Source organism: Leclercia adecarboxylata (assembly GCF_023639785.1).
In the GTDB taxonomy this organism is placed as follows: Bacteria; Pseudomonadota; Gammaproteobacteria; order Enterobacterales; family Enterobacteriaceae; genus Enterobacter; species Enterobacter adecarboxylatus_D.
In genome coordinates, this window is sequence record NZ_CP098325.1 from 1,831,803 (window position 1) to 1,888,920 (window position 57,118).

General features: G+C 51.9%; 57 protein-coding genes and 6 pseudogenes (2 of these 63 only partly in view). 44 read left to right on the top strand and 19 right to left on the bottom strand.

The window, feature by feature from the left end; translation table 11 throughout:
• From NB069_RS08685 to NB069_RS08715, 7 genes and pseudogenes are all read left to right on the top strand, one after another.
• A pseudogene (locus NB069_RS08685) lies at positions 1-2,149 on the top strand (host specificity protein J) (its annotated part extends 315 nt beyond the left edge of the window); the annotation flags it as partial.
• A gap of 1,676 nt (positions 2,150-3,825) precedes the next feature.
• Positions 3,826-4,611, top strand: a pseudogene (locus tag NB069_RS08690) (phage tail tip fiber protein); the annotation flags it as partial.
• A 71-nt stretch (positions 4,612-4,682) separates the two neighbouring features.
• Positions 4,683-6,344 carry a phage head spike fiber domain-containing protein gene (locus NB069_RS08695; protein ID WP_250588975.1) on the top strand — a complete coding sequence of 554 codons (1,662 nt, stop codon included), beginning with the start codon at positions 4,683-4,685 and terminating at the stop codon, positions 6,342-6,344.
• The gene (locus NB069_RS08700; protein ID WP_250588976.1) at positions 6,344-6,646 is read left to right on the top strand and encodes a hypothetical protein; all 303 of its coding nucleotides are present in this window, start codon (positions 6,344-6,346) and stop codon (positions 6,644-6,646) included. Before NB069_RS08695 ends, NB069_RS08700 begins: the two co-directional genes overlap by 1 nt.
• 11 nt (positions 6,647-6,657) lie before the next feature.
• Positions 6,658-7,389: a tail fiber domain-containing protein gene (locus tag NB069_RS08705; RefSeq protein WP_250588977.1), complete on the top strand. Its 732-nt coding sequence runs from the start codon at positions 6,658-6,660 to the stop codon at positions 7,387-7,389.
• 1,068 nt (positions 7,390-8,457) lie between these two features.
• Positions 8,458-9,387, top strand: coding sequence for a helix-turn-helix domain-containing protein (locus NB069_RS08710; RefSeq protein WP_250588978.1), 930 nt, complete (start codon positions 8,458-8,460; stop codon positions 9,385-9,387).
• Positions 9,388-9,546: 159 nt separating this feature from the next.
• A pseudogene (locus NB069_RS08715) lies at positions 9,547-9,717 on the top strand (isocitrate/isopropylmalate family dehydrogenase); the annotation flags it as partial.
• 111 nt (positions 9,718-9,828) lie between these two features.
• Here the strand turns inward: NB069_RS08715 and NB069_RS08720 are convergent.
• A pseudogene (locus NB069_RS08720) lies at positions 9,829-10,011 on the bottom strand (integrase); the annotation flags it as partial.
• On the opposite strand from NB069_RS08720, the pseudogene NB069_RS08725 reads away from it, so the two are divergent.
• The 10 genes and pseudogenes from NB069_RS08725 to NB069_RS08770 form a co-directional block, all read left to right on the top strand.
• Positions 10,003-10,422 (top strand): annotated as a pseudogene (locus NB069_RS08725) (ATP-binding protein); the annotation flags it as partial. The pseudogenes NB069_RS08720 and NB069_RS08725 sit on opposite strands and share 9 nt — an antisense overlap.
• A 327-nt stretch (positions 10,423-10,749) precedes the next feature.
• Positions 10,750-11,769: a phosphoribosyltransferase-like protein gene (locus NB069_RS08730; RefSeq protein ID WP_250588979.1), complete on the top strand. Its 1,020-nt coding sequence runs from the start codon at positions 10,750-10,752 to the stop codon at positions 11,767-11,769.
• 2 nt (positions 11,770-11,771) lie between these two features.
• The gene (locus NB069_RS08735) at positions 11,772-12,383 is read left to right on the top strand and encodes an NADAR family protein (protein ID WP_250588980.1); all 612 of its coding nucleotides are present in this window, start codon (positions 11,772-11,774) and stop codon (positions 12,381-12,383) included.
• Positions 12,384-12,729: 346 nt separating this feature from the next.
• On the top strand, positions 12,730-12,918 hold the full coding sequence (locus NB069_RS08740) for a hypothetical protein (RefSeq protein WP_250588981.1): 189 nt from the start codon (positions 12,730-12,732) through the stop codon (positions 12,916-12,918).
• Positions 12,919-12,993: 75 nt separating this feature from the next.
• The gene (locus tag NB069_RS08745; protein ID WP_250589478.1) at positions 12,994-13,572 is read left to right on the top strand and encodes a DUF1367 family protein; all 579 of its coding nucleotides are present in this window, start codon (positions 12,994-12,996) and stop codon (positions 13,570-13,572) included.
• On the top strand, positions 13,569-13,862 hold the full coding sequence (locus tag NB069_RS08750) for a DUF1364 domain-containing protein (protein ID WP_250588982.1): 294 nt from the start codon (positions 13,569-13,571) through the stop codon (positions 13,860-13,862). Before NB069_RS08745 ends, NB069_RS08750 begins: the two co-directional genes overlap by 4 nt.
• Entirely contained in the window at positions 13,862-14,542 is a 681-nt protein-coding gene (locus tag NB069_RS08755) for a bacteriophage antitermination protein Q (protein ID WP_250588983.1), read from the top strand. Before NB069_RS08750 ends, NB069_RS08755 begins: the two co-directional genes overlap by 1 nt.
• A gap of 166 nt (positions 14,543-14,708) precedes the next feature.
• Positions 14,709-16,727, top strand: coding sequence for an ATP-binding protein (locus NB069_RS08760; protein ID WP_250588984.1), 2,019 nt, complete (start codon positions 14,709-14,711; stop codon positions 16,725-16,727).
• A gap of 637 nt (positions 16,728-17,364) precedes the next feature.
• A complete protein-coding gene (locus NB069_RS08765; RefSeq protein ID WP_250588985.1) occupies positions 17,365-17,715 on the top strand; it encodes a phage holin family protein in 351 nt (116 codons plus the stop codon).
• Positions 17,702-18,127: a lysozyme gene (locus NB069_RS08770; RefSeq protein ID WP_250588986.1), complete on the top strand. Its 426-nt coding sequence runs from the start codon at positions 17,702-17,704 to the stop codon at positions 18,125-18,127. The genes NB069_RS08765 and NB069_RS08770 overlap by 14 nt, the downstream gene beginning before the upstream one ends.
• 79 nt (positions 18,128-18,206) lie before the next feature.
• Here the strand turns inward: NB069_RS08770 and NB069_RS08775 are convergent, their stop codons facing one another.
• Positions 18,207-18,641, bottom strand: coding sequence for a hypothetical protein (locus NB069_RS08775; protein ID WP_250588987.1), 435 nt, complete (start codon positions 18,639-18,641; stop codon positions 18,207-18,209).
• Positions 18,642-18,819: 178 nt separating this feature from the next.
• Here NB069_RS08775 and NB069_RS08780 point away from each other — a divergent pair, with 178 nt between their 5' ends.
• The 4 genes from NB069_RS08780 to NB069_RS08795 all read left to right on the top strand — a co-directional run bounded on the left by NB069_RS08780 (position 18,820) and on the right by NB069_RS08795 (position 22,085).
• The gene (locus NB069_RS08780; RefSeq protein ID WP_250588988.1) at positions 18,820-19,488 is read left to right on the top strand and encodes a ParB/Srx family N-terminal domain-containing protein; all 669 of its coding nucleotides are present in this window, start codon (positions 18,820-18,822) and stop codon (positions 19,486-19,488) included.
• A complete protein-coding gene (locus tag NB069_RS08785) occupies positions 19,442-20,227 on the top strand; it encodes a hypothetical protein (RefSeq protein WP_350223406.1) in 786 nt (261 codons plus the stop codon). The genes NB069_RS08780 and NB069_RS08785 overlap by 47 nt, the downstream gene beginning before the upstream one ends.
• Positions 20,188-20,700: a P22 phage major capsid protein family protein gene (locus NB069_RS08790; RefSeq protein ID WP_350223407.1), complete on the top strand. Its 513-nt coding sequence runs from the start codon at positions 20,188-20,190 to the stop codon at positions 20,698-20,700. Before NB069_RS08785 ends, NB069_RS08790 begins: the two co-directional genes overlap by 40 nt.
• A 92-nt stretch (positions 20,701-20,792) precedes the next feature.
• A complete protein-coding gene (locus NB069_RS08795; RefSeq protein WP_250588991.1) occupies positions 20,793-22,085 on the top strand; it encodes a hypothetical protein in 1,293 nt (430 codons plus the stop codon).
• A gap of 128 nt (positions 22,086-22,213) precedes the next feature.
• Here the strand turns inward: NB069_RS08795 and NB069_RS08800 are convergent, their stop codons facing one another.
• The gene (locus tag NB069_RS08800) at positions 22,214-23,200 is read right to left on the bottom strand and encodes a hypothetical protein (RefSeq protein ID WP_250588992.1); all 987 of its coding nucleotides are present in this window, start codon (positions 23,198-23,200) and stop codon (positions 22,214-22,216) included.
• A 40-nt stretch (positions 23,201-23,240) separates the two neighbouring features.
• Between NB069_RS08800 and NB069_RS08805 the strand changes: the two genes are divergently transcribed.
• From NB069_RS08805 to NB069_RS08825, 5 genes and pseudogenes are all read left to right on the top strand, one after another.
• On the top strand, positions 23,241-24,662 hold the full coding sequence (locus NB069_RS08805; protein ID WP_250588993.1) for a phage tailspike protein: 1,422 nt from the start codon (positions 23,241-23,243) through the stop codon (positions 24,660-24,662).
• On the top strand, positions 24,662-26,197 hold the full coding sequence (locus tag NB069_RS08810) for a prophage tail fiber N-terminal domain-containing protein (RefSeq protein WP_250588994.1): 1,536 nt from the start codon (positions 24,662-24,664) through the stop codon (positions 26,195-26,197). The genes NB069_RS08805 and NB069_RS08810 overlap by 1 nt, the downstream gene beginning before the upstream one ends.
• Before the next feature lie 9 nt (positions 26,198-26,206).
• A complete protein-coding gene (locus NB069_RS08815) occupies positions 26,207-26,479 on the top strand; it encodes a hypothetical protein (RefSeq protein WP_250588995.1) in 273 nt (90 codons plus the stop codon).
• Positions 26,480-26,484: 5 nt separating this feature from the next.
• On the top strand, positions 26,485-27,036 hold the full coding sequence (locus NB069_RS08820; RefSeq protein WP_250588996.1) for a hypothetical protein: 552 nt from the start codon (positions 26,485-26,487) through the stop codon (positions 27,034-27,036).
• A 232-nt stretch (positions 27,037-27,268) separates the two neighbouring features.
• Positions 27,269-27,436, top strand: a pseudogene (locus tag NB069_RS08825) (NADP-dependent isocitrate dehydrogenase); the annotation flags it as partial.
• A gap of 216 nt (positions 27,437-27,652) precedes the next feature.
• Here the strand turns inward: NB069_RS08825 and yncL are convergent.
• A complete protein-coding gene (gene yncL / locus NB069_RS08830) occupies positions 27,653-27,745 on the bottom strand; it encodes a stress response membrane protein YncL (RefSeq protein ID WP_250588997.1) in 93 nt (30 codons plus the stop codon).
• A 363-nt stretch (positions 27,746-28,108) separates the two neighbouring features.
• Between yncL and NB069_RS08835 the strand changes: the two genes are divergently transcribed.
• Positions 28,109-28,357 carry a GlsB/YeaQ/YmgE family stress response membrane protein gene (locus tag NB069_RS08835; protein WP_032617669.1) on the top strand — a complete coding sequence of 83 codons (249 nt, stop codon included), beginning with the start codon at positions 28,109-28,111 and terminating at the stop codon, positions 28,355-28,357.
• A gap of 48 nt (positions 28,358-28,405) precedes the next feature.
• Here the strand turns inward: NB069_RS08835 and yoaJ are convergent, their stop codons facing one another.
• From yoaJ to NB069_RS08845, 3 genes are read right to left on the bottom strand one after another with little or no spacing between them, the layout of a single operon-like run.
• Positions 28,406-28,480 carry a protein YoaJ gene (yoaJ, locus tag NB069_RS22520; protein ID WP_073885218.1) on the bottom strand — a complete coding sequence of 25 codons (75 nt, stop codon included), beginning with the start codon at positions 28,478-28,480 and terminating at the stop codon, positions 28,406-28,408.
• Entirely contained in the window at positions 28,481-28,579 is a 99-nt protein-coding gene (locus tag NB069_RS08840) for a YoaK family small membrane protein (protein WP_250588998.1), read from the bottom strand.
• 44 nt (positions 28,580-28,623) lie between these two features.
• The gene (locus NB069_RS08845) at positions 28,624-29,652 is read right to left on the bottom strand and encodes a sensor domain-containing diguanylate cyclase (protein ID WP_250588999.1); all 1,029 of its coding nucleotides are present in this window, start codon (positions 29,650-29,652) and stop codon (positions 28,624-28,626) included.
• A gap of 352 nt (positions 29,653-30,004) precedes the next feature.
• On the opposite strand from NB069_RS08845, the gene NB069_RS08850 reads away from it, so the two are divergent.
• On the top strand, positions 30,005-30,310 hold the full coding sequence (locus NB069_RS08850) for a hypothetical protein (protein ID WP_250589000.1): 306 nt from the start codon (positions 30,005-30,007) through the stop codon (positions 30,308-30,310).
• 1 nt (position 30,311) lies between these two features.
• Here the strand turns inward: NB069_RS08850 and NB069_RS08855 are convergent, their stop codons facing one another.
• Entirely contained in the window at positions 30,312-30,656 is a 345-nt protein-coding gene (locus NB069_RS08855; RefSeq protein WP_250589001.1) for a DUF488 domain-containing protein, read from the bottom strand.
• A gap of 100 nt (positions 30,657-30,756) precedes the next feature.
• Between NB069_RS08855 and NB069_RS08860 the strand changes: the two genes are divergently transcribed.
• Positions 30,757-31,467, top strand: a complete 711-nt coding sequence (locus NB069_RS08860; protein ID WP_250589002.1) for a CTP synthase C-terminal region-related (seleno)protein — start codon at positions 30,757-30,759, stop codon at positions 31,465-31,467.
• 7 nt (positions 31,468-31,474) lie between these two features.
• On the opposite strand, the gene NB069_RS08865 is transcribed toward NB069_RS08860, so the two are convergent.
• Positions 31,475-32,662: a CynX/NimT family MFS transporter gene (locus NB069_RS08865; RefSeq protein ID WP_250589003.1), complete on the bottom strand. Its 1,188-nt coding sequence runs from the start codon at positions 32,660-32,662 to the stop codon at positions 31,475-31,477.
• 99 nt (positions 32,663-32,761) lie between these two features.
• On the opposite strand from NB069_RS08865, the gene NB069_RS08870 reads away from it, so the two are divergent.
• Positions 32,762-33,550 carry an AraC family transcriptional regulator gene (locus NB069_RS08870; protein WP_250589004.1) on the top strand — a complete coding sequence of 263 codons (789 nt, stop codon included), beginning with the start codon at positions 32,762-32,764 and terminating at the stop codon, positions 33,548-33,550.
• Here the strand turns inward: NB069_RS08870 and NB069_RS08875 are convergent.
• Positions 33,534-33,980 carry a DUF441 domain-containing protein gene (locus NB069_RS08875; protein ID WP_250589005.1) on the bottom strand — a complete coding sequence of 149 codons (447 nt, stop codon included), beginning with the start codon at positions 33,978-33,980 and terminating at the stop codon, positions 33,534-33,536. The genes NB069_RS08870 and NB069_RS08875 overlap by 17 nt on opposite strands.
• Before the next feature lie 330 nt (positions 33,981-34,310).
• Here NB069_RS08875 and NB069_RS08880 point away from each other — a divergent pair, with 330 nt between their 5' ends.
• A complete protein-coding gene (locus NB069_RS08880; RefSeq protein WP_250589006.1) occupies positions 34,311-36,341 on the top strand; it encodes a TonB-dependent copper receptor in 2,031 nt (676 codons plus the stop codon).
• Between the two features lie 39 nt (positions 36,342-36,380).
• Here NB069_RS08880 and NB069_RS08885 read toward each other — a convergent pair whose 3' ends face one another.
• Complete coding sequence (locus NB069_RS08885) at positions 36,381-37,664, bottom strand: YeaH/YhbH family protein (protein WP_250589007.1); 1,284 nt, start codon at positions 37,662-37,664, stop codon at positions 36,381-36,383.
• A 122-nt stretch (positions 37,665-37,786) separates the two neighbouring features.
• Positions 37,787-39,721 carry a protein kinase YeaG gene (gene yeaG / locus NB069_RS08890; RefSeq protein WP_250589008.1) on the bottom strand — a complete coding sequence of 645 codons (1,935 nt, stop codon included), beginning with the start codon at positions 39,719-39,721 and terminating at the stop codon, positions 37,787-37,789.
• A 434-nt stretch (positions 39,722-40,155) separates the two neighbouring features.
• Here yeaG and NB069_RS08895 point away from each other — a divergent pair, with 434 nt between their 5' ends.
• The 10 genes from NB069_RS08895 to NB069_RS08940 all read left to right on the top strand — a co-directional run bounded on the left by NB069_RS08895 (position 40,156) and on the right by NB069_RS08940 (position 47,814).
• Positions 40,156-40,902, top strand: a complete 747-nt coding sequence (locus tag NB069_RS08895) for a MipA/OmpV family protein (RefSeq protein ID WP_250589009.1) — start codon at positions 40,156-40,158, stop codon at positions 40,900-40,902.
• A gap of 1,565 nt (positions 40,903-42,467) precedes the next feature.
• The gene (locus NB069_RS08900) at positions 42,468-43,289 is read left to right on the top strand and encodes a hypothetical protein (RefSeq protein WP_250589010.1); all 822 of its coding nucleotides are present in this window, start codon (positions 42,468-42,470) and stop codon (positions 43,287-43,289) included.
• Between the two features lie 70 nt (positions 43,290-43,359).
• Positions 43,360-43,707 (top strand): hypothetical protein, encoded by a 348-nt coding sequence (locus NB069_RS08905; RefSeq protein ID WP_250589011.1) that lies wholly within the window; start codon positions 43,360-43,362, stop codon positions 43,705-43,707.
• Between the two features lie 128 nt (positions 43,708-43,835).
• Entirely contained in the window at positions 43,836-44,033 is a 198-nt protein-coding gene (locus NB069_RS08910; protein WP_250589012.1) for a hypothetical protein, read from the top strand.
• 128 nt (positions 44,034-44,161) lie between these two features.
• Entirely contained in the window at positions 44,162-45,280 is a 1,119-nt protein-coding gene (locus NB069_RS08915; protein WP_250589013.1) for a YadA C-terminal domain-containing protein, read from the top strand.
• 139 nt (positions 45,281-45,419) lie between these two features.
• Positions 45,420-45,800 (top strand): hypothetical protein, encoded by a 381-nt coding sequence (locus NB069_RS08920; RefSeq protein WP_250589014.1) that lies wholly within the window; start codon positions 45,420-45,422, stop codon positions 45,798-45,800.
• Positions 45,801-45,812: 12 nt separating this feature from the next.
• The gene (locus tag NB069_RS08925; RefSeq protein ID WP_223074271.1) at positions 45,813-46,052 is read left to right on the top strand and encodes a hypothetical protein; all 240 of its coding nucleotides are present in this window, start codon (positions 45,813-45,815) and stop codon (positions 46,050-46,052) included.
• Between the two features lie 6 nt (positions 46,053-46,058).
• Positions 46,059-46,502, top strand: a complete 444-nt coding sequence (locus NB069_RS08930) for a hypothetical protein (protein WP_250589015.1) — start codon at positions 46,059-46,061, stop codon at positions 46,500-46,502.
• 150 nt (positions 46,503-46,652) lie between these two features.
• On the top strand, positions 46,653-47,081 hold the full coding sequence (locus NB069_RS08935) for a hypothetical protein (RefSeq protein WP_250589016.1): 429 nt from the start codon (positions 46,653-46,655) through the stop codon (positions 47,079-47,081).
• 301 nt (positions 47,082-47,382) lie between these two features.
• The gene (locus tag NB069_RS08940; protein ID WP_250589017.1) at positions 47,383-47,814 is read left to right on the top strand and encodes a hypothetical protein; all 432 of its coding nucleotides are present in this window, start codon (positions 47,383-47,385) and stop codon (positions 47,812-47,814) included.
• Between the two features lie 56 nt (positions 47,815-47,870).
• On the opposite strand, the gene NB069_RS22525 is transcribed toward NB069_RS08940, so the two are convergent.
• Entirely contained in the window at positions 47,871-48,074 is a 204-nt protein-coding gene (locus NB069_RS22525; protein ID WP_350223408.1) for a BCCT family transporter, read from the bottom strand.
• A 124-nt stretch (positions 48,075-48,198) separates the two neighbouring features.
• Between NB069_RS22525 and NB069_RS08945 the strand changes: the two genes are divergently transcribed.
• Positions 48,199-49,053, top strand: a complete 855-nt coding sequence (locus NB069_RS08945) for an aldo/keto reductase (RefSeq protein ID WP_250589018.1) — start codon at positions 48,199-48,201, stop codon at positions 49,051-49,053.
• Between the two features lie 45 nt (positions 49,054-49,098).
• On the opposite strand, the gene NB069_RS08950 is transcribed toward NB069_RS08945, so the two are convergent.
• Positions 49,099-49,983, bottom strand: a complete 885-nt coding sequence (locus NB069_RS08950; RefSeq protein WP_250589019.1) for a D-hexose-6-phosphate mutarotase — start codon at positions 49,981-49,983, stop codon at positions 49,099-49,101.
• 75 nt (positions 49,984-50,058) lie between these two features.
• The gene (gapA, locus tag NB069_RS08955; RefSeq protein WP_250589020.1) at positions 50,059-51,054 is read right to left on the bottom strand and encodes a glyceraldehyde-3-phosphate dehydrogenase; all 996 of its coding nucleotides are present in this window, start codon (positions 51,052-51,054) and stop codon (positions 50,059-50,061) included.
• Between the two features lie 341 nt (positions 51,055-51,395).
• On the opposite strand from gapA, the gene msrB reads away from it, so the two are divergent.
• Both msrB and NB069_RS08965 read left to right on the top strand, forming a co-directional pair.
• Positions 51,396-51,809: a peptide-methionine (R)-S-oxide reductase MsrB gene (gene msrB / locus NB069_RS08960; RefSeq protein ID WP_250589021.1), complete on the top strand. Its 414-nt coding sequence runs from the start codon at positions 51,396-51,398 to the stop codon at positions 51,807-51,809.
• Between the two features lie 42 nt (positions 51,810-51,851).
• Positions 51,852-52,130 carry a YeaC family protein gene (locus NB069_RS08965; RefSeq protein ID WP_250589022.1) on the top strand — a complete coding sequence of 93 codons (279 nt, stop codon included), beginning with the start codon at positions 51,852-51,854 and terminating at the stop codon, positions 52,128-52,130.
• 46 nt (positions 52,131-52,176) lie between these two features.
• Here the strand turns inward: NB069_RS08965 and NB069_RS08970 are convergent, their stop codons facing one another.
• The 4 genes from NB069_RS08970 to sppA form a co-directional block, all read right to left on the bottom strand.
• Positions 52,177-53,433 carry a glycoside hydrolase family 18 protein gene (locus NB069_RS08970; protein ID WP_250589023.1) on the bottom strand — a complete coding sequence of 419 codons (1,257 nt, stop codon included), beginning with the start codon at positions 53,431-53,433 and terminating at the stop codon, positions 52,177-52,179.
• 210 nt (positions 53,434-53,643) lie between these two features.
• Positions 53,644-54,285 carry a bifunctional nicotinamidase/pyrazinamidase gene (gene pncA / locus NB069_RS08975; protein WP_250589024.1) on the bottom strand — a complete coding sequence of 214 codons (642 nt, stop codon included), beginning with the start codon at positions 54,283-54,285 and terminating at the stop codon, positions 53,644-53,646.
• Positions 54,286-54,294: 9 nt separating this feature from the next.
• On the bottom strand, positions 54,295-55,311 hold the full coding sequence (ansA, locus tag NB069_RS08980; RefSeq protein ID WP_250589025.1) for an asparaginase: 1,017 nt from the start codon (positions 55,309-55,311) through the stop codon (positions 54,295-54,297).
• A gap of 59 nt (positions 55,312-55,370) precedes the next feature.
• Positions 55,371-57,118, bottom strand: partial view of a signal peptide peptidase SppA gene (gene sppA, locus NB069_RS08985; protein ID WP_250589026.1) — the 3' portion only. 109 nt of this gene lie beyond the right edge of the window; 1,748 of the gene's 1,857 nt are visible here — the last part of the coding sequence; its start codon lies off the right edge, out of view; the stop codon is at positions 55,371-55,373.

A 57,118-nucleotide genomic window follows, 5' to 3' on the forward strand; every position in this document is an offset into this window, starting at 1 on the left:
ACCACCACCGCGCCCTGGACACGCCAGTTCTCTAACCTGATGCTGGATGCCGTGCGTATTAAGCTGAGCCTGCCCGTACAGTACACCTATAAAGACAACGGCGATATGGTCGGGACGGTCACGGAGTACGCCGTTGACCTCTCGACTGATGGTGCTGCCTGGCAGACGGTGCTTAACGGCAAATTCGACGGAAAGACAACCACGGAATACCAGCGCGATATCCGCATTGATCTGCCAGCGGCCACTACCGGCTGGGCTGTGCGGGTACGTCGCATCACGCCTGATTCCACAGGCAACTCAAAACTGATAAACGCCTTCAAGGTGTTCTCGTTCGCTGAGGTGATCGACAGCAAGTTACGCTATCCCAATACCGCGCTGCTGTATATCGAGGTCGATGCCAGCCAGTTTACCAGTGGTGCGCCGAAGGTGACCTGCAGGCCGAAGGGCAAACTGGTACGTGTCCCGGACTCCTACGATCCAGTTACGCGTACCTACAGTGGCACCTGGTCGGGTGGCTTCAAAATGGCCTACACCAACAACCCGGCCTGGGTATTTTATGATCTGGTGCTGGATGAGATTTACGGCATGGGCACCCGCGTCGATGCAGGCATGATCGACAAATGGGAGCTGTACGCCATTGCGCAGTACTGCGATCAGAAGGTGTCAAACGGGGCGGGTGGTACCGAGCCGCGCTTTACCTGCAATGTTTACATCCAGAGCCAGCAGGACGCCTACACCGTTCTCAGCGATTTAGCGGCCATATTCCGGGGGATTACCTTCTGGGGCAACGACCAGATTTACGTGCGCGCGGATGTGCCGCAGGATGAAGTGGATTTTACCTATCATGCCTCGAACGTGTTCGACGGGTTGTTTACCTACGGCGGCGGCAGCTACAAAAACCGCTACTCGTCTGCTCTGGTGTCCTGGTCTGACCCTCAGAACCATTACAGCGACACCGTTGAGAGTGTCTACGATTCAGACCTGGTGAAGCGGTACAAGGTCAACCAGATGTCAATGACGGCGATTGGCTGCACATCCCAGAGTGAGGCGCACCGCCGGGGCCGCTGGGCACTGCTGTCTAATGCGCGCGACGGAACGGTGTCATTTGGCGTGGGGCTGGACGGTTATATTCCGCTGCCTGCGGAAATTATCGGTATCGCAGATCCATTCCGTGCCGGCAAACAGAACGGCGGGCGTATCCGGGCAGTCAGCGGGCGTAACATCACGCTTGATCGTCCTGCTGACTACGCCGCTGGCGACCGCCTGGTGGTCAACCTGCCGGACGGCAAGGCGCAGACGCGGACAATCGCGTCCATCAGCGCAGACAAACAGACGGTGACGGTCACCACCCCCTTCAGGCTGTCTCCTGAGTCCGGCGCAGTGTGGGCCATCGACAGCGACAACCTGGCTATCCAGTATTTTCGTGTGTCATCCATCCGTGCGAACGACGACAGCAACGGTGGCTTCACGATCACCGCAGTTCAGCATGACCCGAATAAATACCGCTATATCGATGACGGTGTGCGCATTACCCCGGCGCCAGTCACCGTCACGCCGGTAAGCGTTCTTCCGGCACCGAAAAACATCACCCTCACCGAAACCGACCACATAGAGCAGGGACTTACCGTTGCCACCATGAATGCTTCCTGGGATCGGGTGGATGGTGCTATCCGGTACCAGGCGCAATGGCGCAAGGATAATGGCGACTGGATAAACGTTCCGGTGAGCAGCGCCCAGGGATTTACGGTGCAGGGGATTTACACTGGGAGTTATGACGTGCGGGTGCGAGCGCTGAACGCTCCGGATTCAGGCTCGCCGTGGGGTTATGCTGACACCACCTATCTTACGGGCAAAAACGGCAGGCCTGGAACGCCGCAGGCACTGGCCGCCACGGATGATGTTGTCTGGGCTATCGACATCACCTGGGCTTTCCCGGATGGCTCTGGTGATACGGCATACACCGAAATTCAGCGCGCCACCACCGGAGACAAGGCTAACCCGCAATTACTGGCGCTGGTGCCGTATCCGGCCACGCATTACCAGCATGGCCCGATGCGGGCGGGCGTCAGTCAGTGGTACCGCGCCCGTCTGGTGGATCGTATCGGCAACACCGGTGACTGGACGGAGTGGGCGGCAGGACAGTCCAGCTCGAAAGCCGGTGATTATCTCGACATGATCGGCGACACGATTGAACAGACCGAGGGCTACAAAAACCTCGTGTCGGACATTGCCGATCTGGGTGAAGATATCCAGTCGGCGCGCGACGACATCACCGCAGTTACGACAGAGTCGGCGGCGACTAAAGCGGGCCTGGCGCAGGAGGTCACGGATCGTAAGAAAGCCATCACCGACGAGGCAACGGCGCGCGGGCAGGCGCTACTGACCGAGAAGAACGAGCGTCTGGCAGATATCAGCAACGTCAACCAGACGATTCAGACTACCTCTGACTCGTTGGCGCAGCAGATCGCGCAGATTTCGGCGGGTACCGGCTCGCAGTTCGACCCGGCGAAAATCTGGTACTTCGATTCGACGGTAGAGGGGTGGACCGGGAACGGAACTCCCACAATCGTTGACGGGTGGATTCGCCCGGCGAACCATGCCACCGATCCGTGGGTGGCATCGCCGGGATCACTGGCTATCAACTCCTCGTCCTATCGCTTCGTTAAACTCCGCATCAAAAAATTCGGTGCGCCGGGCTGGACGGGGCAGCTGCGGTGGCGTGGCACTGGTGGCTTCAACGACACCAACATGATCACCGTCGCCGAACCTGCCTATGACCCCAACGGTATCGCTACGGTGGAGTTCGACAATATCCCGTGGCTGACCGAAACCACGATGAACCAGTTCAGACTGGACCTGTCCACTAAACAGGATGCGACGAACTATTACCTGATTGACTGGGTGGCGGTCGGGCGGCCAACGCCGGGGGCCGGGATGGCGGCGCTGCAGCAGGAGACGACAGCCCGTGTCACTGGCGACCAGGCGGAAGCCACGGCGCGCGAGACGCTGGCGACTCAGATCCGGGGCGGCTATACCGGTGACGATCCGTCAAAACTGGCCTCGGGTCTGCTGTACACCGAACGCCAGGCGCGCATCACAGCGCAGGAAGCGGAGGTGACAGCGCGGACTCAACTGGAGTCGACCGTTAACGCCAACAAAGCCAGTGTGACGCAGGAGCTGGCAACGCTGACGACGGAGCAGGAGGCGCAGGCCACCACGCTTTCCAGTCTGCAGACGACGGTTGGCAAAAACACCGGTGACATTACACGCATCGATAAAACGGTCGCTGATAACAACAAGGCGCAGACCACCGCGCTGGCTGCGGTTAAGGCCACGACCGACAAGAACACGGCGGATATCAGCACGGAAACCACGGCCCGTACGGATGGTGACAGCGCGCTGGGCCGCCGTATCGACAGTCTGAAAGTTGACGTGGACGGTAACACTGCCAGCCGGGACGCCGGTATCGTCGGCAATGTCACCAACGCCCTCGCCAGCTTCATGGCGTTCTCGGATCAGCGTGTCACGTTCGCTGTTGGCGAAACGAAAACGATGGCCGAGATCACCGAAGCCCGGAAGACTGCAGCTGATGCCACAAGCGCCGTGGCGGAGCAGGTCACTTCGCTTAAGGCCACGGTTGAGCAGAACGGCCAGACCAACGCTGCAGCCATAACGCGCATTGATAAAGCCGTTACGGACCTGGAAAGCGCCACCGCGACCAGCATTGAGCAGGTGACGGCTGCGATCGGCGATACCAATGCCAACGTCCAGACGACCAGTAAAGCTGTTGCTGATATCAACGGCAAGCTGAGCGCGCAGTGGGGCGTTAAAGTTCAGGTGGAGGCGAACGGCATCAAACGTATCGCGGGTATCCAGCTGGGCATTGATGCCACAGGCTCCTCTAACTTCCTCGTCAGCGCCGACACGTTCGCGGTTTATAACCCAACGACCACCGGGCAGGAACTGGTGTTTGCCGCCACCGGCGGCCAGATGTTCTTGCGATCGGTGTTTATCCAGGATGGTTCCATTAATAACGCCAAGATTGGCTACCAGATAAGTTCTAATGACTGGAACGATATCGGCCCATGGGACCCGAATGGGCGCGGCTGGTGTATCCGCAAGGACGGATCGGCCTACTTCAATAGCGTGACAATTAGAGGGACTGTTTATGCAACTAACGGTGAATTCCGAGGGACTGTTTATGCAACCAACGGTGAATTCCGAGGTACGGTTTACGCCACTAATGGCGATTTTCAGGGAACCGTTTATGCGAATAAAATCGTAGGTAATATTTCAGAATCTAAAATGTATCCCGGCTTTTCACAGGCAAGGCCGAACAGTAATACTATGACTATTAATTATGCTGGAAACCCTCGTTTACCTGTCAGGGTATCTATTTTCTTTACTATTAATGGTTATTCGGCGGGGACAAGGTTCTGGGTTAACGGCGAAGAACAAACTGATCGTTCACCAGGTAAATCCTATGGATTTTCTTTCGATGTAGGAACTGGGGCTGGATTGACAATAACCTTAAGGGCTTCTGGTGAGGGATCAATTTCAACCAGCCCCATAATTGCAATCGTTACTCCTCAGGGAACTGGATTAAGTTAATTTTCGCTAAAACCTATCTCATACAAATAAACCCGGCTCCGGCTGGGTTTTCCATTTTAAGGACATCATGAATGGCCACACTTGATGACGATTTAGCAAAAGCTGTCACGGAAGGTTTTCGCCAGGCGCAAATTGATATCATCAACCAGGACCTGATTTTATCGGGCACAGGTGATGTCACGGTAACGCTGGCAGACGGCTCAAAAAAAACGGGGCCGAGCTGGTCGAAGCTGACAGCTGCTGCGATGGCTGCAGGAACCAGCGCCGCAGCGGCGGAAGCGTCAGCGAAGAACGCAAAAACATCAGAGACGAATGCAAATTCATCCAAAACTGCTGCGGCAACTTCTACGTCAAATGCCAAAACCTCAGAGACTAATGCGAAAACCTCAGAAACCAACGCCAAAACGTCTGAGACGAACGCGAAGTCTTCAGAAAATAACGCTAAAACCAGCGAAACGAACGCCGCAGCATCGCTGGCCGCCGCGCAGCTGCTGACGTCCGTGCCCTTCGAAACCGCGCCTTTCCCGGATGTTTGGCTGCCGTTTAATGACGATTTGCGCCTGCTGGCAGGGTTCGCACCTTATGACCGGCTGACTATTTCCGGGCAGGTGCTGGAGCTGGCAACAAAATCAGCGACCTTTACCCGGTCAACCAAAGCAACGTATATCGACAAATCCGGCGTATTGCAGACCGCAGATATTAACGAACCGCGCTTTGAAAAGGCTGGGTTATTACTGGAATCTCAGGCCACAAACTTATATACAAATTCCGAGCAATGGGGAGCAGGATCGAGAGTTACCACCACGAACAACAGTGGTGACTCACCTCGTGGCGATAAAACGATGGCGCTGATAATAGAGGATACAGCGGGGGCAGAACACTACACGCAGGATCGCAATATTGCTTTGGTAGCAGGAACAACTTATTGCTTTTCCGTTTTTGTTAAGGCTCACTCCAGCCCACGCAACTTATATTTGCGTGTTGCTTCTGGTAGCACATCTCAAACTTTCTTTGACCCGGTTACAGGGGCATGGTCTGGTAATGCGGGCGGAGCTGATTATATTGATCGCGGGTTCGAGGATTTGGGAAGCGGCATTTACCGGGTCTGGATGGCGTTCACAGCCGCCGCAAGCCAAAGCACAGTTATTCGCCTTCAATTAGCAAACGGCGTTTCATCAAACTACACCGGTGATGGCAAGTCAGGTTTATATGTATGGGGCGCGCAATTAGAGGACAGCCCTTTCCCTACTTCATATATCAAAACCGAGGCGTCTACCGTTGCGCGTACCGCAGACAGTTGGAGCATTCCTGTTGAAAATGCCGGATATAAAACTCTTGCCACTCTATTTAATAGGACCGTTGCAGCGGAGCTAACTGCCAAGTTTATGCCTGTGGGCGGCTATACTGAGGCTATATCTGTCCAGGGACCTAGATATGACATCGTTTGTCGACTCGATACGAATAAAATGATGCGTTCCTACCGCAGTAACCCGCTGGAGATTGCTCTAGAAAATGGGGCGTCAGGTATGTTCGCGTATACCATCACGGGCAATGCTGTATCTATGTCATTTATTGGAAAGACCACTTCAGGTACCCGAACCAATGCCGATGTTAATGCGATCACGAAATTCGGTAATGTAGCCCAGTCTACTGCAAGGTTCGTTTATTACCTTCGCAACTTCCGCATCTGGCACCGTGTCTTAACTCCCAACCAAATTAATGGACTCCGCTAATGAGAGATTTATATCTGCGCTTTAATGACGCCGACCAGATGCGCACGCAATTAATCGCGGCGGGGTTTGTGAATGATGAGGGGCAGGGTGGTTTATATCACCCTGATATCAGCCTGGGTATCGTCGGCGTTATCACCCTCCCTGCCGAAGTTATCAATCCCGGTGAAGAAAACGAAATCATCAAATACACCACCGAACCCGGCTATCACGTCAATTTACGGGTCATGAATGACTCGCTCGACTTATCCGGGCTGAACGACTTTGTAGTTACACCGAAAACACCGGCTCGTGTCTGGGCGTAAGGGGTTACATCATGGCATTGAGAAAAGACACTGCAGCCCTGGCTGCGGCAGACGTAAAGGCACTGAGTAGTGAGTCCGGCGGTGTCGTAAACGGCAACGTGCAGGTAACTGGCAAAATGACGGTAAATGCCGGAGGCAGCGTATTTACAGACATTCACACCAGTGCGGGAGGTGGCTGCGGGGTTAATGCGTGGCGGCCTGAATCCAATAACGGGATTGAGCTAAACAACGTCAAAAATGACACCGTAGAAGGAAATTTTGTAAATTACCTAACTGGCAGCTGGTACAACGGCGGCTGGTCGATTGGTGGCGTAAGAGGCTCCAGCACTAATATAGACAGGGTGCAAATTAACGCTAATGGTGGATCATCAAATTTAAACTCGTCTTTTATCTTTGGTGCTAACGGCAACGCAGGCGGCGGCACATGGAACAACCCATCAGATGAGCGACTGAAATACAATATTAAAACCATTGAAAATCCCATTGAGAAAATGAGGTCATTTCATGGGAAGACTTTTACTTATAAAAAAGGTGATGTTGATTCTGCAGGGTATATCGCTCAGGAAGTGAAAGAGGTTCTACCGGAGGTTGTCGGTGAGGATAATGACGGATTCCTGTCACTGAATGTCGCGGGTGTTGGAGCGCTTCACCATGAGGCAATCCTGGCACTCGTTGAGCGCGTTGAGTATCTGGAAGCTAAACTCGGTTTGCAGTCAGACGAAGAACCGGATGTTGAGCAGTAATTATCATTAGCCGCATTCTCGATCACTCTGAAGTAGAGAAAAAAAGCCCGTACGGGAACGGGCACAAATCCCTTAGTTTTGTTATCAACCCCGCGCTCATGACGCAGGTCGTTAACGTATCGGCAGCATGAGCCATAACTTTAGGTAGGGGGTATTAGCGCTTCGTTTAAAATCATCTACCTTTAATGAAGGTGAATCCCCCTGTGCGGCGGGGCAATCCAGTTAACTGCTGAGTGCAGATATGCTTGCGGCTCGTATGACTGGTAACGAGTCACCGGGAGACACCTGGCATCTGTATCAGGGTAAGCTATATGTTTGTGCTGATTTCATTTGCTTGCTTAATCGGCAGGCATTTTTTACAACTTTGAGAAGGAATCTCTGATGGCGGGAGTTGTTTTGTTAGCCGTTTTGTTTGTGCTTATCGTGTCGGGTCTTATCGGTCTTTCCCGGGCATTATTAAATATCTGGTGCGGTCCGGAGCAACATTAACTCGTTCAGGATGACGCGTGGCTCTACCATAAACTGCGAGCGCTGCTGGTTCATTGCATTTGGTCATGTTTGTTAGTCAGTGCTTTTAAGCCTGGCTACAAAAACATTAAGAAATGTTAATCATTGCACCTTTATTTATAACGAAACTGTGTATGATGTCAGTTCAGCCAACGGCGTGAGGGTCATACCTGTTATGAAATTTCTCTGTCCTGTATGCAGAAGTAACCGGTTCTTTTTCACCTCCTTCGATCCCATACAAAATCTGCCACACGGTGCGTTATGTTCTGTATGCGGAACCCGGCTCACCACGCGCTCCATCCTTCCTGCGCCACGCAGAAGACGATGGCCTAAACAAGTGGTATAAACAAGTTGCCACATCGATCAAAAAAATAGTTGAAGTTTCATCTGGGAAATATTTGTTTAGAAAGAATGTGAACTGAATAAGATGATTTCATTGAGAATTTTCCAGTATCATATTGTAATCATATTTTAATAACGGATAGCTGAGCATTGGCACCACACGGAAAAAACGACACAAGAATATCTCTTAAACTACTCTTGCTTCCGGGGTTTTCATTAATGTCCATGGGAGTTTTTCTCGAGCGCCTGCTTTCATTGCAATCCCCTGGTGATGGAGAAACGTCTCTCACCTTTGGCTGGGATTTAGTTGCGCCTGATAATGAGCCTGTAACCTCAGCCTGTGGTACGCAAGTTAAAACCAGCCTGACTCTGAAGTCACAGGAACTGGTGTCGGGTATTAACCATTACTTAATCATTTTCGGCAGCAGGTCCGGTCACGATAATGAACAGCCCGCGTTTTATCTGAAACCAGTTATCGATAAGGCACTCAAAAAGGGAATGGTCGTCGCAGGTATGGACCACGCCGCTTTTCACCTGGCAAAAAATGATTTCATCAGTGAACATACCCTGGCTGCTTTTAATGCTACCCGGCGTTCAGGTGAGCATTACTCTTCTGAATCCATTCCAGTTCATACCGGTGTTTTAACCAGAGGTGACATATGGCTGTGTACGGGAGGGCATGCTGCTTCAAAGATAGCCGGGCTCATTGGGCAAAAAAGACTGGAAAGAATCAGCGAAATAAAAAAATTAAGCACCGCGATAGTCAGTAAGGAGGCTAAATATAATTCGGACGGGGCCCTTACTTCGATGTCCACAGAGGTTGCATCAACACTTCAGTTTATAAAAAATAATCTGGCCACGCGCCTTGAGGCGGATGCCATCGCGTCGCGCTTCGGGTTAAAAAGGCGAGCACTTGATTTAATGATGACCCGCGAGACGGGCAGAACCGTCCAGCAGACCATCGTACATCTGAGAACAGACTATGCCTGCCACTTACTGGTACAGAAAACGAAATCACTGAAAGAGGTGGCTGAAGAGTGCGGTTTTGAAAACGTTAGCCAGTTCACCAGGCTCTTCAAAAAAAGAACGGGATTAACACCCGCAGCATGGCGTTACGATGCCTATCTCAACTCGCCCCGGCAAAAATAGTTTTGAGCGGGTAATGCACTTTTAGCCTTTAAAAGTGGTTATCAAAACTCTAAGCAATTATGGCAAAAACAAGGAGTTATAAAGCAGGTCAGACAAGCCATAAAATCTGTTTTTGTGTTACCATTCTTATAGAAAGTAATGGCTTACAATGATTGCGTGGAACTACTGCTGCGTCATATGGAATGGTTCGAAGCCGCAGACCTGATCGTTAAAGGTATGGAAGGCGCGATCAACAACAAGACCGTGACCTATGACTTCGAACGTCTGATGGAAGGCGCTAAGCTGCTGAAATGTAGCGAATTCGGCGACGCAATTATCGCGAACATGTAAAAATTTTTAAGCAACAAAAAGCCAACATAGATGTTAAATTTATGTTGGCTTTTATCTTCTCCTATCCTTTCCCCAAAACTCTTCCCCAAAACTGATTATAAAATCCACCATTCAGAGAGCGACAATGGTCCAGTCTTTGCCTCGGTCATCATGGTATTTTGCCGTCTGCTGAGGCGATTTATGGCCCAGCAATTTTTGCGTATTGATACCCTGCGCTTCATACAGGCGTTCGGACAATGAACGCTGCTCGTGAAATGTTGGTGCCTTCTTATCAGGCCATGAAAGCCCGGTACGGGGAAAAACCACCTGGCAGCGGCAATTGGAAATTACCTGATGCAGCGGAATTTAACCGTGCTGATCGTGACCGTCGCTGACCTGATGCTGCGGGTGCGAGCCTGCTATGACGGCGGCCAGTCTGAGTCCTCTCTGCTCGACAAACTGTGCCGTGTCGATCTGCTGGTGCTGGATGAGGTCGGGATCCAGAAGGACTCCAGGCACGAAAAAATAATCATCAATCAGATTATCGATCGCCGCCTTGCTTCCATGCGACCGGTTGGGGTGTTGACCAATCTCAACTACAACGACCTGGCGGCCACGCTTGGGGAACGAGTAGTGGATCGCCTGAAAATGGATTCAGGCATGTGGGTAACGTTTGACTGGGAGAGCTATCGCAAGAACGTGACGCACCTCAGGGTTGTTAAATAGGGAAGCTGCCATCGCGTCAGGATTCATGGATGATCCCGCATTCTAGTACTCCCCGGCGCGTGAATTCATATAAGACTGATCTCGCTCGTGAAATGCTGACGCAGCTGCTTGGCGATGTAGTACGAATTGAACTATTCGCCCGTAAGTCGCCCCACGGTTTAGATGTGTAGGGAAATCAGTGTGTCTCGCCAGCAATGGCATTGATTAAGCGCGGGTCATCGACATATGGATTAGGTTGCAAATCGTTAACTTTATGATTGCAGTCTCTTTTATTTAAAATTATTAAGAGTATTCTTAAATGTACTTAAGTGCATAAAAGGAACTTTCATGAGCCGTGTAGTGACCGTCGAAGAAAAACTAAAAGAAAGTATTAGTTCAACTCTATCAGATTATCGTCATGTGCCTCCTGGGGGAATGAATGCTGAGCATGTCTCACGCTGGATTGACCAATTTGACCCTGCGGATCGTAGATTTATTTTAGAGGAAACAGATCGTATATTGAGTCGAGGTTATATAGCAAAGAAAGATTATAAAAGGATTATCAGAGAACTGGTTGAAGATGAAAAAAATAAAGAGGTGTTTGATGATTCAGCCTTTCTTAATATTCAAGAGGATGGATTTAGCCAAAATGAGCTTATCGAAGAGCTGGGTGATAAATATCCAGATGAGCTTTATACAGTAACACGAGAATCATCTAGGCGTTGGGTAACCTCATTCAAAAGGTTTATTTACTTTGATGATGTTTGTTTCTCAGGAAGAAAAGCCTATGACGATCTATCATGGTTAATTTATAAGTTTGATTTAAAGGATGTTAAGATTTTATTGCATTTTCTATCAGGGCATACTTTTGCGAGTTGGAATATCAGGAAGGAAATTGAAAGTGCATTCCCCGGTCGAAACATCTCAATCATTGTAAATGAGGGTGAGTTTGGTGATGTTGAAAATCGATTAAAATATAATGCAAGCTCTGGCGTTTTTTGGCCTGTTGAGCAAAATGTAATAATTCCTAAATGGATTAATGAACCCAAGAAGTTCACTGGAGCGTGTCGTGATGGTTTTGTTTCAGGAGACGATTTTCCAGATGAGCGGAGACGCAATAAGTTTGAGTCTATTTTGACCGCTACCGGATTTGAAATACTCCGTCATAGCGATAATATTAAAAAAGGGATAAAGCCACTAGGATTCTCGACTTTTCCGGGAGTTGGCTTTGGTGGAACAACTTTTACATATAGAAATTGCCCGAACAATGTCCCCTTGGCATTTTGGTGGGGCAATTACGAGCGGTCAGGCGGTCGTGCATTGGCTTGTTGGTACCCACTTATGAAACGTATTGTGTATAATCGATAATCATGAGCTATAGACTTTATCCACAACAGAACGCAATACCTTTCAGGAAAACCACCGAAAAATGGGGGGGATTATCTAACATGGCTAAAGGGTACCCACTCTTTGTCAATGATATCCCTATTCAATCGAGTGAAATCCTTTATCAGGCATGTCGTTATCCTGACTATCCGGACATACAAAAGGCAATTATCACCCAAGGAAACCCGTACGAGGCAAAACAAACTGCCAGATCTTTTAAAGACAAAACTCGTGATGGCTGGGAAAAGAATCGAGTATCAATAATGAAGTGGTGTGTCTGCGTTAAACTTTGCCAGAACTGGGAGACGTTCTTTGCACTGTTGGATAGCACGGGCAATCATGACATCGTTGAGCATTCAGAAAAGGATCAGTTCTGGGGGGCCAGTAAAGATCCCGAAGGCAACTTCTATGGCATGAACGTCTTAGGACGTATCCTTATGGATGCGAGAGAAGTTGCCAGGAAGAGGGGAGCTGATGGATTTACAACTATACCTCCGTTGCCTTTGGTAAGCTTTCGCCTACTAGGCGAGGATATTCGTGAAGTGATTGCCACTAAGCCTGAGGCTGGCAAGGGACAGAATTTAGCTTTGTTTTAGCTGGAAATTTGAATACTACTGACTCACAAACCTGTTTACTAAAACCCGCTTTGGCGGGTTTTTCTTTACGGGTATTTAGCGCATAGTTGCAAAAAACCTTAAAACCAACCTCACTGATTTATTAGATAAATATTATATAAACAATTAATTATATTGAATTGGCATCAATGGGTTGAACAATCTCAGTTTGGTGATGCTGTATATAAACACAGTTATATTTTAAGGCGAGGGGATTGTGGTGCTTGTCCCGGCATCTGTTGCTTCTCGCAAGTGATATGTGAGTTTAAGTCTATGTTTCTTGAACCAAACAGACGTGCGCACGGGCACTTCACAACCGGAGAGTGCAATGGAGATACCCGACGATCTATTTCCAGGGGTGAGCCAGCATACTGGTGCTGTGCTTATTTATCTCGTGGATGGTGAAGCGAAGCGAGGGTTCGCTTTACGTGAAAATGAGTTCGTAACATCGTTGCCAGCCCTGAGTGAGGCGCTCAAAAAAGCAGGGTTTACCGCTTTAGAAGCCGAAAGGTTTTAGCTATACTCCATACAGGTCTGAACCGCCTGCTGAGTAACGCTGTGCCACGGAGAACAACCGATGGCGCAGATTTAACTGATAAAAACCTCGCAAAATACACTGACCCCGGCGACGCCCGAGGCCAGTGATTTAGTGCAGCGTGTCAAAATCGGCGTTTGGCTTAACTGCGACGTTAAGCAGGCGCGTAATTACCTCGTCCATAAACGCTTTTTTGCGCTGCTCAATATGGGGTTCGAATACTGGACGCCAGCAGGGGGAACCATCACCCCGGCAGAAAAGCAGTACCTCCACTCATACATCCGTTACCTGATATCTATCGTCGGCAATGACGTAATACTCCTGGAAACAGAAACGGCATTCACTGAACGCAGCGCGCAGCGCCGCGCGAACGGTCACGCGGTGGTTAAGTCATTCGAGGCTTTCCGCAAGTGGGCGACCATTGAAGCCGGTTTCTATGATGAATTTGTCCTCCCCGACAGCACCCGCCGCCGTGAGGCGCGCTCAATATCTTTCGCCAACATGAGCGAAGCCGAATTCCACGAAGTATACAAAGCAGTTTTTAACGTGCTTTGGAATACGATCCTTTTCCGCCGTTTTGCCAGTGAGAAGGAAGCCGAGAACGTTGCCATGCAACTGCTGGAGTACGCAGCGTGAAAAAAATCGATCTCACAAAGCAAGCGCGTGGGCGTGAGTGCACCGTGCGAATCCCTGGCATCTGCTGTTTCGACCCTGAGACCAGCGTTCTGGCGCATTACCGCCTGGCTGGTACGTGCGGCACCGGTTGCAAGCCTGATGACCTGCAGGGAGCAATTGCCTGCAATCGTTGTCATGACGCAATAGATGGACGCACCAAAACCGAATATTCCCGCGACGACCTCAAACTTATGCACGCCGAAGGGGTAATGAGAACGCTGGCAATCTGGCGCAAAAAGGGCTTTATCTGATGGATCAGCAAATACTCGAATACGCACGGATTGAGCTCACCCGCGCGCTGATGGATAACTCCGGAAAAACCAAAGGACAGCTTCAAGCTTTCAGCGAGAACCCGCCAGCGGATAAAGATCGCAACCCGCGAAAGCAGATTCATGTGGTGGAGCTGGATAACGGCAGAGGTGGAGTCTGTTATGTTAAGGCAGAAAATAGCGCGCTGTATGTAATGGAAACCCGCAGTCGCCCCAGACCAATGCCACCGATAACGGATCATGATTTTGCTACGGCACCGTGGCGACGCGCGGTCAACATGCTGCCGGAGCATGAACAAGCTTGGCTGCGTTACTGCTATGGATTTAATCTGGATTTTCAATATCAGACGCAAATATGTGAAGCGATCTGGAATGGCTACCAACGGCATCTGCCGGAAAGCCTGCTGAGGAAAACCAAAAAGCGGATCATTTCGCTGGTCTGGCTGGCTGTGCAGGAAGTTGCCGTAAAGCGTTTAAACGATACTTACAAGCAATACGCTGGCGCGTTACTAGCTTCTCAGCTTGTTGTATCACGTTCTACTTGGCACGAGATATATGCCCCTCACTGGCAATTGTTAAAGAAAGCAGTAGAGACTCTAGATTGTAATGCACTTCATAAAGCTCTGAAGCTCAAGGAGGGTGCAAGACAAACTAGCTTATGAAATCGCCCTCATCTTGAGACTGCATCTTCTAGGCGAAGCGATGTTACACACTGTAAAGCTTTAACTTTGTGTAACATCGTATCCTCCTTTAGAACCATATTTTATTAGACAATTCATTAATTTATGGCAATATTCAATCAAAGAATATTAGGGTTAGGGAATACATATGTCTAAAATAACAGTAAAGGCAGGAGCTGATCACCTTAAGTCACTTGCCTCAGCAAAACCCGTGCCAGCACTTTCTGAAATTATTTGGAATGGATTCGATGCCAAATCTAATAGAGTAAGTGTGTTTATTAAAAAAAATCCTATGTTTGATTTGATTGAATCTATTCTAATCAAAGACGAAGGTGTAGGTATTAATTATAAAAAAGTTGCTGACTATTTTGGTAATTTAGGGGAGTCATGGAAAAAATCAGCGAAAGCAAATGGGGATTGTTCCTTACACGGACAATATGGGCGAGGGCGATTTAAGTCTCTTTCTCTTGGCGAAAAAGTCATTTGGCGAACAACGTATGAGGAAAATGAAAGTTTTTACAGTTACACCATTTCTACGGATGCTAATAAAATCAATGATTTTACAATTAGTGAACCTGTTCTTGTTGAATCAAGTGCTTCTGGCACAGAAGTAGAAATTTTTAATGTCAATGATCACTGCTTTTCACTGCTGAATAATTCAGCATTGATTGATATAACAAATGAGTTTGCTTTATTTTTGACTGAATATCCAAACCGTATTCTTAAAGTTAATGAGCAAGTAATATCTCCTACTGATGCTTGGTTAGATAAATCAGATTATGATCTAGGAGACATACAACTGGAAGATGGGCGATCTGTCAAAGCAGCGCTTTCTATTATTGAATGGAAAGATAAGGTTCAACGAGAACTACATTATTGTGATTCATATGGTTTTTCGGTGCATAAGGAAAAATTAGGTCCAGTTATTAGAGCTCCTGGTTTTGATTTTACACTGTACGCAAAGTGCGATCATTTCAAAAAAATTAGTGAAAATAATCAAATTGGAGTGTTGGAACTTCTTCCTGAAGTGAAATCGCTTAAGGAAGCAATTATTCAAAGAGCAAGAACTCATTTTCTTGATAAAGCTTTTGAAGAAAAAGCAAAAATTATTGATCAGTGGAAAAGGCAAGATATCTACCCCTACACAGATAATATACCTTTAGACCCTACAGCTATTGCTGAACGGCAAGTATTTGATATTTTGGCAGTAAATGTTCAAAGCTATCTGAAGAATTTTGAAAAATCTGATAAGAAAACAAAAAAATTCACTTTTATGCTTTTATCTCAAGCTATAAAGCAAAATCCTGACTCTGTTCAGAAAATAATAACTGAAGTATTAGGCCTCAAAAAAAAGGAACAGGATGATCTGGCTGGGTTGTTAGAGAATACTACGCTGTCCTCGATAATAAGTGCTTCAAAAGTAGTTAGTGATAGACTTAATTTTATTGACGGCTTGGATAACCTCGTTCACGACGGGGATACAAAAAAATCCCTGCTAGAAAGAGATCAACTTCATAAAATACTAGAGAAGGAAGCTTGGATTTTTCGTGAAGACTTTTATTTGGCTGGTTCTGAGGACTGGCTTGAAACAGTACTTCAAAAACATATTAAACATCTTGGAAAAAGAGAAGATGTCGAAGATGATACCCCTGTTCTTTTACCCGGAGGGCATCGTGGTCGGGTTGATTTAATGTTTGCTAAAGCTCGGCAACCTTATGAAGGGTATACTGAATACTTAGTCGTGGAATTAAAACGACCTTCGCAAAAAATCGACCTTGATGTTTTAGGGCAAATTGAAAAGTATGCTATGGCCGTGAGTTCAGATGAGAGATTCGATCACACAAATTCAAAGTGGACTTTTATCGCTGTCTCAAACACCATGGATCAGTTTGCTACCCGGAAGGCACGCACACGAGGTTGGCCTAAAGGTAAGACATTAGATGATGGAGATTTGAATGTTGAAGTGTGGATAATGACTTGGGCAGAAATTATTCATGCAGCAAGAGCAAAGTTAAGTTTCTTTAACAAACAACTGAAGTATGAGGTAACACGTGGCACAGCTACCGCCTACCTTGAGAAAACACACAAAGAATACATACCCGTACTTGCACATGCTCAACCTGAAGCGGTCTCCCTCGCTGATGTTGCAGCTGACGACGAGAGTTAACAATTGTTCTGCTGAGGCAAACAAAAGATATTGCAAAACCGAACAAGATAGCCGATATTTAAGACTAATTTGTTATGTTGCCAAAATTATATAACCCGCTTAATGCGGGTTTTTCTTTGATATAACGCAATGTTTTTCAAAACATATCCACTTATGATTTTCGAAACCCCAAAACTACGGGGCGAAATGGAGGTCTGCTTTGGCAAACTTTTTGAACGCCCCCTTGTGCAATCCAGGAACGCCTTTTTTTGGAGCTTGAGCTAGGGGTTAGGGATAGCAAGACAGGCGGGTTTCCGCGCTCACTTTTAAGGCGAAAAGTAGCAGTCTAGTGAAAAGTAGGAATGCTCGAGCATAGCTGCAAGTTAACTGAATTGGAGAATCCCTTCAGCTTGTGGTAACAGCACATCTCCCTACCTGCCCAAACATAAACCTCGCTTCGGCGGGGTTTTTTGTTTCTGGCGCTTAAGAAAATTTCTGGCCTGGGTGTTCGCCTGGGCTTTCCATATTAAGGCCGCTGACAGGTCCATTTAGTGCAACGCCTTTCCCCATATCCGCTCCTGGAACTTCGGGGATTTTTTATTTAACATGCCCGCCTTGCGCGGGCTTTCTCATACCCGCAATCCGGGTAAGGCAAATCATGATCGAAAAAGAACCCGGCTTGCTTGGGTGGCTGACTGCAACCCTCGCTTGGCTGGCCAGTCATCCCTATGCCACATGGGGAAGTCTCACAGCTTTTCTGGCCGCGCTATGGTCATCATTGAAAGACGGCAAAGGCTGGGCGGCATCTTTTTTTGCTGGCCTGCTGGCGATCGCTATCACGCTCAGCGTATTGGCCGTCATGCGTAAAACAGGCCTCCATGAGGAATGGATGCCGATTGTTGGGATGCTGGTGGGGTTTATTGGTGCTGATCGTATTCGTGCCGCGGTGCTGGGCGCATGGGATGCACATAAAAATAATTTGGTAAGCAAAAATGATGAAAACAAGTAATAACGGGATCGGCTTTATCCGCTCTCATGAAGGTTGTGTATTAACGGCGTATCACGACGGTGGCGGCGTTTGGACAATCGGCGTTGGTCACACTAAAGGCGTGAAGGAAGGGCAGACCATCACCCAGGACCAGGCCGATCAGTTTCTTGCAGATGACCTTGTCCCGGTGGAAACCTGCATTAACGGCCATATCGCTGTGACGCTGAATCAAAACCAGTTCGATGCGCTGGCATCGTTTATTTTCAACCTGGGCGAATTCGCTTTTACTGGTTCCACTCTTCTGAAAAAGCTTAACGCTGGCGACTATACCGGCGCGGCCAATGAATTCCCCAAATGGGATCATGATAACGGCGAAGTAGTGCAGGGATTGCTTAACCGTCGGCTTGATGAGAAGGAGTTATTCCTCTCCTAATTAATATTCTATTGCTAACTATAAGAAGCCATTACAGAGCGCCATCTAATGGCGCTCGATAATGATTATCTTGTCGTTATTAAGCCATGCCCATTTTGTTAAGCGCCAAGGTAACGCCAGTAGCTAAAATTTGGTTGGCTATAATTTTAACTGCTGAGGCACTTCCGCTTTTTACGGCTTCGGTTAATTGTGTGCCATTTGATGGGTGCAGACTATCTGGCGTTTTTTTCAAGCATTCTAGGCCTTTTGCAGTTAGTACTGCACCTTTAATGCTACCGTCTGCCATCTTTTTACCTGAAATAAATCCAGACTCAACAAGCCAATAAAAAGAATCTGCCACAAAACTCAAACTTGCCTCTTCTTTAATAATGTCTTTCACAAAGTCGTTTGAATTTTCAATAGGAACGGTGTAATCCTCCGGTCTTAAGAAATAAAAGCAAGGAAAGTTATTATAAAGATCGGCGAAAACACGCCCGGTAATTTCGTCGAACATGTCGATATTGGACTGTGCCATAAGAACCCTTGAAACATAAAAATGAGTTCGTGAGGTTATCAAGGATCTGCTCTCGTAATTAGGCCGAAATTGCTAAAAAGGTGATGTTCAATAATTCTTTTTTGTTAACAAAGCCGCCGGTAGTTTCCCACCGCGCACCCTGCGCACGGCTGCCGGCGCTTTTTATTTGTGGTGGCTTATGACCGATAAACTGAAAATCATGTACCGCGCCCGACGGGAGCTGCTGCCCTATGCGCGCAACGCCATGTTGCACGATGATGCGCAGGTGGCGCAGCTGGTGGACAGCATCAAGGAGTTTGGCTGGACGAACCCTATTCTGATTGATGAAGCAGGGGAGATAATCGCCGGACATGGTCGTGTTCTGGCTGCCGAACAGCTGGGGATCGACCCGGTACCGACGATCACTCTATCGGGCCTTTCGGATTCGCAAAAACGCGCATATCGCCTTGCTGATAACCGTCTGCCGCGTAACGCCCAGTGGGATGAAAAGTTACTGAGCCTCGAGATTGTCGCGCTGAGTGAACTCGATTTTGATATCGAAAAAATTGGGTTTTCTGAAGCAGAGATCAGCAAACTTTTAAAAATAGAGCCCGATGATATTCAGGAGCACTGGGTAGGGATGCCGGATTTTAACCAGACGGATCAAAACGGGTGCAGGCAGTTAATAGTTCATTTTGAAACCGCGATTGATGTGCAGAATTTCGTGGTACTGCTCGGGCAGAAAATCACGGATAAAACCAAATATCTCTGGTATCCCGAACAGCGTCGGGATCTGGTATCTGATAAGGCATATATCAGCGATGAATCCTCAGTTTCCCCTGTACATAATCAGCAAAGGGAGGGCTGATTCGCGCCTGACCGCTCGATCCCTGGAGTTTATGCAGACCCCTTATTTTATCGTGATAGAGGAACAGGAATACGACGCGTACGCTTCTGTAATCGACCCGAAAAAAATACTGGTTCTGGATAAAAAATATCAGCGGGAATACGACACATTCGACGATCTCGGCCTGACGAAAAGCACAGTCCCCGGCCCGGCGCGCAATTTCGTCTGGGATCACTCGGTGGCCCATGGCTTTGCCTGGCACTGGGTGATGGACGACAACATCCGCAATTTTTATCGCCTCCACAACAACCGAAAGATCCGGGTGGCGGATGGCACTATCTTTCGTTGCATGGAAGATTTCGTGCTGCGGTATGAAAACGTCGGGCTGGCAGGGCCGAACTATTTCATGTTCGTACCGCGGCGGGAGAAGGTGCGCCCGTTTATGACCAACACCCGTATCTATTCCTGCAACCTCATCCGCAACGATCTGCCCTGGCGCTGGCGCGGCCGGTATAACGAAGATACCGATCTCTCGCTGCGCATGCTGAAAGCGGGCTGGTGCACCATCCAGTTCAATGCGTTCCTGCAGCAGAGGATATGGACGCAGCAGATAAAGGGCGGGAACACTGCCGAGTTCTACGCCAGGGAAGGCACCTACAACAAATCCAGCATGCTGGTGGCGATGCCAGTTATACACCGAAAGCCATGCAGGCGGCCTCCATGGGTGACGGTGAGGTTCCGGTTGATAACCGTTCCATGACAATCACTGTGAGCGCGGAAGGCCTAGCGGTTGGTGATGCGTTTACCATCGCTGGCGTGTATGCCGTTCATCAGGTGAAGAAAACGAAAACGCCACGTCTGAAAACCTTCCGTGTAGTGAATGTGAATGGCGCAACAGCAGAGATTACTCCACCAGTGATCCCGGCAGGCCCGTACCAGAACGTAAGCGCGAAGGGGGCCAGTGGTGCCGCCATTACGATCCTCAACACAACCGATGAATCACCAAGTATTTTCTGGCGTAAAAACTCCGTAGAAATTGTGAAAGGTAGTTTTGACGGGTTGCAGGGCCTGGCTGGTGGTGCTCGTTTCATGAAAGCCACCACCAAAAAACTGGGTTTCCCGATGGCGATGCTCTACTGGCTGGACGGTACCGGTACTGAATCCTTTTTAAATAAACAAATGGGCATGGCGATGCAGGGTTTTGGCCTGATGGCCTCCGCTGGCATGCTTTAAGGGTAAAAAATTATGGCGATTGGCAGCAGATATTCCGGCGGCGACCCGGATTATATCGGTATGGCTAAAGGTGCTGGCCAGGAAGGGCTAAATTGGATGTCATAGGCTCCATAGCTAAAAAAGCCTCCGATATCGCCGATCTTGCAGGTGCAATGCCCGATAAGCTCGCAATGAATGAGCGTTTTTTGAGTGAGTTTCATGCTGTTCGGGATGGGCTAAAGGCAAAAGAGAACGCGCTTTTTGGTGGAATAGCCAAAAAAATACCTGTTCGACAAAGGGTTGAAATGCCCGGCACGCTTCACTATTTGGCTGAAAAGGCTAAAGACCTTGGTGGTGTGGAGCATCTTTCTCCTGTCGAAAAACGGGTATTACACGCGATATCGAAAGACGAAGCTGGAGAGCTTCCAACATTCGCGCGAGTTGAGAACGAACGGAAAAAGGTGGGTGCGACGTTAAAAAACACGCTCTTCGGTTCTGCCGAAGAATATGATCTGGAAACGCTTTATGATCACCTGAAAAACGATAAGGGAAAAATCGCTCAGGATGTTGGTCTGGGTGATCAGCTCAAGCAGGCTAATGCACTTACCCGTCAACGAAAGACGCTTGAAGAAAGTGTGAAGCGCTTGCTTGGCAAGGATATGAGCGGTGATCTGATGTATCAGGCCCGAAAAGCCATGGATAGTCTGATGAAAGGTGACACGAAGACATTTCGTAAACTTCTGGCAGCTATTCCAGACAAGAAAATGCGGCGGGATATATTCGCCACAGCCCTGCGGGATGCATTCCGAACTGGTTCGAAAACGGAAGGAGAATTCAATCTGCCCGGATTTGTAAAATTCTTTTCGGGGTTGCAGCGAAACGGCACAATACGGCTTCTTGCTGAAGAGCTTGGACCGGATACCATGCGCCAGTTGGGGGATTTGTATGTGCTCAGTCAGGCTGTAAATAGTGCACGGAGATACCATGTCTCCACTGGGAAGCTGGCGACTTTTCTCGATAAGTTCGATAAGCCAGAGGGATTCGTTTATAAGCTGAAAAAGCATGGTAAAAGAACGGCTCTTGGTTATGCTGTTGCTCATATTCCGATTGTTGGCCCCGTGGTGGCACCTGCGGTTATAACTACTGCCGCGGCCAGGGATGCTGCTAAACCGACAGGGGCTGATGCTGTGGCGACGTTGATGAACTCCCCAATTTGGCGGCGGGCTGTTGAAGGCGCCAAAGCCCCGGAAGCAAACCAGGATGTGATTGTAAGGGATCTTGAACAGAAGGTGAGTAAGCTGGACGCCTGGAAAGAATTTTTTCGTGAATTACCTGCCGATGATAAGCGAGCCATTGCGCGTAGCGGGATAATTGCGTGGTTAAGTGGAGCCAGTGACGAAGAATAGCCCCGACAATGGTAGGGGCTGTACTATGTACTCAAGAACAACACTGTATCAGGCTATTCGCGTGTTTAAAGCTTCTAAACTCTTGCGGAGGGCTATAGCTCAATGCTGGATTGAGTATAAATATTGCATTAGAAAAGCTTCCAGGCAATTAGACCCAGAATTGCAATCTGAAGCCATTGATATGAAGTCGACGCAAGTATGTTATCAGCTGTTTTCTTAAGTGCCCATATACCATGATCCGCAGAATAAGCATGCTCTTTAATTTCTTTTGTTAATACTTCAATGTTAGATGGTTCCGTATCATTCTCATTATTATCACAATCGTCCTCATTGTTTTTATTGTTTGTTATTGCACTATTTAAATGTGTTGAGTAGTTTATTTCGCTCAATGTGGCGAATAAATTACTATGCAACCAAGATGAGTCAAGCACAAGAGTATCCTCAAAGGATTCATGTCTGAATAGCTTGGTAATGATGTTGATTTTAATATCTTTTGCTAAGTTAATGTCAGTTATCAATTGATTGAATAATTTGTTGGATACGTATAATTCAAAATTTACAGTGACAACATTATTTGTTTCGGAGTTTTCATCTAAATCAGTATGGTACCTCCCAAAAAAAACACCAGTATCTGTGCCGTCAAATGTCATCGTTCCTTTATCATCAGGAATGTTTTTTATTGTCACATAAACATTTTTAACCGGGAAGATATCTAAATTTTTATAGGAGCCTTTCTCATTGTCATAATGGTCGTTGTAATTATCGTCATCAAGGTTCGTTAGGGGATGGACAGCTTTAATTCTATCCCAATAAGACTGACTGTATAAGCCTCCCTTTATAATTATATCCGTACTTTCGCTTGAGTAATCAGACGTGATGTAGCTTTGTGCTATTTTTTTATGTGTGTAATGTGAGTTTAGTTCAGTGTTATCAATATCTTCATGGTTAAAATTTTGTGAGCAGATATGATTTCTTTTTCGCAAGAAAATTTCACCTGCTTCTACAGTTATGAGGCCTAGCGACGCTTTATATTTTCTGAAGTCTGTTTTTTCATTGATTGAGCTTAGAACTCCATTATGAATGATGTACTCACCATCTAATTTATCATTAATCATTTAATTATTTCCCTGTATATTCAGATATCATAGAGGATATATGTCAAGCCTAGTAACAAACCCCACCTCGCAGTTTATCAATCCGTTTTTCGGAATCGCAGCAGAAAATGCTAAAATATTCATTGGCAAGGCAAATACTGACGCCACTCTACCAGAAAATCGCCAGCAAGTTTATTTAATGCAGTGGACGGATGGAGCCACGGTTAACAAAGTCCCACTAACCCAACCGCTGGAGACTAACAGCGCAGGTGTCATCGTTTATCAGGGCCTGCCCGTTACCCCTTGGGTGGACGGGGCTTACTCCATAACAATTGTGGGATTCGATGGCGCGCAGCTGTATACATCGTTTTATATTGACGATCCAACCTACTGGTTACGCCTGGACCTGGCGACAGAACCGCTAAAAACAGCGGACGGACTGCATTATGATCCGGACGACGATCACGGCGTGAACATGGTGGCCGGTGCCGCACCGATTCTCAGCCCCTGCTTTGAGGGCGAGCCTACCGCGCCGACGCCGCCTACAGGTGACAGCAGCACCCGTATTGCAACCACAGAATTTGTGACCGAAGAAGTACAGAAGGTGGGCGACTCCGGGCCGCTGGGGACGCACAGCTGGTATGTGGGCGCCACCCCGCCGCCGTACGCCGTAATGATGGACGGATCACAACTCTCTAAAACGACATACGCGGCTCTGTACGCGATCATTGGTGACAGCGTAGCAACGGCCAACGGCCTGGTGCCGGACAGCGCCTCGTTTTATATCCCGGACCTGCGTTCCCGCTATGTGAGGGGCGCGGATAACGGGGCGTCACGCTCTAACTATGCGCTGATGCTTAAGTACTATTCTGACTTATTTAAGTCCCATACCCACGTTGTGACGAAATACACCCTGCGTAACCTGACCCAGGACGGCGATTCAGACGGCACATTCATCAAATTCAACGGGCCCGGTGATGCTGGCGCAGTACCGACTGATTTTATTGATTCCACTGGCGACAGCGAAACCATGCCTATGAGCGTGCCTATGCTGCCCATCCTGTGGGCCATTGGTGCATCAGCGACGGTCTCCGCTTCGGTGTATGCCTGGTATGAAAGGCCGGATTACGCCGCAGCGCGTCCGGCAATCCACCACTACCACGAATCAACCGGCGAATATCTTGCCAGTTCCCCGGCGCGCCCATCACCGCTGGAGCCCGGTGTATGGCTGACGCCTGCATATGCCACGCAAAAAACGCCGCCACCTCCCCGTACTGGTCATGTTCTTGCATTCCGGGAAGGAACCTGGATGCATGATGCGGAACTGTTCCAGCTGCGTGAACAGGCGAAGGAAGATGCGCGGCTGAGTCAGGAACGCCGGAACACCGTGCTGATGGAAAACGCCAGTAAGCGCAAGGCGATCAATGAATGGATGAAGCAATCTGGCGCGCCGTTCACGCTTGATGATCTGGAGGAGCTTTAATGCGTAACCGAAACCCGCAACCGGCGCCGCTCGACCTGCCGCCAGTTGCGATTACCCCGATCCGCATTTACGGCCAGTTGATCGGCCCGATGCAGCGCCCGGAAGCCTACGTAAAAATATTACTGAGGGCGATCACCACTACACAACAGATCGTGCAGGACACATGGTCTGAATGCATCGCCAATCAATCCGGCAATTATGATTTTTCGGTCAACCCTGGAAAATACGCGGTGTTTTTTGAACGTAGCGGCATCAAGACGCGCGTGAATAACATCATGGTCTATTCCGACAGCGCCCCCGGCCCACTGCAAACGTTTATGCTTTCCCCCGCGCCGGAACTCCTCACGCCGCTGGTTGTTCAGGAGGTAAAAGCCGCGCTTGAACTGGCATCCGCTGCGGTATTGCGCAGCCGCCAATGGGCCGAAAACCCCGTTGATGTGCCGGTGCTGGATTTTGAGCATGGCGCTGGCCCGGAATTCTCCGCGTATCACTGGGCGCATAAGGCCATGGATGCCCTGGACACCGATACTAATATCAACTGGCGCAAAGAGTGGGATGCAAAGACCGCTTACGCTTTCCGTGATGCGGTACGTTATCAGGGCTCATCTTACTACTGCGTCGAGGCTAACACCGGGCAGACACCACCGGCGCCAGATTTGGCAGACAATCAATACTGGTCGCTTATGGCTCAGAGAGGAGATGACGGGGAGGGCAGTACCGTGCCGGGACCGCAGGGACCAGCGGGCCCGGAGGGTCCTCAGGGACCTGTCGGACCTCAGGGGCCGGAAGGACCACAAGGTCCGCAGGGGCCAGCCGGAGCTGACGGGACCAGCGCTCATTACAGTACCCCCGGTGCACCAGGTACTTTTGCGCTGCTAAGTGCGAACGTCCTGGTAAATGTGGGCGGCACTATGCCGGGGTCGTCCCTGCTCTGGTCCGGCGTCGGTGCGCAGCGTGACGGAGTGGGCTGGGGCGATAAATCTATTATTGTACAGTCGGCCGGCAGTCCGGCAGGTACATGGAAAAGCATGGGCGTGAACGTCGCCCAGAGCGGTGATGATGTTGGCCTGTGCCTTTACTACCGAATCGACGGGATCACGTCTGTTAAAAATATCCGATCGCCAGTTTATTCAAGCAGTGACCTGTCCTCGATTGATGTCGTGATCGATATCGATGGCCACGGTGAAGGGCTGGCATTCACGGCTTCTCTGTCTGATCCGAGTGAGCACGGGCGAGAAATATACCAGGCGCTGGTAAATGGTGATTACGGGGAAATTGCCTCATACGTTACGCCTGCTGTTGATCCGGCGCAGGTCACTGCCGCCAACACGGCCAGATTCAATCGGCTGCTAATCGCTACCAGCGCCGCGGCGTTCCCGCTGCAATCTGCAGTATCGCTGGGTGTGGCGACACAGGCCGATCTCGATGCGCTGGCGGCGCTGCAGCAATATTCCGTCAATCTCGCTAATACCGATTTAACACAAAACCCCGCAGTGTTTCCGGCGTTGCCCGCTGGGGTCAAACTCCCACTTTAAGGAAAACCAATGAGCACCATTAACAGCACCGTTAAACCGTCAGATGGCTGGTTTGCGATTTACACCGGCCCTACGGCCAACCCGATTTCGATTGAGAAAAATAGCGGAACTTCCCAGGCGTATCTGGCGATTGCAACAGCAGCGCCAGATTTGACGTTCGGCCACGCTATCAACGCGGGAGAACTCAAAAACGTTGTGCTTGAAGACGGCGAAAAATTGTATGTGAAATGCGTGGACAGCCTGACACCGGGCGCAAACAACATCTTTTCTGTAACGGACTAATCAACATGGGCCAAATTTATAATTCTGAATCCATCAGCATGAGCACCGCCGGAGGCAGTGGCGGGCCGACAATTACTCATATCACGTCAGGGCAGTCACTTGATCCCCTGACTGCCGCGCCCGGCATTTATTATCTTGAGACAGGGGCTATTCTCAATAATGGGCCTCAATCAGTAATCACTGAAATGTATATCGCCCTGGTGACTGTCAGGGTGACAGGAGTATCAGTTAACCTCACGGCGTATTGCCATTTCAATGTCAGTTCTGGATATCTTCACTACGGAGAATGGGAACTGATGGCCGTTAGCGGTGGCGGTGGCTCATATGACTGGTCGAATGTCGGCCCTGGGGAGAGCAGCAACCCGGCGGCAGGTCAGGGCTATACCATCAAGACCATACCGGCAGCGACAAGGCAAAGTACAGCCTCTTCGATGGACAGTGTTTATCCGGTGTATCTCGCAGGTAAAGTTTATGGACTGCTTACCCCCGAAGAAGACCAGGCGCTGGAAGATTATACGAAAGAAGCATTAACAGAGATCAGGGCCGCAGGAGGATAAGACAAAATCCCCCTGTACGGGTAGTAAAAGCTATTGAACTGACGAAAATCAAGTGATGTAGAGGTTCAAAATGATTGAAAAATATTCGATTTAATTATTATTTCACTTCCCCAAAACAAAAGTTAACTGCCTGTATTAATTGTCATTTTCTGAAGTGATTTAATATCTGATTTCATGACATAACTTCTATATAAATTTAATTAATTCAAAAGCTTAACATGAAATAAATCATATACTGCTGCGTAACATGGAGTGGTTCGAAGCCGCAGACCTGATCGTTAAAGGTATGGAAGGCGCGATCAACAACAAGACCGTGACCTATGACTTCGAACGTCTGATGGAAGGCGCTAAGCTGCTGAAATGTTCAGAGTTTGGTGACGCGATCATCGAAAACATGTAATCCGGATTACGGGTTATAAGAACGGGAGCCAATGGGCTCCCGTTTTTTATGGATACGCAGAAGGAATGATGTTTGATGATGCTGAGCTGCGCCGAATCGAAGCAGGGTACGCTGCAGGCGTCCCGGACAGTAAAGAGGCGATACGTCGGGCAGGGTTTTTAATCGAAGGGGATGATTAAAAAGATGAAACCCGGCGGGATGCCGGGCTTGCTCACGTTAAAACCAGTTAAATTTGTCAGAGAGTAGGAGTAGCAACGAGCTGGCACAAACAAGGTTGATACAAATGACGAATTTGCTGGAAACATTCATGATATCAATACCATTATGATTTAACTGAAATAATGTCTTTAAGCGTAATAGCAAAATCCAGAACGTCAAATCGCAGGATAACAGGCAAAAAAAAGCCCACGTTAAGTGGGCAAGAAATACTGGAAGCAATGTGAGCAATGTCGTACTGAATACCTGAGTGTTTTGCTCAACTATTCAGTAGTGAGAAAGATAATTTTTCTCATTAACGATTGCAACCCCAATGTTTGTACGGAACCTGCATTTCCCGACAAATTCTTAAATTTTTCACGTGATGGCAATCACAAACTTGCATTTCTGAATCCTGTGCTAAGCTTTCTGTGTACTTGATTTGACGACAAAAACCATACAGAGAGGAAAGCAGTTATGGGAATCATATCCTGGATTATCTTTGGGCTTATCGCGGGTATTCTGGCGAAGTGGATCATGCCGGGCAAAGATGGCGGTGGATTCATCGTTACGGTCATTCTGGGTATCATCGGTGCCGTGGTCGGCGGCTGGATTAGTACCCTCTTCGGATTCGGCAGAGTCGATGGCTTTAACTTCGGCAGCTTTATGGTTGCGGTAATTGGTGCGCTGGTTGTGCTGTTCATTTACCGTAAGGTGAGAAGCTAACCTCACAGTGCAAAAAAAGACCGCCGATGGGCGGTCTTTTTTTGCGATTCACCACCAGCCCAGCTGGCTACCGGCTACGGCCACAATGGCGACAATCAGCATAATAATCGTCGTTTTTCTCATTTATCCCCCGGGCGCAGCGTAACCGCCGACAAAAAACCACGTTAAAAATACCACCGCCGTGATAAAAATCACGATCGGGAACAGAATACCAAGCCGCATGCTATCACCTGTCCTCAAATACAAAGCCCGTCGAGTGTACGGGGTTAATCGATATTGAGAAAGGGCGTTTTCACTTTCCCTTTTTTATCTCTGTACATGGCAGCATCGGCTGCCCGCAGGGCGCTGTCGGCATCCAGTTCTGCCGGGTCCACCTCAATCACCCCAAGGCTGGCACCCGGATAAAGGATATGTACATCCCCCAGGACGTATTCACCGGCAATCTGGGTGCTCAGCTGCGTTTTTAGCACGGTTAACGGGATGCGATCGCCGGTCTCGCGATCCTGACCCAGACAGGCAACCAGAAATTCGTCGCCCCCCAGCCTGCCGACGATATCATCATCGTCGCGTCCGTCGTTCAGTCGTTTACCCACCTCCACCAGAAAGCGATCGCCCGCCTCATGGCCATAGCGATCGTTGATGAGCTTAAAATCATCCAGATCGATATAAGCGATAATGGCGTTACGCTTCAGATGGCGTGCCAGTGAAAAGAGGGTGGTGAGGTTGTCAAAGATGGCGCGACGATTAGGCAATCCGGTAAGAGCATCGGTATAGGAATACGCAATCAGAGCGGCATTGGCCTCGCGCAGCTGAGTCACCAGGGACTCTTTCTCGATGTACTGGGCGATGAGCCCGGCGAAGAGCTTTAAGACATGCTCGCCGCGCTCGCTCAACTGCTGTTTGCGAGTGCTGGTGGCGCACAGGGTGCCATAGAGCGTCCCATCCGTCAGCTGAATGGGTATGCTCATAAAGGTGGTAATACCCAGCGCTTTTGCGGCCTCGCAGTCCGCAAAACGTTCCGGGACGTTATCGCTGTAGAAGCAGTCGGAATCGATCGCCCGTTTACACAGCGTCTCATCCCAGGGAACGCTCAGCCCTTCAGGGATATGCATCTGCTTGCTGTTTCTGGCGTAGAGAATGTGCTGCAGGCGGGCGTTGATATCAATTTTGGTGAGGTAGGTGGACTCCATATCCGTCACCACCTCCAGCATTTCGAGCAACTGACGCACCAGGCTCTCAAGTGATTGCTCAGTGCTGAGCGTTTCTGAAACACGGGCAAGAATGATATCCGACATGACGCTGCTCAACTCCTTTACAGAAGACCTCTGTAGCTGTCTGTTTTGCTGAAAGATTAGACCGCGGACAGTAAAACATGAATTGATAACATTTCAAATATTCAGGCGAGGAACTGCGCATTGTGGCAGGAAAAAACCCCGGCACGGGGCCGGGGAAATATAGCATCTTGATTACGGAATGATGTTCTCTGGTCATTGTGAGAACGGCCACACTATAGCGATAAAGCTTGTCGGCATAATGAAGAAATCATGGAGAAAAATTCACCTTTTCCGCCTGGTGACACGGCCATTTGGCTGAGCTAAAATCCGCACTAAGAAAAATCTTATATTCAGTATCCAGATAAGAGGAAGCATGTTTCAGTTGAATCCGGGCAGCCTGGCGATGATTATTGGCGCCCGTACGCCAGCAGGGCGTCGAAATATTGGCAAATCCGTTGAGCTGTTTAGCCTCTGCCAGCCGGGACAGCGTTTTTTAAACCCGGTTAACGGCGTGGTGACTGAGCTGCCGCAAGGGGCAGAGCGCGCCCTGTGGCTGGTAACCGGTGATGTCTGGTCAGTGGATAACCAACCCGGCTTTGCGTTTGTGCGCCCGGAACACCTGATGCCGCTCACGCCTGAAGAGGCACCGGAAACGCTCGACGCCCTAATGCTGGACTGACTTACAGCTGACGCAGCCAGTCGGCTAACACCAGGGCGTGATTCTGCTGCCGGTCTTTTGCGCCATAGAGCAGCGTCACGGTCTGGTCGTCCGCCAGGCGAGCAATTCGCTGTCCCTCATCCTCGTGTGATGCAAGCTCCTGACGATAGGCCTTGCTGAAGCTGGCAAAGTCGATTGTCTCACTGTGAAATGCTTTACGCAGTTCATCTGAAGGCGCCAGTGCCTTACACCACTCATCGTATGTCAGCGCCTCTTTTTTCATTCCCCGCGGCCAGAGCCGATCCACCAGGATCCGGTAGCCATCCTCCTGACTGGCCTCGTCATAGAGCCGTTTGCACTGAATCATTCTTATGCTCCTTATTTTAAGGTGTTGTGATATCAACGAAAGATCGGTAGTCTGACGCGCCTTATGTTATCTGATATTTATCTGGCATAAGGATCACTCTATGGAACTCTCTCCGGTAAAAGATACCCTCCGAATTGCACTGGTCGGCGACTACAATCATGATGCGCTGGCTCACCAGGCGATCCCTCTGGCCATTGACGATGCCGCTGCGGTGCTGGACATCACCGCCGACTACGACTGGCTGGCTACCACCGAATTAACCAGCCCGGAAGACCTGGTCGGCTACGATGCTCTGTGGCTGGTTCCTGCAAGTCCGTATAAAAACACCGAAGCCGCATTTATTGCAGCGCGCTATGCCCGTGAAAACAGCGTGCCCTTCCTTGGCACCTGCGGTGGATTCCAGCATGCGCTCATTGAATACGCGCGTAACGTAATGGGCTGGGAAGATGCCGCCCATGCGGAAACCGATACCGAAGGCCGGATGGTGATTGCCCCGCTGACCTGCTCGCTGGTGGAGGTCGCCGATACCATCGAATTACGTGCCAACACCCTGATCGCTAAAGCCTATGGTCAGGAAGAGATCGAGGAGGGCTATCACTGCAATTATGGTGTATCGCCTGAGTTCTCGCAGGCGCTGGAGAAGAGCGATATGCGCGTCACCGGCTGGGATGACCAGGGTGAGATCCGCGCCGTTGAGCTGGTCACGCATCCGTTCTTCGTGGCGACGCTGTTCCAGCACGAGCGTGCAGCGCTGGCAGGACGTCCTGCGCCGCTGGTACAGGCTCTGCTTCGAGCGGCGCAGAATTACTGAAGACGACTCAGCCTGGCGTGATCTCCCGATCGCGCCCGGCAAGCATACCGCAGACCGCCATGATGACTGACACCAGCGCGCAGGCAAGCAGCGGGATCCGCCAGTCGCCGTTAGCATCATGGATTTTACCCATCAGCGGTGGGCCACAGGCGGCCAGCAGGTAGCCGACCGATTGCGCCATCCCGGAAAGGGCCGCCGCCTGATGAGCCGAGCTGGCACGCAGGCCGATAAAGGTCAGGCCGAGGATCATGGTCGCGCCGGAGCCAAAGCCAAATATCAGCGTCCACGTCACCGCCATATCCGGCATAAACCACAGCCCGGCTGCGCTCACCGCGCACATCATTGCCGCCAGCCCGGCGATACCGCGCTGATCCTTCAGGCGAAGCAGAATTAATGGCACCACAATTCCCGGCGCGGCGGTCGCCAGCTGCAACAGCCCGTGCAGGGAACCCGCCTCGGTTTCGCTGTACCCGTGACTCTGCAGGATCGCCGGAAGCCAGCCAATAATCACATAGTAAATCAGCGAGTTGATCCCCAGAAACAGCGTCACCTGCCAGGCCAGCGCTGAACGCCAGATCCCCCGGTTTTGCAGCGCGCGTGCCCCGCTGAGGGAACCGGCAGGACGCTGACGCCATTGCGGCAGCCACAGCAACAGCGCCAGCAGCGGAAACGCCATTAGCATCAACAGCGCCCCGTGCCAGCCCGCCCCGCTCAGTGCCACGGGCACCACCAGCGCCGAGCCCAGCGCGGCTGCGGCCCCCATGGTCAGAGAGTACGCCCCGGTCAGTTTCGCCACCTGGCCGGGAAAATCGCGTTTGATAAGCCCCGGCAGCAGCACGTTGCCCAGCGCAATGCCGCACCCGATGATAGCGGTGCCGCCAAACAGCAGCATTGCGGAGGGCAACGAACGCAGGGCGATCCCGGCAATAATCAGCAGCAACGCAATAAACAGGCTGCGCTCCATGCCGATACGCCGGGCGAGCCCCGCCGCCAGCGGCGAGATCAGGGCAAAGGCCAGCAGGGGCAGGGTGGTGAGCAACCCGGTCTGGGCGGTGGTCAGGGCATAATCGGTGCGAATGGCGTCCAGCAGCGGCGCGGCACCGGTAAATGTCACCCGCAGCGAGGTGGCAATCAGCAAAATTCCGGCAATCAACAGCGCTCGCTGTTTGCCTGTAGCAGAAAGGGCAAGGGTCATGAGTGTCTCTTACGTCGAAATGAGCCTTAAGGATACGCATTTTCACGGGGAATGAAATCAAGCTAAAATGACAGATTATCGCTAATATCGGACAACCTTATGCAAGGACTCGGTCTTGAGGGATACGATCCCGACAGTCAGCACGACCCCGCGGTGGCGTTTCATGTGCGCGTGGTGGCAGACGAGCAGCGCATCCCGTTCCACCAGCACCGCAAAGGGCAGCTCATACTGGCCCTGCACGGCGCCATTACCTGCGAAGTGGAGAACGCCATGTGGATGGTGCCGCCGCAGTTTGCCGTCTGGATCCCCGGCCAGCTGCCGCACAGCAACAAGGCGACACCCAGCGCCCGACTCTGCTTTTTATTTATCGAACCCGACGCTGTATCGCTACCGGATCGCTGCTGCACCCTGAAAATTTCGCCGCTGGTGCGGGAGTTGATCCTCACGCTGGCCGAACGCAGCCCGGACGTGCAGGAGCCGGCAACCCGCCGGCTGGTGGAAGTGCTGTTTGATGAACTGCCCCGGCAGCCGCAGGAGCAGCTGCAGCTGCCGGTATCCACCCACCCTAAAATACGCCTGATGAGCGACACTATGGCCGAATCCCCTGCAGAGTGGCAGACGCTGCACCAGTGGGCGGGCCATTTTGCGATGAGTGAGCGCAATCTTGCCCGGCTGGTGGTGAGCGAAACCGGGCTCAGCTTTCGCCGCTGGCGGCATCAGCTTCAGCTGATTGTCGCCCTGCAGGGACTGATTAGCGGGCAGTCGGTGCAGCAGGTGGCGCAAAGTCTGGGCTATGACTCCACCACGGCGTTTATCACCATGTTCAAAAAGGGGCTGGGGCAGACCCCGGCCCGGTATATCGCCAGCCTCGCTACGACTTCCCGATAAACAGCGACACCAGCCCGGCGGCGATCAGCGGCCCGACCGGGACGCCGCGAAACAGCGCCACGCCCAGTACGGTCCCCACCAGCAGTCCGGCCACCAGCGTGGGCTGGGAGCTCATCAGCGTGACGCCGCGCCCGCCAAGCCAGGAGACAAACACGCCGACGGCAATGGCGATGAGCGATTTCCAGTTCATAAAGGCGTGAATCAACGTTGAGGCCGGTAAAGTGCCGCTGGCGATCGGGGCCATCACGCCGATGGTAAGGATAATAATCCCGACGGTCAGGCCCTGTTTTTCAATCCACGGGAAAAACGTATTTAGCGGCGTCACCCGGACAATGATCAGCACCAGAATCGAAATCGCCACCGTGGTGTTATGGCTGACGAAGCCCAGCGCGGCCAGGCCCAGAAGAATGAGCAGGGTAGGGTCAAACATATTGTATTCCTTGCCAAAATAAAAAAAGTAAGCCTGCTTACTTTACGCGCTCGCGCGCCAGTAAAAAGGGGGATGTGCAAAAAAGGGTGTAATTTGGGCGAATGCCTTGCTGGCGTCATTATTTATGCCGCCTGTTTGCCTTAACTGGCCTCTTTTTTGAATTTTCAACTCTTTTCTGCACCTCTTATTCTCTTCACGCCGCGTTGTTCAGGCCCGCGCATCCGGGCAAAATTTGACCCCAGTTTATGTGCCAGCTCGTTAAGCGTTTTCGTCAGCGAAAGGAATCGGTTTTGCAGCGGTACACCACGCACTTTGAAATCAGGCACAGGAATGAAAAACCTTATTTTTACCCCCCATCCGCTGGCTCTGTCGCTGCTGCTCGCGCTCTCCGCCACCACCCAGGCGGCGGAAAATACCCCCACAGCGCCGGTGGACGATCAGGATGTGATCACCGTGACGGCACCTGTCCTGTCACCCCTTGAGGTCGTGACGTCACCAAAAACGCCGCGTCAGCCGGTCCCGGCCAGCGACGGCTCGGACTACCTCAAAACCATCCCCGGCTTTAGCCAGATCCGTAACGGCGGCAGCAATGGCGACCCGGTCTTTCGCGGCATGTTTGGCTCGCGCCTGCGCCTGCTGACCAACGACAGCGAAATGCTCGGCGCCTGTCCGGCGAGGATGGATGCACCCAGCTCGTACATCTCGCCTGAAAGCTACGATCTGCTCACGGTCACCAAAGGGCCGGAAACCGTGCTCTGGGGGCCGGGCAACTCTGCCGGGACGGTCCGTTTTGAACGTGAACCACCGCGCTTTGACAGCGCAGGCATCAAAGGTGACGCCAGCTTCCTCGCCGCTTCTAACGATCGCTTCGACGAGAACGCTGACGTCAGCTTTGGTAACGATACCGGCTACGTTCGCCTGAATGGCAATAAATCAAAATCGGGTGACTATAAAGACGGCAACGGCGATCGTGTGGCCTCGAAGTGGGACAAGTGGAACACCGATATGGCGATTGGCTGGACGCCAGACGCGGATACGCTGCTGGAACTCACCGCCGGTCAGGGTAACGGCGATGCCAGTTATGCCGGGCGCGGCATGGACGGCTCCCAGTTCAAACGCGAAAGCCTGGGCCTGCGCTTTAAGAAAGAGAACATCGGCGAAGTTTTCGACTCGCTGGATATGAGCGTCTACTACAACTACGCCAACCACATCATGGATAACTACTCCATGCGCTCCCCGGATTCTGGCTCGATGGGCGGGATGCCGATGGGGTCGATGGATATGTCGATGCCGATGGAGAAACAGGTCGATCGCCGCACCGTTGGCGGCAGGATGATGGGCACCTGGCTGTGGTCGGATTTCCAGCTGAAGGGCGGTCTGGATATGCAAACCAACACCCATCGCAGCAATGAAGACGACGAAAATAAAGGCTGGCAGGAGGATGCGCGTTTTCATGATTACGGCGCGTTCAGCGAGCTGACGTGGAATGCCACCGATCTGAGCAAAGCGATCGTCGGGGCGCGTCTGGATAAGGTGGAAGTGGACAACTACACCGGCATCGGCAGCGACAGCCGGGAAGATACTCTCCCGGCGGGCTTCCTGCGCGTGGAGCACAATCTGGGCACGGTGCCAGCGATGGTGTACGCCGGGCTGGGGTATACCGAACGTTTCCCGGATTACTGGGAGCTGTTCTCGCCTACTTACGGCCCGGGCGGCACTTCGGACGTGTTTGATAATCTGAAGCCAGAGCAAACCACCCAGCTCGACGTCGGGGCGCAGTACAAAGGCGAGCGCACCACCGGCTGGATCTCCGCCTACGTTGGGCGTATTAACGACTACATCCTGTTTATCTACGATCCGGACGACTCCCACGTCAGTCAGGCTGACAACGTTGATGCCACCATTATGGGCGGTGAGATGGGCGCGTCGTATAAGCTGAGCGATGAGTGGAAAACCGATGCCACCCTTAACTACTCCTGGGGCCAGAACACCGACGATCACCAGCCGCTGCCGCAAATGCCGCCGCTGGAAGCACGTCTTGGCCTGACGTGGGAGAAGGGCGACCTGAGCTCAACCGGGCTGCTGCGCATGGTTAGCCCGCAGCATCGGGTGGCGATGAACGAAGGTAACGTGGTCGGAAAAGATTTCGATCAGAGCGCCGGGTTTGCGATCCTCTCCGCTAACGCGGCGTACCGGGTCAATAAGTACCTGAAGCTCAGTACTGGCGTCGATAACCTGCTGGACAAAGACTACAGCGAACATCTTAACCTGGCGGGAAACAGCAGCTTTGGTTACTCCTCCGACACGCCGGTAAACGAACCGGGCCGCACGGTCTGGGCGAAAATGAACGTGACGTTCTGAGGCCAACGTAAAACCGCCGGTCATTGACCGGCGGTGACGTTAGCTGTTGCTGGTGGCAGATTGCTTGTGGAACAGCTCCCTGAACACCGGATAGATATCTTCCTGGTCGCGAATGTGCTGCATCGCGAAGTTATCAAAGGTGGCTTGCAGATGTTCATATTCACGCCACAGCGTCTGGTGGGCGCGGCGGGTGATCTCGATATAGCTGTAGTAACGCACCACGGGCAGAAGTTTTTTCGCCAGAATTTCATGGCACAGCGGTGAATCATCTGCCCAGTTATCACCGTCCGAGGCCTGCGCGGCATAGATGTTCCACTGCGCCGGATCGTAACGCTCCTTCACCACTTCATCCATCAGTTTCAGGGCACTGGAAACAATTGTCCCGCCCGTCTCCTGCGAATAGAAGAACTCGTGCTCGTCCACCTCTTTTGCCTGGGTGTGGTGGCGAATATAGACTACCTCCACGTTCTTATAGGTTCGGCTCAGGAACAGATAGAGCAGAATATAAAAGCGCTTGGCCATGTCCTTGGTGGCTTGATCCATCGAGCCAGAGACGTCCATCAGGCAGAACATCACCGCCTGGCTTGAAGGCTCGGCACGTTTTTCATAATTCTTGTAACGCAGGTCAAAGGTGTCGATAAACGGCACGCGCTCGATTTTTGCGCGCAGTTCGGCAATCTCTTTGCGCAAACGCTCCTCTTCCAGCAGCTGCGCCGGCTCGCTCTTCGCCACACTCTCCAGGCTGGCTTCCAGCTCGCGCAGCTCGCGCCGTTTACCCGCGGTCATGGCGGTGCGTCGCGCCAGTGAGTTCTGCAGGGAACGCACTACGCTGATGTTAGCCGGTACGCCATTGGCGGTGAAACCAGCCCGGTGCGTTTTGTATTCGTTCAACTGACGATGCTGGTTCTTCTTCAAATTTGGCAGGGCCAAATCTTCAAACAGCAGATCCAGGTATTCATCCTTGGAGATCTGGAATACAAACTCATCCTGACCTTCACCGTCCTGGCTGGCCTGGCCCTGACCACTGCCGCCCCCACCGCCGCCGCCCTGTGGACGCTCGATGCGGTCGTTCTGCACAAAATGGTCATTACCCGGATGAACGCGATGGCGCAGGCCGCCGCGACCCTGATGGAACATCGGTTCGCTAATGTCGTCCGTCGGGATAGAGACGGACTCCCCGCTGTCTACGTCGGTCACCGAACGCTTGTTAATGGCCTCGGAGATCGACTGTTTGATTTGCGCTTTATAACGACGCAAGAAGCGCTGGCGATTCACCGTGCTCTTGTTTTTGCCGTTAAGACGCCGGTCAATAAACCAGGTCATATGCCCCCCGTACTGCATTTGCCAACTTGCATTGTCCGTAAGTGCCGGATGGCGCTAATGCCTGTCCGGCCTGCGGATCGGAGTTGTAGGCCCGGTAAGCGATAGCGCCACCGGGCACAGTGTTAAGACGACTTACGTACGCGCAGGTACCATTCGCAGAGCAGGCGAACCTGTTTGCGGGTGTAACCTTTTTCCATCATGCGGTCGACAAAATCGTCGTGCTTTTTCTGCTCGTCGGTTGAGGTTTTGGCATTGAATGAAATGACCGGCAACAGCTCCTCGGTATTGGAGAACATTTTCTTCTCAATAACGGTGCGCAGTTTTTCGTAGCTGGTCCAGTTTGGATTGCGTCCGCTGAAATTCGCTCTGGCGCGCAGCACGAAGTTGACGATCTCATTACGGAAGTCTTTCGGGTTACTGATCCCGGCAGGCTTCTCGATTTTTTCCAGCTCCGCATTCAGTGACTCGCGGTCAAACAGCTGGCCGGTATCCGGGTCGCGGTACTCCTGATCCTGGATCCAGAAATCGGCATAGGTGACATAGCGGTCAAAGATGTTCTGCCCGTACTCAGAGTAAGATTCAAGATAGGCGGTCTGGATCTCTTTGCCGATAAACTCGGCGTATTTCGGGATCAGATAGCCTTTCAGGAACTCCAGATAACGTTCAGCCTGCTCCTGTGGGAACTGTTCACGCTCAATCTGCTGCTCGAGAACGTAGAACAGATGCACCGGGTTAGCAGCCACTTCGGCATGATCAAAGTTGAACACGCGGGAGAGAATTTTGAACGCGAAGCGCGTGGAGAGACCGTTCATCCCCTCATCAACACCGGCATAATCGCGATACTCCTGGTAGGATTTCGCTTTCGGATCGGTGTCTTTCAGGCTTTCACCGTCGTAAACACGCATCTTCGAGTAGATACTGGAGTTTTCCGGCTCTTTCAGGCGCGACAGGATCGAGAAGCGCGACAGCGTTTCCAGGGTTCCCGGGGCGCATGGGGCATGAACCAGCTCACTGTGGTTCAGCAGTTTTTCGTAAATCTTGATCTCTTCGGAGATCCGCAGGCAGTAAGGGACTTTGACAATGTAAACACGGTCAAGGAACGCCTCGTTGTTTTTATTGTTTCTGAACTGTACCCATTCAGATTCGTTGGAGTGCGCCAGGATAATGCCGTTAAACGGCAGGGCGGAGATACCTTCCGTACCGTTGTAGTTACCTTCCTGGGTTGCCGTCAGCAGTGGATGCAGCACCTTGATAGGCGCTTTAAACATCTCGACGAACTCCATAATTCCCTGGTTGGCGCGGCACAGCGCACCGGAATAGCCGTATGCGTCAGGATCGTTCTGGGCGTGGTTTTCCAGTTTACGGATGTCCACTTTACCGACCAGCGCAGAGATATCCTGGTTGTTCTCATCACCCGGTTCGGTTTTAGCAATCGCAATCTGTTCCAGAATGGATGGCCACACCTTCACCACGCGGAATTTGGTGATATCGCCGCCAAATTCATGCAGGCGTTTCGCTGCCCACGGCGACATGATCGTGCCGAGATAGCGGCGGGGGATGCCGTACTCTTTATCCAGAATCTGCGCATCTTCCTGCGGGTTAAACAGACACAGCGGATGATCGTTTACCGGGCTGCGTTCACCGTTGGCGCTCAGCACGTAAATCGGCACGCGCTGCATCAACGATTTCAGCCGCTCGGCGAGGGACGATTTACCGCCGCCGACGGGACCCAACAGATACAGAATCTGTTTCTTCTCTTCCAGGCCCTGAGCAGCATGCTTCAGATAGGAAACAATCTGCTCGATGGCATCTTCCATGCCGTAAAATTCTTCAAACGCAGGATATCGGGCGACGACCCGATTCGAAAACAGACGGGAAAGCCGTGGCTCCTGGGCAGTATCAACCATATTTGGCTCACCGATAGCCATCAATAGTCGTTCCGCCGCATTGGCATAAGCACTGCGATCTTGCCGGCAGATGGTAAGAAACTCCTGCAGTGTGAACTCTTCGTCCTTGGCAGCTTCATAACGCTGGCGATAGTGATCGAATATATTCATGGCATGCCGTCCTTTCGTTTTTTAGCACAGGAAAAGAGCCGTTCATATGAATAGTAGAGGCTCCCGGAAGCAGGATCCGTTGCACCTCACTGCCAGAGCAGCAACCCGTGTGCCAGGTCGGGCGGCCGAAACTGCGGGGTGATCAGGTATTCAGCTTCTTAAAATTAAGCGTAGATGGCATTTGCAAAACTTGCATGTATGCCAAATCTAATTTCAATGACATATCAATAACTCATCCAGAAAATTAGCCAAATATTTAGCGTTAAACACTCTTCCTTCACTGAACGGTAATCAACGTGACAGCGTTTCGTCATCTGTGACAAACAAAATATTCTGTTAATCAAATTAATTAGCAGACAAAAAATTTTGAGCAACGGGGGGAATGACGGTTACACTTCACTCGCTGATTATTTGACTACAGGAAAGAATGGATTGTGACCAAACTCAAACTTCTGGCACTGGGGATTATCGTTGCCACCTCAGTGAGTACAGCATACGCGGAGAATCAGTGGTCAATTGGCGCTGGCGTCGGCGTAATCAATAGCCCTTATAAACAGTACGATCGCGATTTCTACCCGGTCCCGGTTATCACCTATGAAGGGGATAACTTCTGGTTCCGTGGGCTGGGCGGTGGCTACTATCTGTGGAACGACCAGACCGACAAACTCTCCATCATGGCCTACTACGATCCAACGCACTTCAAGCCGGGTGACAGCGACAACCGTCAGCTGCGTCAGCTCGACAAGCGTAAGAGCACCATGATGGCCGGGATTTCCTGGGTACATAACACCCAGTACGGCTTCCTGCGTACCGCGCTGGCGGGCGACACGCTCGACAACAGTAACGGTTATATTTGGGATCTGGCATGGTTATACCGCTATACCAACGGCGGCCTGACGCTGACGCCGGGTATCGGTGTGGAGTACAACAGCGACAACTATAACGACTACTATTATGGCGTCTCCCGTGACGAAGCGCGTCGCAGCGGGCTGCACAGCTATGATGCAGACGACAGCTGGAAGCCGTACCTGGAGCTGACCGCCAGCTACAAGTTTGCCAACGACTGGAACGTCTACGGCACCGGTCGCTATGCCCGTCTTAGCGATGAGGTGAAAGACAGCCCGATGGTCGACAAATCCTGGACCGGGCTGATGTCGGTGGGTGTGACCTACAGTTTCTGATTGTGCAATGTGTGTAGAGTCAGATATCTCAACAAATCGACAAAACTCACTATCTTCCTTAAGAACCCGCCATGTGCGGGTTTTTTTACAACCCTGTTCTGACACCTTAATACGCACCATAATAGATGTTACCGCATGCGGTGCCCCTTACTAAGCATAAAGGATGACTTGCATACTTCGGATAGTGTCATCCGGTTATAACTGTTAGTCACTGTCACGGCTAACTCTACAGGGATAGTGGATAACGGGGTGTTTGGCTATCAATAAAGCCATGATAAGTAATCTTCGCATAACACTATGTGCTGACTAGTTGTTCTTCTGAACCCATGTAATTCTCTTCAGCCTTATAGGCATACTATCCACCAGGGAAGTCGTTTTTATCGTTCTTCCGGTCTTAATTTTTATTGCATCAGTCACTTTGCTCATAACTATCCCCATAGCCACAGATTGACTGACATCAAACTTTGGGCCTTTTTTTTCGTGCTTCGAAGGAAGTCATTGATTGTATGTTTTTACATCAACTTTAAAAAATTAACCAAATAAAAACAAAATGAGGCGATTCACCGGGGATCACATCGTTGATGGTTAACATTCCAGAAAGCTAAAACAGATCAGGTGAGAAAGGGAAAAGTTGAAGGGTTAGCGTAGGCAATAAGATGTTGCTAAGTATTGCAGTATAAGACGTTAAGTAGACTTCTGACATTTTTAAGGCTATTGGGTGATATTTATATGTAATTTTGAAGTGCTAATAGTCACAGGAATTATTATTAAACTCTGACTTTGTCTTTTCTTTCGCTTGAAAGTTTAAGAGAGTTTAAATTGAATTAATTTCATGGGTATTGCAACAATTATTAAACACTTTTACATGTTGACATGTTTCTGACCCGCCTGCATTCTTCGACCCCAGACCGCCATCGTGGATAAAAAAGCGACAAGGCGGGGCTATACGAATATTTAAAAACAGACCAACCCAAAGCACCGACTCAGTAAGTACCCGTGCAAAAAAAGACGGCGCATGCTCATTACTCGAATCGATGAATCGCTTTATGAATACGTCCGGGAAGCCGCTCACCCGCTAAGGCAAACGAGACAGGATATGTTCGGGGAGGATCTGCAACAGTTCAGGGCTAAGCACGGCGAGGTTTCCCCCGCCGCAGAAACTAAATCACGTTAACTCTCTCGTCGCCAAACAGTCGAGTTAACACAACCCAGATCAGATTAATAATAGCAGACACAACATGAAGAAATCACTCATCGCCACTGTAGTTTTGAGCGTGATCGCATCTAACGCTCATGCTAATCCACAGGTCATTGCTGCAACCCAATTCTATGACTTATCGAAGAAAATCCTTAGCACCGCAAAGCACGATGTAGATAACGCCCGCCTGGCAGCACGCAATGCCGAAGTACAATACGGTACTGGCTCCAGACAGGTTAAAACAGCCTATGTTAATCTGAACAAAGCTCACTCAGCGTTTAATGTGGCCAAAGCAAACGCGAAAACGGCCACAACCCAGCTTCGCCTTACCAAAAATGTTGTTGCAGGTAAAACAGTTCAAACCCCAGTGCTGAAACCTATTATCCCGGCTCCTGGAATACAGCCGCAACCGGGTATTCAGGCAGCGCCTCAGGCCAGGCCAACTCCGGTTGCCGCGCCAGCGATCATTAACCCGCAGCCTCAGCCGCAGGCGCCGCAGCTGAAACCCGCGATTAAAGCACCTGTTGTCCAGCCGCAGCCGGTGGTGCAGGCCGTTCCGCAGATGAAACCAACCCCGGTCGCTGCGCCAGCGATTATTAATCCGCAGCCACAGCCACAAGCGCCGCAGCTGAAACCGACCATTAAAGCACCTGTTGCTCAGCCGCAGCCGGTGGTGCAGGCCTTTCCGCAGCTGAAACCAACCCCGGTCGCTGCGCCAGCGATTATTAATCCGCAGCCACAGCCACAGGCGCCGCAGCTGAAACCCGCGATTAAAGTACCTGTTGCGCAGCCGCAGCCGATTGCACAGGCCGTTCCGCAGCTGAAACCAACCCCGGTTGCCGCGCCAGCGATCATTAATCCACAGCCTCAGCCACAAGCGCCGCAGCTTAAACCGACCATTAAAGCACCTGTTGCCCAGCCACAGCCGGTGGTGCAGGCCGTTCCGCAGCTGAAACCAACCCCGGTTGCTGCGCCAGCGATTATTAATCCGCAGCCACAGCCGCAGGCGCCGCAGCTTAAACCGACCATTAAAGCACCTGTTGCCCAGCCGCAGCCGGTGATGCAGGCCGTTCCGCAGCTGAAACCAACGCTGGTAGCTGCGCCAGCGATTATTAATCCGCAGCCTCAGCCACAAGCGCCGCAGCTTAAACCGACCATTAAAGCACCTTGCCGCGCCAGCGATCATTAATCCACAGCCTCAGCCACAAGCGCCGCAGCTTAAACCGACCATTAAAGCACCTGTTGCCCAGCCACAGCCGGTGGTGCAGGCCGTTCCGCAGCTGAAACCAACCCCGGTTGCTGCGCCAGCGATTATTAATCCGCAGCCACAGCCGCAGGCGCCGCAGCTTAAACCGACCATTAAAGCACCTGTTGCCCAGCCGCAGCCGGTGATGCAGGCCGTTCCGCAGCTGAAACCAACGCTGGTAGCTGCGCCAGCGATTATTAATCCGCAGCCTCAGCCACAAGCGCCGCAGCTTAAACCGACCATTAAAGCACCTGTTGCCCAGCCACAGCCGATTGCACAGGCCGTTCCGCAGCTGAAACCAATCCGGTCGCTGCGCCAGCGATCATTAGCCCGCAGCCTCAGCCGCAGGCGCCGCAGCTGAAACCAACCCCGGTTGCCGCGCCAGCGATCATTAACCCGCAGCCTCAGCCGCAAGTACCGCAGCTGAAACCAACCCCGGTTGCCGCGCCAGCGATCATTAACCCGCAGCCTCAGCCGCAAGTACCGCAGTTGAAACCAACCCCGGTAGCTGCGCCAGCGATTATTAATCCGCAGCCTCAGCCACAAGCGCCGCAGCTTAAACCGACCATTAAAGCACCGGTTGCCCAGCCACAGCCGATTGCACAGGCCGTTCCGCAGCTGAAACCAATCCGGTCGCTGCGCCAGCGATCATTAGCCCGCAGCCTCAGCCGCAGGCGCCGCAGCTGAAACCAACCCCGGTTGCCGCGCCAGCGATCATTAACCCGCAGCCTCAGCCGCAAGTACCGCAGCTGAAACCAACCCCGGTTGCCGCGCCAGCGATCATTAACCCGCAGCCTCAGCCGCAAGTACCGCAGTTGAAACCAACCCCGGTCGCTGCGCCAGCGATCATTAACCCGCAGCCTCAGCCGCAGGCGCCGCAGCTGAAACCAACCCCGGTTGCCGCGCCAGCGATCATTAACCCGCAGCCTCAGCCGCAGGCGCCGCAGCTGAAACCAACCCCGGTTGCCGCGCCAGCGATCATTAACCCGCAGCCTCAGCCGCAGGCGCCGCAGCTGAAACCAACCCCGGTTGCCGCGCCAGCGATTATTAATCCACAGCCTCAGCCGCAGGCGCCGCAGCTGAAACCAACGCTGGTCGCTGCGCCAGCGATTATTAACCCGCAGCCTCAGCCGCAGGCGCCGCAGCCGCAACCGACCGTTAATGCTCCGGCACCTCAGCCGCAGCCTTTAACACAGGTACCGCAGCAGGCTCCGACGTTGACGAATCCACAACCCCACGTTCAGCCGAATTATCAGGCTGTAGCGACTGTCAACAATGCGCCTGATACTTTGCAAGCCGCTCCGGCTCCGCAAATTGGATCCTCTGTCACTGTTGCAAACGACGCCGCAAAACCAGTGTCTCAGGTAGTTACTGTAACCAAAACTGCAATAGCTAAGGCCTCCAGCGGAACTACTGGAAGCGCAGGTACTAGCCAGGTAGTCAACAATACCACTAACAACTATGTGGCAACCGATAACAGCCAGGTGAGTTCTTATTACATTTCCAGCCTGAACGCTGTGAATGGCCGTATCGATACTGTTAATGCCCATATCGCGCAGAATAAAACAGCTCAGGTGCAGACTAACCAGCGTGTGGCAGAAAACTCTCGCCAGCTGGCGAATCATGAACGCCGTATCTCTGAACTGGAAACTAAAAATAACGCCCATTTCAAGAGCCTGAAAGGTCAGATTGATGACAACAAACGTAGCGCTGATGCTGGCATCGCTGGAGTGGCTGCAATGAGTAACATCCCGCAGGTAACAGAGTCCCAGAAATTCAACATCGGTGCAGGAGTGGGCGCTCGTGGTGATGAGCAAGCAATGGCTATTGGTTTCTCTACTCGCGCGTCCGACAGCATGGTACTGAAAGGCTCGGTTGCAGCAGATACCAACTCCGAGTGGACTGTTGGCGCTGGCATAGCTTTAGGCTGGTAACCCCCCACAACAATCAAGGGGCGCAAGCCCCTTCTTCTTCATAAAAACGCTGAGCATAAACCGCTAAGACAAAAGCCGTCGCTACGCCGTGGGCAAAACAACCCTGGGCTGCGCAAGCGCCCTTTTTTCAGGAACCAATATGAAACGTTACGTAATTTCTGCGCTGGTGGCCGTCACCCTTGCTGGCTGCGCTGTGCAGCAGCATGACACCCTGGGTGATGAACTGGCTCAGTTTCGCGCGACTCGCCAAATCTACGCTCGCGCGAATCTGCGATGCCAGCAACTGGTTACCGAGAAGTATCACAGCCGTCTCTATGGTCTTACGCCTGTTGAAGGATCCGGTCGCCAGGAAATCGAGTCCGCTGCAAACAATGACCGTGCAGCTTGCACCGTCAACTATGAGCGCAAATCCGCTGCTCTATGGAATGAACAATCCCCCGAAGTACATGCGTTCTACGCTAAGCGCCGGGCTGAACTCCGAAAAGAGATTGTCCAGGTAGAAGCAGAAGCACAACGATAAGAAGAAATTAACATGAAAAAAATGATGTTAGCACTCACCATGACCGCAGCGCTGGCCGGTTGCGCAGAACACCCCTATCTTTCCGCCGCAGCCGTCGGTGTGGGCGCCGCAGCGGTCGCTACTGCCGTCGCAAAGCATAAATACAACAAAGATGACTCCAAAAAGGATGATCACAAAGATGATCATCACCATAGGCACCACGACAATGATGACAATGGTCATCACCACGGCAACCGCCATCATCATGGGTAATTAAACATGAAAAAAATGCTGACATTCCTGGCTGTATCAATCGTCACCGCAGCGCCAGCAGCGCACGCTATCAATGCGCATTACCGTGACCAACTTATTCGCTCAGGTTGCACTCAGGTCACAGAGGTTCAGGGCTGTGATATTCATAAAACGAAAGCGCAAAACGAGGCCGCAGGATTCAGTGACGGCGTGGCGCCTGCTGCGAAGTCTGACCTACAAAAGTTTGAAGGGAACTATGTGGCGCACCGTCCAAACGGACAACGCATTGCAAACATTCATATTGGTGTGGGAAAAACGACCGTCGACGGAAAGCCAGTAAAAGCCACCATTTTGAACGACATGCTGATCATCAACGGCAAAAACAACCGTACTTTTGTGATTTACACAACGGGAGGGAGCTTCTGGGAAAATGCCGACACACACGATCGTGGCGTTATTGAGCGCGGCTAATAATGGGGTTTACCTTTTTTCGCCGGATTTATTAGCGTCAATCTCTGGTGTTGGGAATACAGGAAAACAGTTTGGGCATTATCGTTTACCTGGACAACTAGCGATCACTTGTTTCCCGCTGCGAAAAGCGGTGGGAGTAGGCAAAGGAATATGACAATTTATAAAGCGGTAATCCTGGCAATTTGGCTGTGCTTGTCTGCGATCCCCCTGATGAGCCTGGTAGATGCATGCAGCGGCGGTTACCTGTTTCTTCTGCTGATGCTGGCGGCCATCGGTTATTGGTTCAACTGGAAATATGCCGAAGGGGAGTGGCCAGAAATGAGTTTCTGGAAAGCGTGCAGCATTTCACTTTTACTCTCCGCTGCTGGTTTGTCTGTCAGTTTTATTTCGTTGGCTGAGCGGTATCAACGGAGCGTTGATGCCATTGCGGAGTTACTCTTTGATTACTCGCCGCAGATCTATTTCCGACCGCTTGTGATCATTCCGATAAGCCTGCTGATATGGCGCTGGCTGTTCAAAGAGCGACGCACCGCGCGCCTCGCTATTGCTTCCGTACCTGCTCCTGCAGAGAACGCATAAAAGAATCGGCCTTCACGTTAAAAGGCCATTAGTTCGCCGCCGTTAACGGCGGCAAAGAGAGTGTTAGTGACTTTGTGTTGATAGCGCATTGCGCACCTCGCCCCAGATTCTAAAACTGAGGCGGGGTTTTTTTTAGCAACTTCAAACCTGGCGCATCGATCTGTCTCAATATGACTCATGCCCCAGCAGTGCCTCATCGCCAGAACGCTTCTCAATTGCTGGCAATGGCTGACGCTGGGTCGCAACTCTTAATAGCGTGGTGGGCATAGTTTGATGAGTCTGACGAACTGGAACAACAACCATGAAAAAAATGATAATAACTCTCATCCTGGCGACAATAGCCGCAACTCCGGCTCAGGCTATGAATGCCCAATATCGTGAGCAATTAAAGCGCTCCGGATGCACCGAGATGAACGCCGGTAACACCTGCAATCTTAACAAAACTCCGGCTCAAAACGCTGCGGCGGAGAAGCGCAGCAAAGTCTTCACCAGATTCACCGGCACCTACTCCATATTTGCCTCGAATGGCCAGCGTCTCGGTAATAAGGTCATTCGTGTGCAGCCGAGAGAGGTTCGTTATAAAGGTCAGTTGGTGGAGCGTGCGCGTGTGATTAATGGTGTACTGTTGTTCAGCGTCGACCAGGCGCAGTATTCAATCACGGATACGTATGGAAGGGTGCTGGGTAGGTGGTTTGATGATCGCACCAATACTGGCGGCACTATTGGCCGTTAATCAACACCACTCAGCCAGAGAAATTCAGGCCGCAACATTATCGAGGCCTGAAGGTTTTAACCCGGCGCGACCGCTGTGATTATCTCAGGTATATCTACTGGCGCGGAAATGGATGGGATGACCGGCTCAGCGGCGCCCAAAAATATCATTCCTGTTCCTGTACCGGCAGAAAATATCATCGCAAACCGGGAATGGCAGCTAAAATCGGGATGGGAGCCGCCGGGGCCGGGTTTAATATCATCATATTGCGACAGTTCCAACTTTCAGTAGTCGAACCTTAATATGTGTGCGTTTTCACCGTTATTGACGATTCAATTTGTGCATCATAACGGGGCTCTGGCGCCCCGTTTGTTTTAGGGTGGTGCAGACAAACAGGAGCATATTATGAGCGAAAAAACCGTCACCTTTGACGACAGCAGGGTGCTGCCGGCTATCGGCCAGGGTACCTGGTATATGGGAGAAAAGTCAAATCAGTGTCGCCAGGAGAGTGATGCCCTGCGTGCGGGTATTGAACGGGGACTGACGCTAATCGATACCGCCGAGATGTATGCCGAGGGCGGGGCGGAAGAGGTGGTCGGCGAGGCGATCAAGGGCCTGCGCGATAAGGTTTTTCTGGTCTCTAAAGTGTACCCGTGGAATGCAGGGGGACAAAAAGGCATCGCCGCCTGTGAAGCCAGCCTGCGTCGCCTGGGTACCGATCATATTGATCTCTATCTCCTGCACTGGCGCGGTAATTACGCCCTGGAAGAGACTGTCGGCTTGATGGAGACGCTACAACAGCAGGGTAAAATTGGCCGCTGGGGCGTCTCTAATCTGGACTATGCGGATATGCAGGCGCTCCGGCAGATTCCCGGCGGCCAGGCGTGCGCCACCGATCAGGTGCTCTACCATCTGGCATCACGCGGAATCGAGTATGATCTGCTGCCCTGGTGTCAGCAGCAAAACATGCCGGTAATGGCCTACTGCCCGCTGGCGCAGGCCGGACGGTTGCGCAGCGGACTGATGAATCACCCGGTGGTCAATACCATTGCCCGGGAGTACAACGCCACGGCGGCACAGATTCTGCTGGCGTGGGTTATTCGTCACCGCGGGGTCATTGCTATCCCTAAAGCGTCGTCTGTAGCGCATGTGGAAGAGAATGCGGGGGCGCTGGAGATTTCCCTCTCAGCAGAGGCATTACAGAAGCTGGATGCGGCTTTCCCGGCGCCACAGCAGAAAACGCCGTTAGACGTGGTCTGACGTAAAAGAAATGCCCTCTCAGCTGGAGAGGGCAAGGGCAGGGAATTAACGCTTCACAATGTGAATGGTCTGTCCCAGACGGGTTGGTTTCTCTTCCGTCGCTTTTTGTGGTTCGCTGACGCAGGCGGTTTCCACGCAGACAAAGGTTTTATACCCATCATCCGGCATGTCACCCATGCTGACGGAGAGCGCCGGGCCAGGGTTCCAGCCGACCACGTTGCTGTGATGATGATGGATGACTTCAATCGCGCGGTTCAGCGCGGTATCTTCGATTACGCTGCAGGCTTCCGGGTTCAGATAGACGCGGTCGGTACGATCCGGGAACGTCTGCGCGCCGTCGGTCAGCCGGCCTTCTTTCGCATTATCCACTTTGTCGATAAAGGTATCGCCAAGGCCGTTCACGGTGACGGCAGCGATGTCGCCAACGTTGAAATAGGTGTGCAGGGCAGAGGTGGTTTCGAATTCCCCGTGCGCCTCCAGTTCGATCTCGCAGGTTTTACCCAGCTTAAAGCGTGCATACAGGGTAAAGTCGTGCGGCCAGAGTTTGCGCGTCTCGTCATCGCTTTGCAGTTCAAAGGTCAACACCACGCCGGATTCATCTTCGTTGTGCGCTTTCAGCGTCCACGGCAGGTTGCGGGCAAAACCGTGCGACGGCAGACCCTGCTGAGCGGCCGGGCCAAACCACGGCCAGCAGATCGGCACGCCACCACGAATAGCGGCGCCTTTTTTAAAGGAGGTGATATCACTCAGCCACAATGCTTCCACTTCGCCTTCTGGCTGCCATGAGAGCAGATGTGCGCCATGAAGGGCAACGGAAGCCTTAACCTGTGGATGTTCGACCACAATCACTTCAACATCGTCAATCTGACGGCGGGAAAGCACAGGGGTAAGTTGTTCGACTACCGGAAGTGCAAAAATTGTTTTAATCATTACGCAATCCTCTGTCTTTAATGCCATAAAAAAAGGCGACCAAGGTCGCCTTTTTGGATCAGTTTCTCATCTCACTTATTTGGAGATGTGAGCGATCAGGTCCAGAACTTTGTTAGAGTAACCGGTTTCGTTGTCGTACCAGGATACCAGTTTCACGAAGTTGTCGTTCAGTGCGATACCAGCTTTAGCATCGAACACGGAAGTGCAAACTTCGCCGTTGAAATCGGTAGAAACAACGTCGTCTTCGGTGTAACCCAGAACGCCTTTCATTGCGCCTTCAGAAGCCGCTTTGATTGCTTTCTTGATTTCTTCGTAGCTTGCTGCTTTTTCCAGACGAACGGTCAGGTCAACAACAGATACGTTTGGAGTAGGAACGCGGAACGCCATACCAGTCAGTTTGCCGTTCAGTTCTGGCAGAACTACGCCTACTGCTTTAGCAGCACCGGTAGAAGAAGGGATGATGTTCTGAGCTGCGCCGCGGCCGCCGCGCCAGTCTTTGTGAGACGGGCCATCAACGGTTTTCTGAGTAGCGGTGGTAGCGTGAACGGTGGTCATCAGGCCTTCAACGATACCGAAGTTGTCGTTGATAACTTTAGCCAGTGGCGCCAGGCAGTTGGTGGTGCAGGATGCGTTGGAAACGATGTCCTGGCCAGCATACTTCTCGAAGTTAGCGCCTTTAACGAACATTGGGGTGTTGTCTTTGGATGGACCAGTCAGAACAACTTTTTTCGCGCCAGCGGTGATGTGCTTACGCGCAGTTTCGTCAGTCAGGAAGATACCGGTTGCTTCAGCAACAACGTCAACACCGATTTCGCCCCACTTCAGGTTAGCTGGATCTTTTTCAGCAGTAACACGGATGGTTTTGCCGTTAACAACCAGGTGGCCGTCTTTCACTTCAACGGTGCCGTTGAAACGACCGTGAGTTGAGTCGTACTTCAGCATGTACGCCATGTATTCAGCGTCTAACAGATCGTTGATACCAACGATTTCGATGTCAGAACGTTCCTGAGCAGCACGGAAAACAATACGGCCGATACGGCCAAAACCGTTGATACCTACTTTGATAGTCATATATTCCACCAGCTATTTGTTAGTGAATAAAAGGTTGCGTGTAAAATTACAAAAACCTTACGCAGCGTCAAGCGGAATCGTGTCAATCATTGCGACAAATCAATCCTTCGCACCAGCTTTACTCGATTGACCTACCTCACATTCCCTTGGAGCTTGCACCCATATGGGGCCTGCGCACGGAATTTTAAAGGGATGACCACATAAAAATGTGGAGTAGATCACATTTGTCTGAGTGCCTCTGCGCAACGAGTAAGTTTAGAACAAAAGTTCATACTTCAGTGTTAATGTTTTGTTAGAATCGTGGTTAAAAGTAGTCTGTTTCAACTGCGAGATGTAAGCCTATGTCGAATCAACATAACCCCGATGAACTGAAAAAAAACCTCACAGAAATGCAGTTCTACGTAACGCAGAACCACGGTACGGAACCCCCGTTTACCGGGCGTCTGCTGCATAACAAGCGTGATGGTGTTTACCACTGTCTGGTATGCGACGCCGCCCTGTTTAACTCCCAGAGCAAATATGATTCTGGCTGCGGCTGGCCGAGCTTCTATGAACCGGTCAGTGAAGAGGCAATTCACTATCTGAAGGACACCAGCCACGGTATGGAGCGCATTGAGATCCGCTGTGGAAACTGTGACGCCCATCTCGGTCACGTCTTCCCGGATGGCCCTCAGCCGACAGGGGAGCGTTTTTGCGTCAATTCCGCCTCGTTAAGCTTCACTGATGACCAGAACGGCGACCAGACTAAAGGTTGAAAAATCGATTCAGCAAATTATTCCTTCACACCGGGATTAAACATGAATATTGAAGAGATGATTAACGGCATGACGCCGGAAGTTTATCAGCGTCTGGTCACGGCGGTAGAGCTGGGCAAGTGGGCCGATGGCGTGGCGCTGACCCCCGAGCAGAAAGAGAACTGCCTGCAGCTGGTGATGCTTTGGCAGGCGCGCAACAATACCGACGCGCAGCACATGACCATCGACACTCAGGGTCAGATGGTGATGAAGAGCAAACAGCAGTTGAAAGAAGATTTTGGTATTACGCCGAAATCGATCGCGACGTTGAAAGTGCATTGATCGCGCATAAAGCAGCCCGGTGAGCTCTCACCGGGCCTGTTATCCGTTACTTGTGTTTTATCCCCAGGGAATCAGCAAGCTGCTTCGCCAGCTGGTTATTGTCATCCGCGCCGTACTCCCAGAACATGGCTCCGGCCAGCCCTTTCTCCTTGATGTACTCTGCTTTGATCGCCACCGAACGCGGGTTTTCATACGACAGAGCAAACAGCGGCTTACCGTCACCAGATTTCACCGACAGCCAGGGGACTTTGGCCTCATCGTCCCACTGCTGGGTAAAGCGTTTCTGTGGGTCGTTTAAAAACGTCTTCACAATATCGTTGTACTTAACGTAGGTGTCTTTGGTCAGATCGTAGCCCAGGGATTTGAACAGGTCGATCTGCTGTGCGCTGAAGTAAGGCTGTGTGGCAGGATTTTTCTGGGCATCAGCTTTGCTCCAGTCAATGCCCGGTTCGACGGCGCGCTTCGGTACGCGGCCATAAAAACCGATGCCAAGGTTCATCTGCTGCGGCTTCAGCCCGGCGGCCAGATAGTTATTCACTACAAAATCGACGCTGTATTTATCCGCGGCGGCCACGGTCGGCCAGGCGCTGGAGTCATACAGGTTGGCGTTGAAGTACTGGGTACCGTACGCCATGTCGTAGGTCATCAGGTTGATGTAATCGAGCAGGGGCGCCACGGCCTTCACGTCGACCCAGCTTTTCGGGCTCTCGACATTTGCGCCGACGGCAATGGTCACCAGTTTTTTCTGGCCGAACGCCTCGCGTAACCCTTTCAGCAGGGCGGTAAAGTTATCCCGATCCTCAGGCTTGCTTGCCACCAGGCCCCACGCGCCGTTGACCGGGAACTCCCAGTCGAGATCGATCCCGTCGAGACCGTATTTCTCAACGATTGCTTCGGCGGAGCGAATGAATACTGCCCGGGTCTCCGGAGTGGATGCCGCGCCGGAGAAACCACGAGCCCCCCAGCCGCCAACGGAGAGCAGCACCTTAAGGTCAGGGTTTTGTTTACGCAGGACCGGAAGCAGGGCGAGATCGGCTTCAACTTTAGGGGATAACCAGATCTGATGCAGTCTGGCGGGATCTTTTAACGCCGGGTTAGTTTCGTCTTTTTCGTCGTTATAGATCAGGCCAAAAGAGTAGTTAAGATGAGTTATCTGGCGCACGTCCAGCTTATTGATATCTCCGCCCGGTCCGGCAGTGACGTCGCCGCCGCCGTTGAAATATCCAACAGACATTAACGAACTGGCGGAAGCAATGGAGGCGCAGAGCAGGGGTAAAGCTGCCAGCAATGGCAAACGTTTCATACAGGTTCCTCTTTGACGAATAAAATAACCACGCCACGGAAAAGCGTGGCGAAAAAAGTGCCAAAAAAGAATAGCATTACCGCTTCGCTGAGAGTGGGAGGGAGTTCACTTTATGGGGCTAATGAGAATTGTGCCCGGCGGCGCAGCGCTTGCTCGGAGCTGGGGTATTGTAGGCCGGGTAAGGCGTAGCCGCCACCCGGCATAAGGCTATCAGGCCTGCGTCTCCTGCCAGTCCGCCAGCGTATACAGGGTGGCGCCTTCGGCCGCCATATCCATAAACGCCTGGGCGCTGTCCTGACGCTGAATGTTCACCCCGCGACAGCCATCGGTGATGACGTTCACCCGGTAGCCCAGCTGCAACGCATCCAGCACGGTAAACTTCACGCAGTAGTCCGTCGCCAGCCCCATCACAATCAGCTCCACGATTTCATGATGACGCAGCCACTGATCCAACCCCGTTTTCTGCCGGTGGCCGTTATCAAAAAAGGCACTGTAGCTGTCGATGTTTGGGTTTTCGCCCTTCTGAAACACCGCGTCAATGGCTTTGCTATTAAGCAGAGGATGCAAATCTGCGCCTTCAGTGTGCTGCACGCAGTGATCGGGCCAGAAGGTTTGCGGCAGGCCGTCCAGCTCGCCCTGGGTGAAGGGCTCGACGTTATGCTGGCTGGCAAAGCTGCCGTGGTCCGCCGGGTGCCAGTCCTGGCTGGCAACCACCGCTTCACCGCGCGCTTTGCACCATGTAATCAGGTCGTTGGCGACATCAACCGTGCTGTCGCCTTCGGCTACCGCCAGCGCGCCACCGGCGCAAAAATCATTTTGTAAATCGACCAGTAACAGGGCTCGTTGCTTCATAGGGGCTCCTTATTCGTCTGGCGTCAGTTCGCCACGCAGGTTTTGCATCATTGCGGTGCGGATCGCCTGCACATCCAGATCCTGACTGAGTAAGTAGTGAAGTTTAGTCAGCGTCGCCTCGACCGTCATATCGAAGCCGCTCACCACTCCGGCTTGTGCGAGGGCATTACCGGTGGCATAGCCGCCCATATTCACCTTGCCGGACATGCACTGAGTCAGGTTCACCACCACAATCCCGCGGCTGCTCGCCTCCTGAAGCTCTTTCAGGAACTCGCCGTTCTGCGGCGCATTGCCCACGCCGTAGGAGCGCAGAATCAGAGCCTTAACCGGCTGGCGCAGGAAGTTACGCACCACGTCGGCGGAGATGCCCGGATAAATCGTCACCACGCCAATCGGCTGCGGGGTGATGGGGTGCACCACCAGCTCACCGGAGGTATGCGGTGCCGGTGGCGTACCGAGGCGGCGGATATGGATCCCCGCTTCCAACAGCGGCGTGAGATTCGGCGAGGCAAAGGCATCAAAGCCGTCGGCATGGGCTTTGGTGGTACGGTTCCCGCGATAGAGCCGGTTGTTGAAGAACAGGCTCACTTCGTTAATCGGGAAGTTGGCCGCCACGTACAGAGAGTTAAGCAGGTTGATCTGCCCGTCGGAGCGCAGCTCCGCCAGCGGGATCTGTGACCCGGTGACGATCACCGGCTTGCTGAGATTTTCCAGCATGAACGACAGCGCGGAGGCGGTAAACGCCATCGTGTCGGTGCCGTGCAGGATCACGAAACCATCGTAGTCGTCGTAGTGCGCCTTGATGTCGTCGGCGATATGTTGCCAGTCTTCCGGGGTCATGTCGGAAGAGTCCATTAGCGGGTCATATTCGTGAATGGTGAAGTCCGGCATCTCCGGGCGATGGAATTCAGGCATTAACGCCAGCTGCCGCTGCAGGTGGCCAGATACCGGTATATAGCCATTTTCTGAGCGCTGCATACCGATGGTACCGCCGGTATAGGCCACATAAATTGATTTCTTTTGCATGATGTAATGTTCGTTTGCTTCAAAGAAAAATCCCCTCTTCGTGGAAGAGGGGATGGAGATTAACGTACGTTAGCGCAGGTGAGGCAGAACGCGTAGCGGTTTTGCGGATCGTTAAAGGCGGCCAGCTTGTCGCCCTCCGCTTTGACCGCTTTCGCCGCCGTGGCGACCGGGGCCGGCAGGTAAGCCTGCAGCGCGTCCGGCAGCATGGCTTTTACCGAGCCGGAGAAGCTGTCCATCACCAGGTCCATGAAGGTCGGCTCATCCTGATAGAAATCGATGTGCCACTGCTTCAGTTTCGCCAGTTCAGCGGCCTTCGCTACGGCATCGTCAAAGTCGCCCAGGTTATCCACCAGACCGTTGCTCTTCGCATCTTGGCCCGTCCAGACGTGACCCTGGGCAATCTGATCGATCTGTTCCGGGGTTCGCTTACGGGAGTCGGCTACCAGATTGATAAAGCGCTTATAGCCATTCTCAATGCTGAGCTGCATCATCTGCGACACTTCCGGCGGCAGCGCTTTAGTCACGGAGATGTCGGCCAGCGGTGAGGTTGCGACGCCGTCGGTGTGCACGCCCAGATAGTCGAGGCTGTTTTCAACGGTGTTAATCACCCCAAAGATGCCAATCGAGCCGGTAAGGGTGCTTGGGTTTGCCACGATGTAGTTCGCCGGGGTGGAGATCCAGTAGCCACCGGAGGCGGCCATTCCACCCATCGAGACCACCACCGGCTTGCCGGCGGCGCGCGCGGCGGCCAGTTCAGCGCGGATCACTTCTGATGCGCTGACGCTGCCGCCCGGGCTGTTAACCCGCAGCACGATGGCTTTCACTTTCGGATCGAGACGCGCGTCGCGGATCTGTGCGGCGGTGGTATCCCCCCCGACGTTACCCGGCGTCTCTTCGCCATCCATGATAGCGCCGTTAGCAAAGACCACAGCGATGCTGTCCCCGGTATCGGCTGGTTTTTTCGCCTGATAATCGTAGAAGCTGATGGCGCTGTAGTTTTTGTCCTCTTTGCTCCAGCCGAACTGTTTAGTCAGGGACTTTTCAACCTCGGCGCTGGAGCCCAGGGCATCCACCAGCTTGTGGTCCAGGGCATATTTCGCGGTATCGCCATCCACCTTACGCAGCCCGTCCAGCACGCCCTGCGCGCCCGGGAACACCTGTTCAGCAGCGATCTGGCGGTTAGCGGCAACGGTGCCCAGGTAGTTCTGCCACAGCTCGCCAATCCAGCGGCTGTCCGCTTCACGGGCAGCAGGGGACATATCGTCGCGGATAAACGGCTCAACGGCAGATTTATAGGTCCCGACGCGGAAGACGTGGGTGGTGACCTTCAGCTTATCAAGCAGGGATTTGTAATAGAGGCCGTTGGTGGCAAAGCCGTGCAGATCCACGCTGCCCTGCGGTGACAGCCATACTTTGTTGGCAAAGCTCGCCAGATAGTACTGCCCCTGGCTGTAGTTATCGCCCACCGCAATCACCGGTTTGCCGCTGTCGCGGAACTCGCGCAGCGCTTTACCGATGTACTGCATCGAAGGCTGATCTGCCCCGGCAAAGTTTTTCAGATCCAGCACGATGCCGGTAATGTTGCGATCGTCCTTCGCCTGACGAATCGCGTCGACGATATCAAACAGCGAGTTTTCCTGCAGACGGTCGCTGGTCGCGCCAAACAGCTGGCGGCCCAGTACGCCCAGTCGGTTGCTGGTGGAGGGTTTATCCACCACCACGCCCGTTATATCCAGCAGCAGCGCGCCGCGCCCGGCGTTCTGGCTCTGGCTGGTGGCGCTGAGGTGCATCCAGACCCCGACGCAAA

Excerpts from the sequence above, each read along its gene's own strand:
- NB069_RS08695 (WP_250588975.1), top strand. The coding sequence starts at position 4,683 with ATGGCCACACTTGATGACGATTTAGCAAAAGCTGTCACGGAAGGTTTT.
- NB069_RS08700 (WP_250588976.1), top strand. The coding sequence starts at position 6,344 with ATGAGAGATTTATATCTGCGCTTTAATGACGCCGACCAGATGCGCACG.
- NB069_RS08705 (WP_250588977.1), top strand. The coding sequence starts at position 6,658 with ATGGCATTGAGAAAAGACACTGCAGCCCTGGCTGCGGCAGACGTAAAG.
- NB069_RS08710 (WP_250588978.1), top strand. The coding sequence starts at position 8,458 with ATGTCCATGGGAGTTTTTCTCGAGCGCCTGCTTTCATTGCAATCCCCT.
- NB069_RS08730 (WP_250588979.1), top strand. The coding sequence starts at position 10,750 with ATGAGCCGTGTAGTGACCGTCGAAGAAAAACTAAAAGAAAGTATTAGT.
- NB069_RS08735 (WP_250588980.1), top strand. The coding sequence starts at position 11,772 with ATGAGCTATAGACTTTATCCACAACAGAACGCAATACCTTTCAGGAAA.
- NB069_RS08740 (WP_250588981.1), top strand. The coding sequence starts at position 12,730 with ATGGAGATACCCGACGATCTATTTCCAGGGGTGAGCCAGCATACTGGT.
- NB069_RS08755 (WP_250588983.1), top strand. The coding sequence starts at position 13,862 with ATGGATCAGCAAATACTCGAATACGCACGGATTGAGCTCACCCGCGCG.
- NB069_RS08760 (WP_250588984.1), top strand. The coding sequence starts at position 14,709 with ATGTCTAAAATAACAGTAAAGGCAGGAGCTGATCACCTTAAGTCACTT.
- NB069_RS08765 (WP_250588985.1), top strand. The coding sequence starts at position 17,365 with ATGATCGAAAAAGAACCCGGCTTGCTTGGGTGGCTGACTGCAACCCTC.
- NB069_RS08770 (WP_250588986.1), top strand. The coding sequence starts at position 17,702 with ATGAAAACAAGTAATAACGGGATCGGCTTTATCCGCTCTCATGAAGGT.
- NB069_RS08775 (WP_250588987.1), bottom strand. The coding sequence starts at position 18,641 with ATGGCACAGTCCAATATCGACATGTTCGACGAAATTACCGGGCGTGTT.
- NB069_RS08780 (WP_250588988.1), top strand. The coding sequence starts at position 18,820 with ATGACCGATAAACTGAAAATCATGTACCGCGCCCGACGGGAGCTGCTG.
- NB069_RS08785 (WP_350223406.1), top strand. The coding sequence starts at position 19,442 with ATGAATCCTCAGTTTCCCCTGTACATAATCAGCAAAGGGAGGGCTGAT.
- NB069_RS08790 (WP_350223407.1), top strand. The coding sequence starts at position 20,188 with ATGGGTGACGGTGAGGTTCCGGTTGATAACCGTTCCATGACAATCACT.
- NB069_RS08800 (WP_250588992.1), bottom strand. The coding sequence starts at position 23,200 with ATGATTAATGATAAATTAGATGGTGAGTACATCATTCATAATGGAGTT.
- NB069_RS08805 (WP_250588993.1), top strand. The coding sequence starts at position 23,241 with ATGTCAAGCCTAGTAACAAACCCCACCTCGCAGTTTATCAATCCGTTT.
- NB069_RS08810 (WP_250588994.1), top strand. The coding sequence starts at position 24,662 with ATGCGTAACCGAAACCCGCAACCGGCGCCGCTCGACCTGCCGCCAGTT.
- NB069_RS08815 (WP_250588995.1), top strand. The coding sequence starts at position 26,207 with ATGAGCACCATTAACAGCACCGTTAAACCGTCAGATGGCTGGTTTGCG.
- NB069_RS08820 (WP_250588996.1), top strand. The coding sequence starts at position 26,485 with ATGGGCCAAATTTATAATTCTGAATCCATCAGCATGAGCACCGCCGGA.
- yncL (WP_250588997.1), bottom strand. The coding sequence starts at position 27,745 with ATGAATGTTTCCAGCAAATTCGTCATTTGTATCAACCTTGTTTGTGCC.
- NB069_RS08835 (WP_032617669.1), top strand. The coding sequence starts at position 28,109 with ATGGGAATCATATCCTGGATTATCTTTGGGCTTATCGCGGGTATTCTG.
- NB069_RS08840 (WP_250588998.1), bottom strand. The coding sequence starts at position 28,579 with ATGCGGCTTGGTATTCTGTTCCCGATCGTGATTTTTATCACGGCGGTG.
- NB069_RS08845 (WP_250588999.1), bottom strand. The coding sequence starts at position 29,652 with ATGTCGGATATCATTCTTGCCCGTGTTTCAGAAACGCTCAGCACTGAG.
- NB069_RS08850 (WP_250589000.1), top strand. The coding sequence starts at position 30,005 with ATGTTTCAGTTGAATCCGGGCAGCCTGGCGATGATTATTGGCGCCCGT.
- NB069_RS08855 (WP_250589001.1), bottom strand. The coding sequence starts at position 30,656 with ATGATTCAGTGCAAACGGCTCTATGACGAGGCCAGTCAGGAGGATGGC.
- NB069_RS08860 (WP_250589002.1), top strand. The coding sequence starts at position 30,757 with ATGGAACTCTCTCCGGTAAAAGATACCCTCCGAATTGCACTGGTCGGC.
- NB069_RS08865 (WP_250589003.1), bottom strand. The coding sequence starts at position 32,662 with ATGACCCTTGCCCTTTCTGCTACAGGCAAACAGCGAGCGCTGTTGATT.
- NB069_RS08870 (WP_250589004.1), top strand. The coding sequence starts at position 32,762 with ATGCAAGGACTCGGTCTTGAGGGATACGATCCCGACAGTCAGCACGAC.
- NB069_RS08875 (WP_250589005.1), bottom strand. The coding sequence starts at position 33,980 with ATGTTTGACCCTACCCTGCTCATTCTTCTGGGCCTGGCCGCGCTGGGC.
- NB069_RS08880 (WP_250589006.1), top strand. The coding sequence starts at position 34,311 with ATGAAAAACCTTATTTTTACCCCCCATCCGCTGGCTCTGTCGCTGCTG.
- NB069_RS08885 (WP_250589007.1), bottom strand. The coding sequence starts at position 37,664 with ATGACCTGGTTTATTGACCGGCGTCTTAACGGCAAAAACAAGAGCACG.
- yeaG (WP_250589008.1), bottom strand. The coding sequence starts at position 39,721 with ATGAATATATTCGATCACTATCGCCAGCGTTATGAAGCTGCCAAGGAC.
- NB069_RS08920 (WP_250589014.1), top strand. The coding sequence starts at position 45,420 with ATGAAACGTTACGTAATTTCTGCGCTGGTGGCCGTCACCCTTGCTGGC.
- NB069_RS08925 (WP_223074271.1), top strand. The coding sequence starts at position 45,813 with ATGAAAAAAATGATGTTAGCACTCACCATGACCGCAGCGCTGGCCGGT.
- NB069_RS08930 (WP_250589015.1), top strand. The coding sequence starts at position 46,059 with ATGAAAAAAATGCTGACATTCCTGGCTGTATCAATCGTCACCGCAGCG.
- NB069_RS08935 (WP_250589016.1), top strand. The coding sequence starts at position 46,653 with ATGACAATTTATAAAGCGGTAATCCTGGCAATTTGGCTGTGCTTGTCT.
- NB069_RS08940 (WP_250589017.1), top strand. The coding sequence starts at position 47,383 with ATGAAAAAAATGATAATAACTCTCATCCTGGCGACAATAGCCGCAACT.
- NB069_RS08945 (WP_250589018.1), top strand. The coding sequence starts at position 48,199 with ATGAGCGAAAAAACCGTCACCTTTGACGACAGCAGGGTGCTGCCGGCT.
- NB069_RS08950 (WP_250589019.1), bottom strand. The coding sequence starts at position 49,983 with ATGATTAAAACAATTTTTGCACTTCCGGTAGTCGAACAACTTACCCCT.
- gapA (WP_250589020.1), bottom strand. The coding sequence starts at position 51,054 with ATGACTATCAAAGTAGGTATCAACGGTTTTGGCCGTATCGGCCGTATT.
- msrB (WP_250589021.1), top strand. The coding sequence starts at position 51,396 with ATGTCGAATCAACATAACCCCGATGAACTGAAAAAAAACCTCACAGAA.
- NB069_RS08965 (WP_250589022.1), top strand. The coding sequence starts at position 51,852 with ATGAATATTGAAGAGATGATTAACGGCATGACGCCGGAAGTTTATCAG.
- NB069_RS08970 (WP_250589023.1), bottom strand. The coding sequence starts at position 53,433 with ATGAAACGTTTGCCATTGCTGGCAGCTTTACCCCTGCTCTGCGCCTCC.
- pncA (WP_250589024.1), bottom strand. The coding sequence starts at position 54,285 with ATGAAGCAACGAGCCCTGTTACTGGTCGATTTACAAAATGATTTTTGC.
- ansA (WP_250589025.1), bottom strand. The coding sequence starts at position 55,311 with ATGCAAAAGAAATCAATTTATGTGGCCTATACCGGCGGTACCATCGGT.